The organism is Ensifer sp. LC163 (assembly GCF_001695855.1).
GTDB lineage: Bacteria > Pseudomonadota > Alphaproteobacteria > Rhizobiales > Rhizobiaceae > Ensifer.
This window is the reverse complement of the sequence record NZ_MBSS01000014.1, coordinates 1-56,017: the sequence shown is the minus strand read 5'-3', so window position 1 is coordinate 56,017 and position 56,017 is coordinate 1. Positions and strand designations below refer to the sequence as shown.

55 protein-coding genes (1 of these 55 cut by a window edge) are annotated in these 56,017 nt (G+C 62.0%); 30 read left to right on the top strand and 25 right to left on the bottom strand.

The features are described from left to right. The 3 genes from BC360_RS14795 to BC360_RS14785 form a co-directional block, all read left to right on the top strand. A protein-coding gene (locus tag BC360_RS14795; protein ID WP_065795715.1) for a YeeE/YedE family protein crosses the window boundary here: on the top strand, positions 1-386 show its 3' portion. 103 nt of this gene lie to the left of the window's left edge; only the last 386 of its 489 coding nucleotides appear in the window; its start codon lies off the left edge, out of view; it ends in the stop codon at positions 384-386. 111 nt (positions 387-497) lie between these two features. After that, the gene (locus tag BC360_RS14790; protein ID WP_065795714.1) at positions 498-1,424 is read left to right on the top strand and encodes an ABC transporter ATP-binding protein; all 927 of its coding nucleotides are present in this window, start codon (positions 498-500) and stop codon (positions 1,422-1,424) included. Next, complete coding sequence (locus BC360_RS14785; RefSeq protein ID WP_065795713.1) at positions 1,421-2,182, top strand: ABC transporter permease; 762 nt, start codon at positions 1,421-1,423, stop codon at positions 2,180-2,182. Before BC360_RS14790 ends, BC360_RS14785 begins: the two co-directional genes overlap by 4 nt. Before the next feature lie 164 nt (positions 2,183-2,346). Here the strand turns inward: BC360_RS14785 and BC360_RS14780 are convergent, their stop codons facing one another. From BC360_RS14780 to BC360_RS14770, 3 genes are all read right to left on the bottom strand, one after another. Continuing rightward, positions 2,347-3,048, bottom strand: coding sequence for a TIGR02281 family clan AA aspartic protease (locus BC360_RS14780; protein ID WP_065795712.1), 702 nt, complete (start codon positions 3,046-3,048; stop codon positions 2,347-2,349). Then, on the bottom strand, positions 3,045-3,266 hold the full coding sequence (locus tag BC360_RS14775) for a DUF1289 domain-containing protein (protein WP_065779978.1): 222 nt from the start codon (positions 3,264-3,266) through the stop codon (positions 3,045-3,047). Before BC360_RS14775 ends, BC360_RS14780 begins: the two co-directional genes overlap by 4 nt. 64 nt (positions 3,267-3,330) lie before the next feature. Then, positions 3,331-4,119, bottom strand: coding sequence for an adenosylcobinamide-GDP ribazoletransferase (locus tag BC360_RS14770; protein ID WP_065795711.1), 789 nt, complete (start codon positions 4,117-4,119; stop codon positions 3,331-3,333). A 152-nt stretch (positions 4,120-4,271) separates the two neighbouring features. Between BC360_RS14770 and cobT the strand changes: the two genes are divergently transcribed. Beyond that, positions 4,272-5,288 carry a nicotinate-nucleotide--dimethylbenzimidazole phosphoribosyltransferase gene (gene cobT / locus BC360_RS14765; RefSeq protein ID WP_065795710.1) on the top strand — a complete coding sequence of 339 codons (1,017 nt, stop codon included), beginning with the start codon at positions 4,272-4,274 and terminating at the stop codon, positions 5,286-5,288. Between the two features lie 228 nt (positions 5,289-5,516). Next, a complete protein-coding gene (locus BC360_RS14760; protein ID WP_065779984.1) occupies positions 5,517-5,930 on the top strand; it encodes a diacylglycerol kinase in 414 nt (137 codons plus the stop codon). Positions 5,931-5,969: 39 nt separating this feature from the next. Here BC360_RS14760 and petA read toward each other — a convergent pair whose 3' ends face one another. Both petA and BC360_RS14750 read right to left on the bottom strand, forming a co-directional pair. Next, entirely contained in the window at positions 5,970-6,536 is a 567-nt protein-coding gene (petA, locus tag BC360_RS14755; protein ID WP_065795709.1) for a ubiquinol-cytochrome c reductase iron-sulfur subunit, read from the bottom strand. 263 nt (positions 6,537-6,799) lie between these two features. Beyond that, entirely contained in the window at positions 6,800-8,335 is a 1,536-nt protein-coding gene (locus BC360_RS14750) for a sensor histidine kinase (protein WP_065795708.1), read from the bottom strand. A 224-nt stretch (positions 8,336-8,559) separates the two neighbouring features. Here BC360_RS14750 and BC360_RS14745 point away from each other — a divergent pair, with 224 nt between their 5' ends. The 3 genes from BC360_RS14745 (at position 8,560) to BC360_RS14735 (ending at position 10,335) form a co-directional block, all read left to right on the top strand. After that, positions 8,560-9,153, top strand: a complete 594-nt coding sequence (locus BC360_RS14745) for a thermonuclease family protein (protein ID WP_065795707.1) — start codon at positions 8,560-8,562, stop codon at positions 9,151-9,153. Beyond that, complete coding sequence (locus BC360_RS14740; RefSeq protein ID WP_065779992.1) at positions 9,146-9,781, top strand: uracil-DNA glycosylase family protein; 636 nt, start codon at positions 9,146-9,148, stop codon at positions 9,779-9,781. Before BC360_RS14745 ends, BC360_RS14740 begins: the two co-directional genes overlap by 8 nt. 65 nt (positions 9,782-9,846) lie before the next feature. Beyond that, complete coding sequence (locus BC360_RS14735; RefSeq protein ID WP_025427268.1) at positions 9,847-10,335, top strand: Lrp/AsnC family transcriptional regulator; 489 nt, start codon at positions 9,847-9,849, stop codon at positions 10,333-10,335. 112 nt (positions 10,336-10,447) lie between these two features. Here BC360_RS14735 and BC360_RS14730 read toward each other — a convergent pair whose 3' ends face one another. The 3 genes from BC360_RS14730 to BC360_RS14720 all read right to left on the bottom strand — a co-directional run bounded on the left by BC360_RS14730 (position 10,448) and on the right by BC360_RS14720 (position 12,976). Next, entirely contained in the window at positions 10,448-11,170 is a 723-nt protein-coding gene (locus BC360_RS14730) for a DNA alkylation repair protein (protein ID WP_065795706.1), read from the bottom strand. Continuing rightward, a complete protein-coding gene (locus BC360_RS14725; RefSeq protein ID WP_065795705.1) occupies positions 11,167-12,036 on the bottom strand; it encodes an NAD(P)-dependent oxidoreductase in 870 nt (289 codons plus the stop codon). The genes BC360_RS14730 and BC360_RS14725 overlap by 4 nt, the downstream gene beginning before the upstream one ends. Positions 12,037-12,148: 112 nt before the next feature. Further along, positions 12,149-12,976: a class I SAM-dependent DNA methyltransferase gene (locus BC360_RS14720; protein WP_065795704.1), complete on the bottom strand. Its 828-nt coding sequence runs from the start codon at positions 12,974-12,976 to the stop codon at positions 12,149-12,151. A gap of 182 nt (positions 12,977-13,158) precedes the next feature. On the opposite strand from BC360_RS14720, the gene BC360_RS14715 reads away from it, so the two are divergent. Together BC360_RS14715 and BC360_RS14710 are read left to right on the top strand one after the other, a co-directional pair. Further along, positions 13,159-13,884, top strand: a complete 726-nt coding sequence (locus BC360_RS14715; RefSeq protein WP_065779999.1) for a DUF2270 domain-containing protein — start codon at positions 13,159-13,161, stop codon at positions 13,882-13,884. Positions 13,885-14,107: 223 nt separating this feature from the next. Then, complete coding sequence (locus BC360_RS14710) at positions 14,108-14,812, top strand: SDR family oxidoreductase (protein ID WP_065780001.1); 705 nt, start codon at positions 14,108-14,110, stop codon at positions 14,810-14,812. A gap of 129 nt (positions 14,813-14,941) precedes the next feature. Here the strand turns inward: BC360_RS14710 and BC360_RS14705 are convergent, their stop codons facing one another. The 4 genes from BC360_RS14705 to BC360_RS14690 form a co-directional block, all read right to left on the bottom strand. Next, positions 14,942-15,208 carry an usg protein gene (locus tag BC360_RS14705; protein ID WP_065795703.1) on the bottom strand — a complete coding sequence of 89 codons (267 nt, stop codon included), beginning with the start codon at positions 15,206-15,208 and terminating at the stop codon, positions 14,942-14,944. Positions 15,209-15,376: 168 nt separating this feature from the next. Further along, entirely contained in the window at positions 15,377-16,207 is an 831-nt protein-coding gene (locus BC360_RS14700) for an ABC transporter permease (protein WP_065780006.1), read from the bottom strand. After that, complete coding sequence (locus tag BC360_RS14695) at positions 16,204-17,007, bottom strand: ABC transporter permease (protein ID WP_065795702.1); 804 nt, start codon at positions 17,005-17,007, stop codon at positions 16,204-16,206. The genes BC360_RS14700 and BC360_RS14695 overlap by 4 nt, the downstream gene beginning before the upstream one ends. A 169-nt stretch (positions 17,008-17,176) precedes the next feature. Next, a complete protein-coding gene (locus tag BC360_RS14690) occupies positions 17,177-17,959 on the bottom strand; it encodes an ABC transporter substrate-binding protein (protein WP_065780010.1) in 783 nt (260 codons plus the stop codon). Positions 17,960-18,014: 55 nt separating this feature from the next. Here BC360_RS14690 and BC360_RS32155 point away from each other — a divergent pair, with 55 nt between their 5' ends. The 4 genes from BC360_RS32155 (at position 18,015) to BC360_RS14675 (ending at position 22,824) form a co-directional block, all read left to right on the top strand. After that, a complete protein-coding gene (locus tag BC360_RS32155) occupies positions 18,015-18,173 on the top strand; it encodes a hypothetical protein (RefSeq protein WP_161491379.1) in 159 nt (52 codons plus the stop codon). A 201-nt stretch (positions 18,174-18,374) separates the two neighbouring features. Then, positions 18,375-20,777: an OmpA family protein gene (locus BC360_RS14685; protein WP_065795701.1), complete on the top strand. Its 2,403-nt coding sequence runs from the start codon at positions 18,375-18,377 to the stop codon at positions 20,775-20,777. A 104-nt stretch (positions 20,778-20,881) separates the two neighbouring features. Then, complete coding sequence (locus tag BC360_RS14680) at positions 20,882-21,625, top strand: polysaccharide deacetylase family protein (RefSeq protein ID WP_065795700.1); 744 nt, start codon at positions 20,882-20,884, stop codon at positions 21,623-21,625. Between the two features lie 170 nt (positions 21,626-21,795). Beyond that, a complete protein-coding gene (locus BC360_RS14675) occupies positions 21,796-22,824 on the top strand; it encodes an SEL1-like repeat protein (protein WP_161491378.1) in 1,029 nt (342 codons plus the stop codon). A 225-nt stretch (positions 22,825-23,049) separates the two neighbouring features. Here the strand turns inward: BC360_RS14675 and mobB are convergent, their stop codons facing one another. The 3 genes from mobB to BC360_RS14660 are packed head-to-tail and all read right to left on the bottom strand — an operon-like array spanning position 23,050 to position 25,164. Further along, positions 23,050-23,577 (bottom strand): molybdopterin-guanine dinucleotide biosynthesis protein B, encoded by a 528-nt coding sequence (gene mobB / locus BC360_RS14670; protein ID WP_065795699.1) that lies wholly within the window; start codon positions 23,575-23,577, stop codon positions 23,050-23,052. After that, a complete protein-coding gene (gene mobA / locus BC360_RS14665) occupies positions 23,574-24,239 on the bottom strand; it encodes a molybdenum cofactor guanylyltransferase MobA (protein ID WP_065780016.1) in 666 nt (221 codons plus the stop codon). Before mobA ends, mobB begins: the two co-directional genes overlap by 4 nt. 16 nt (positions 24,240-24,255) lie before the next feature. Further along, on the bottom strand, positions 24,256-25,164 hold the full coding sequence (locus BC360_RS14660) for a DMT family transporter (protein WP_065780018.1): 909 nt from the start codon (positions 25,162-25,164) through the stop codon (positions 24,256-24,258). A 456-nt stretch (positions 25,165-25,620) separates the two neighbouring features. Here BC360_RS14660 and BC360_RS14655 point away from each other — a divergent pair, with 456 nt between their 5' ends. Then, positions 25,621-28,173 carry a methyl-accepting chemotaxis protein gene (locus BC360_RS14655; protein ID WP_065795698.1) on the top strand — a complete coding sequence of 851 codons (2,553 nt, stop codon included), beginning with the start codon at positions 25,621-25,623 and terminating at the stop codon, positions 28,171-28,173. Positions 28,174-28,474: 301 nt separating this feature from the next. Here the strand turns inward: BC360_RS14655 and moaA are convergent, their stop codons facing one another. Further along, the gene (gene moaA / locus BC360_RS14650; RefSeq protein ID WP_139110047.1) at positions 28,475-29,524 is read right to left on the bottom strand and encodes a GTP 3',8-cyclase MoaA; all 1,050 of its coding nucleotides are present in this window, start codon (positions 29,522-29,524) and stop codon (positions 28,475-28,477) included. A gap of 248 nt (positions 29,525-29,772) precedes the next feature. Between moaA and BC360_RS14645 the strand changes: the two genes are divergently transcribed. Together BC360_RS14645 and BC360_RS32150 are read left to right on the top strand one after the other, a co-directional pair. Continuing rightward, entirely contained in the window at positions 29,773-30,147 is a 375-nt protein-coding gene (locus BC360_RS14645; RefSeq protein ID WP_065780024.1) for a gamma-butyrobetaine hydroxylase-like domain-containing protein, read from the top strand. Positions 30,148-30,171: 24 nt separating this feature from the next. After that, a complete protein-coding gene (locus BC360_RS32150; protein ID WP_161491377.1) occupies positions 30,172-30,324 on the top strand; it encodes a hypothetical protein in 153 nt (50 codons plus the stop codon). A gap of 25 nt (positions 30,325-30,349) precedes the next feature. Here the strand turns inward: BC360_RS32150 and BC360_RS14640 are convergent, their stop codons facing one another. After that, a complete protein-coding gene (locus tag BC360_RS14640; RefSeq protein WP_065795752.1) occupies positions 30,350-30,835 on the bottom strand; it encodes a MarR family winged helix-turn-helix transcriptional regulator in 486 nt (161 codons plus the stop codon). Between the two features lie 47 nt (positions 30,836-30,882). On the opposite strand from BC360_RS14640, the gene BC360_RS14635 reads away from it, so the two are divergent. The 3 genes from BC360_RS14635 to BC360_RS14625 all read left to right on the top strand — a co-directional run bounded on the left by BC360_RS14635 (position 30,883) and on the right by BC360_RS14625 (position 33,505). Beyond that, positions 30,883-31,836 (top strand): alpha/beta fold hydrolase, encoded by a 954-nt coding sequence (locus BC360_RS14635; protein WP_065795697.1) that lies wholly within the window; start codon positions 30,883-30,885, stop codon positions 31,834-31,836. A gap of 187 nt (positions 31,837-32,023) precedes the next feature. Further along, positions 32,024-32,632: a pyridoxamine 5'-phosphate oxidase family protein gene (locus BC360_RS14630; RefSeq protein ID WP_065795696.1), complete on the top strand. Its 609-nt coding sequence runs from the start codon at positions 32,024-32,026 to the stop codon at positions 32,630-32,632. A 108-nt stretch (positions 32,633-32,740) separates the two neighbouring features. Next, the gene (locus BC360_RS14625) at positions 32,741-33,505 is read left to right on the top strand and encodes a M15 family metallopeptidase (protein ID WP_244512733.1); all 765 of its coding nucleotides are present in this window, start codon (positions 32,741-32,743) and stop codon (positions 33,503-33,505) included. 36 nt (positions 33,506-33,541) lie between these two features. Here the strand turns inward: BC360_RS14625 and BC360_RS31555 are convergent, their stop codons facing one another. From BC360_RS31555 to fumC, 3 genes are all read right to left on the bottom strand, one after another. Next, positions 33,542-33,703 carry a L,D-transpeptidase family protein gene (locus BC360_RS31555; protein ID WP_202618618.1) on the bottom strand — a complete coding sequence of 54 codons (162 nt, stop codon included), beginning with the start codon at positions 33,701-33,703 and terminating at the stop codon, positions 33,542-33,544. Positions 33,704-33,738: 35 nt separating this feature from the next. After that, positions 33,739-34,809 carry a GGDEF domain-containing protein gene (locus tag BC360_RS14620; RefSeq protein WP_065795694.1) on the bottom strand — a complete coding sequence of 357 codons (1,071 nt, stop codon included), beginning with the start codon at positions 34,807-34,809 and terminating at the stop codon, positions 33,739-33,741. A gap of 190 nt (positions 34,810-34,999) precedes the next feature. Then, positions 35,000-36,391 (bottom strand): class II fumarate hydratase, encoded by a 1,392-nt coding sequence (gene fumC / locus BC360_RS14615; RefSeq protein ID WP_065795751.1) that lies wholly within the window; start codon positions 36,389-36,391, stop codon positions 35,000-35,002. Positions 36,392-36,925: 534 nt separating this feature from the next. Here fumC and BC360_RS14610 point away from each other — a divergent pair. After that, positions 36,926-38,821: a L,D-transpeptidase family protein gene (locus BC360_RS14610; protein WP_065795693.1), complete on the top strand. Its 1,896-nt coding sequence runs from the start codon at positions 36,926-36,928 to the stop codon at positions 38,819-38,821. 368 nt (positions 38,822-39,189) lie between these two features. Here the strand turns inward: BC360_RS14610 and BC360_RS14605 are convergent, their stop codons facing one another. Next, positions 39,190-39,867: an HAD family hydrolase gene (locus BC360_RS14605; RefSeq protein WP_065780036.1), complete on the bottom strand. Its 678-nt coding sequence runs from the start codon at positions 39,865-39,867 to the stop codon at positions 39,190-39,192. A gap of 222 nt (positions 39,868-40,089) precedes the next feature. On the opposite strand from BC360_RS14605, the gene rpiA reads away from it, so the two are divergent. The 5 genes from rpiA to BC360_RS14580 all read left to right on the top strand — a co-directional run bounded on the left by rpiA (position 40,090) and on the right by BC360_RS14580 (position 45,186). Further along, positions 40,090-40,785 (top strand): ribose-5-phosphate isomerase RpiA, encoded by a 696-nt coding sequence (gene rpiA, locus BC360_RS14600; RefSeq protein WP_065780039.1) that lies wholly within the window; start codon positions 40,090-40,092, stop codon positions 40,783-40,785. A gap of 121 nt (positions 40,786-40,906) precedes the next feature. Further along, the gene (locus tag BC360_RS14595) at positions 40,907-41,455 is read left to right on the top strand and encodes a DUF2059 domain-containing protein (protein ID WP_065780041.1); all 549 of its coding nucleotides are present in this window, start codon (positions 40,907-40,909) and stop codon (positions 41,453-41,455) included. A 196-nt stretch (positions 41,456-41,651) separates the two neighbouring features. Then, positions 41,652-43,043 (top strand): glutathione-disulfide reductase, encoded by a 1,392-nt coding sequence (gene gor, locus BC360_RS14590; RefSeq protein ID WP_065795692.1) that lies wholly within the window; start codon positions 41,652-41,654, stop codon positions 43,041-43,043. A 246-nt stretch (positions 43,044-43,289) separates the two neighbouring features. After that, positions 43,290-44,663, top strand: coding sequence for a class II 3-deoxy-7-phosphoheptulonate synthase (locus tag BC360_RS14585; RefSeq protein ID WP_065780351.1), 1,374 nt, complete (start codon positions 43,290-43,292; stop codon positions 44,661-44,663). Between the two features lie 124 nt (positions 44,664-44,787). Then, on the top strand, positions 44,788-45,186 hold the full coding sequence (locus BC360_RS14580) for a GFA family protein (protein ID WP_065795691.1): 399 nt from the start codon (positions 44,788-44,790) through the stop codon (positions 45,184-45,186). Between the two features lie 262 nt (positions 45,187-45,448). Here BC360_RS14580 and BC360_RS14575 read toward each other — a convergent pair whose 3' ends face one another. The 4 genes from BC360_RS14575 to BC360_RS14560 form a co-directional block, all read right to left on the bottom strand. Next, positions 45,449-46,366, bottom strand: coding sequence for a hypothetical protein (locus tag BC360_RS14575; RefSeq protein ID WP_065795690.1), 918 nt, complete (start codon positions 46,364-46,366; stop codon positions 45,449-45,451). A 197-nt stretch (positions 46,367-46,563) separates the two neighbouring features. Next, positions 46,564-48,282: a pilus assembly protein TadG-related protein gene (locus tag BC360_RS14570; protein WP_065795750.1), complete on the bottom strand. Its 1,719-nt coding sequence runs from the start codon at positions 48,280-48,282 to the stop codon at positions 46,564-46,566. A 22-nt stretch (positions 48,283-48,304) separates the two neighbouring features. Beyond that, positions 48,305-48,727 (bottom strand): TadE/TadG family type IV pilus assembly protein, encoded by a 423-nt coding sequence (locus tag BC360_RS14565; RefSeq protein WP_065780051.1) that lies wholly within the window; start codon positions 48,725-48,727, stop codon positions 48,305-48,307. A gap of 460 nt (positions 48,728-49,187) precedes the next feature. Then, entirely contained in the window at positions 49,188-51,110 is a 1,923-nt protein-coding gene (locus tag BC360_RS14560) for an LTA synthase family protein (RefSeq protein WP_065795749.1), read from the bottom strand. Positions 51,111-51,379: 269 nt separating this feature from the next. On the opposite strand from BC360_RS14560, the gene BC360_RS14555 reads away from it, so the two are divergent. The 4 genes from BC360_RS14555 to BC360_RS14540 all read left to right on the top strand — a co-directional run bounded on the left by BC360_RS14555 (position 51,380) and on the right by BC360_RS14540 (position 55,942). Then, positions 51,380-53,062: an NAD+ synthase gene (locus BC360_RS14555; RefSeq protein WP_065795689.1), complete on the top strand. Its 1,683-nt coding sequence runs from the start codon at positions 51,380-51,382 to the stop codon at positions 53,060-53,062. 2 nt (positions 53,063-53,064) lie between these two features. Beyond that, positions 53,065-53,400 (top strand): hypothetical protein, encoded by a 336-nt coding sequence (locus tag BC360_RS14550; protein ID WP_065795688.1) that lies wholly within the window; start codon positions 53,065-53,067, stop codon positions 53,398-53,400. A 24-nt stretch (positions 53,401-53,424) separates the two neighbouring features. Then, positions 53,425-54,252 (top strand): TolB family protein, encoded by an 828-nt coding sequence (locus BC360_RS14545; RefSeq protein WP_065795687.1) that lies wholly within the window; start codon positions 53,425-53,427, stop codon positions 54,250-54,252. A gap of 268 nt (positions 54,253-54,520) precedes the next feature. After that, on the top strand, positions 54,521-55,942 hold the full coding sequence (locus BC360_RS14540; RefSeq protein ID WP_244512732.1) for an ankyrin repeat domain-containing protein: 1,422 nt from the start codon (positions 54,521-54,523) through the stop codon (positions 55,940-55,942). The last annotated feature ends 75 nt before the right edge of the window (positions 55,943-56,017 follow it).

The following is a 56,017-nucleotide window of genomic DNA, read 5'->3' as shown; positions in this document are numbered from 1 at the left end:
GCGCCTTTCTCGACATCACGCGCGACTGGAATCCGTCACTTGCCTTCGTGCTCGGCGGCGCGGTGGCCGTCTCAGCACTCGGCGTCCTCATGACCCGGCGCATGCAGCGGCCGTTGCTCGACGATGCCTTTCATTTGCCCGCGAACCGCGTGATCGACCGACGGCTCATCATCGGCTCGGCGATCTTCGGCGTTGGCTGGGGTCTGGTCGGCCTTTGCCCCGGTCCGGCGCTCGCATCCCTTTCGCTCGGCCTGCCGGCGACGGCCCTTTTTGTGGTCGCCATGCTTGCCGGTATGGTGCTGCACGATCGATTGCCGCGCGTGGGGCCTCGTGCGCAAGGGCAGGGGAATGACCGGATCGGGATCGAAAGCGGCCGATTGCCCTGATGTTGACGCTCCGTCACCTTGTTTTTTGCGGGCCGCGGGCTGCAAATCGCAATGAATCGGCCCATATAGGCGAGACCTGTCGACTTCGCTCCCCGCATCCGGATCAGCTTCATGGCGCCTATCGTTTCCGTTTCCAATCTTTCGAAAACCTATGCCTCGGGCTTCAAGGCGCTGAAAGGCGTCAGCCTCGATATCGAGCAGGGCGAGATCCTGGCGCTGCTTGGTCCGAACGGGGCGGGCAAGACCACGCTGATCTCGATCATCTGCGGCATCGTCAATCCGAGTGGCGGCACCGTGGTGGTCGGCGGCCATGACGTCGTGCGCGATTTTCGCGAGACGCGGTCGATGATCGGCCTGGTGCCGCAGGAACTGACGACGGATGCCTTCGAGACGGTCTGGAACACCGTCACCTTTTCGCGCGGCCTGCACGGCAAGAAGCCGAACCCGGCGCATATCGAGAAGGTGCTGAAGGACCTGTCCCTCTGGGACAAGAAGGACAACATGCTGCGCGAGCTTTCCGGCGGCATGAAGCGGCGTGTGCTGATCGCCAAGGCGCTGTCGCACGAACCGCGCGTGCTCTTCCTCGACGAGCCGACCGCCGGTGTCGACGTCAGCCTGCGCAAGAGCATGTGGGAGGTCGTGGAACGGCTGCGCGCCTCGGGCGTGACGATCATCCTGACGACCCACTACATCGAAGAGGCGGAAGAGATCGCCGACCGCATCGGCGTCATCAATGGCGGTGAGATCCTGCTGGTGGAGGACAAGACGGCGCTGATGAGCAAGCTCGGGCGCAAGCAACTGCGTGTCGACCTGTCGCATCCGTTGGAAGCCGTGCCCGAAACGCTCTCGACCTACAACCTGACGCTAGAGGGCGATGGTCATTGTCTGATCTACGACTATGACACCAGCGCCGAGCGCACGGGCATAACCTCGCTGCTGGCGGCGCTCGCCGAAGCCGGCGTGCGCCTCAAGGACATCTCCACGCGGCAGAGCTCGCTGGAGGATATTTTCGTCGAGATCGTGGGAGCAGGACGATGAACATCGAAGCGATCAAGTCGATCTACTTCTTCGAGATGGCGCGCACGCGGCGCACCCTGCTGCAGAGCGTGGTGTCGCCGGTCATTTCCACCTCGCTCTATTTCATCGTCTTCGGCGCGGCGATCGGGGCACGCATCCAGGAGATCGATGGCGTCTCCTATGGCGCCTTCATCACGCCTGGCCTGATCATGCTGACGCTCCTGACCCAGTGCATCGGCAACGGCTCCTTCGGCATCTATTTCCCAAAATTCACCGGCACGATCTACGAGGTGCTGTCCTCGCCGGTGTCGATGGTCGAGATCGTGCTCGGTTATGTCGGGGCGGCGGCGACCAAGGGGGTGATGATCGGCACGATCATCCTTCTGACGGCGTCGCTGTTCGTCGATCTTTCGATCGCCCATCCCTTGGCGATGATTTTCTTCTTCGTGTTGACCGCCGTTTCGTTCAGCCTGTTCGGCTTCATCATCGGCATCTGGGCCAAGGACTTCGAGCAGCTGAACCTGATCCCGATGCTGGTCATCCCGCCGCTCGTATTCCTTGGCGGCAGCTTCTACTCGATCGACATGCTGCCACCGTTCTGGCAGGCGGTCAGCCACTTCAACCCGGTGCTCTATCTCATCAGCGGTTTCCGCTGGAGCTTCTTTGAAGTGTCCGACGTCAATCCGGTCGTCAGCGCGGCGATGATCGTGGTGTTCCTGACGATCTGCCTGTCGGTACTCGCCTGGATCTTCCGCACCGGCTACCGGTTGCGGAACTGACGGCCGCCACCCGTGCCGTAGATGATGGCGGCGCCGACCAGGAAAATAGCGATCAGTGCCTGAAACAAGGTCCAGACGACGCGCAGGGCCGCCCGTGTGGTCGACAGACTGAGGTCGGCCCTGAACCAGTGCGTTCAAGAAGAAGCGTTTGCCGCAGATCCCGTTCAGTCGCGCAGCCGGAGCTCGTCTGTGCGCATCTGCAGGGAGTCGAGAGTCGACAGGAAGCTCATGCCGAGCAGGCTCTGGTCGAGCTTGCCTTCGGCCGCGACCGTCGCGCTGACGTCGTTGCGCACGATCGGGCCGATGGCGACCTCGGAAAGCAGTACGGGTGCCGCCATCGCCTGACCGTTGGCGGTCATCACCGTCATCGTGTAGCTCAGCTTTGCCGGATCAAGCCCGATGCGCTCGGCATCTTCGTAGGTCAGCGCAATGCTGCTGGCGCCGGTGTCGACCAGCATGTTGATCTCTTTGCCGTTGACCGCGGCATTGGTCTCGAAATGGCCGTTGATCATCTTCTGCAGCACCACCTCCTGGCGGCCTTCGCTGTCGGTCATGACGGTGGCGCGACCCGGTATCAGACCGGAAAGCACCCGGTTGCCGAAGCCCTGTAGCTCGAAGCGATAGACATAGGCCGAGACGAGGGCCAGCAAAATGAGCAGCCAGATCGCTGCCTGCCGGGCGCCTACGCCAAAGCGGCGACGGCTTTGCCAGATGCCGGCGCTTAACAGCGTGGCAATTGCGCCGAGCGAGACGAGCTGGCCGAAATCGTCATTCGCCAGTCCGAAGGTGCGGCCGGCGTCATGGTTGACGATCAGCAACAGGAGGCCGATCGCCAGGATCGAGAGCAAAATCAAAAGGCGTGTCATGCGTCGCCACGTTCCCTGGCCATGCGCGTGCGGCGCGTTTCGCGCCGGGGCTTTCGCTCCATCGTTTCAAGCCTTGCCGGCAGGGCCAACATAATCGCGTGTCTGTCGGCGTCGGTGTAGAGCGTCCAGGCGCCGATCTCATTTCGGGTGCGACCGCAGCCGAAACAGTAGCCGGTCCTGTCGTCGATCGAACAGACGAGAATGCAGGGAGATTCCATGGTCCTGAGCTGAAGGTCCTGGGTTGTGGGGTGGGTCGTTGTTTCGACTGATTATATCGGCTTTTCAAACCGTCAGTGCAAGGGCACCGAGGATGGCGATTTCCGTCAGTTGCTGTGTCGCGCCGATGGTGTCGCCGGTGTGGCCACCGATCTTGAGGGTGGCGAGACGGCCAAAGGCGGCAGCGGTCGCGACGAAGGCGACAAGTGTGAGAATGAGGGCGAGTGCCGGGGCCTTGGCGAAATAGAAAAGCAGCATGGCGGCAAGCACGCCTGAGCCAAGCGCGAAGGACGTGGCTGCCGGGTCGGGTTCGCCGGCCGAGGCGGCAACACCGTCACGGCGAGCCGGCGGCAGGCGCGACCAGTGCCAGACCATCGCCGCACGACTGAGGGCGGCGGCGCCCAGGATCGTGAGCCCGGCGCCGGTCGGGGTAAACAACGGCAGGAAGGACGCCAGCGCCGATACGCGAAGGCCGAAGGAGAGGATCAGCGCAATGGCGCCATAGGAACCGATGTGGCTGTCCTTCATGATCACCAGCGCCGCCTCCCGGTCGCGCCCGCCGCCGAAGCCGTCGGCCGTATCGCCCAGCCCATCCTCGTGCAGGCAGCCGGTCACCAGCGCCTGCACGGCGACGACCAGGAAGGCCGTAAACAGGGAGCTGACCTGGAGCGCCATCAGCAAGGAGGCGATGGCGGCTGCGGGCAGGGCGATCAACAGTCCCGCCAACGGAAAGGCGCGAACGGCACGGTTCAGCCGGCCGTCATAATCGACGAAATGGCGTTGCGGCATATGGATGCGGCTGAGGAAGGCGACCGAGCGCGCCAGATCGTCACAAAAGTCGCGAAGATAGGTCATGGCCCCTCCAACCCCCGGGCGCGCCGAATCGATGCCCTTTCGCCGGATCATGCTCCGGCGACGCGGATTGGCGCAAATGTCGTTGCCCGAAATTTGCGCGCCCTCTATGAGGAGCGTGGATTGAGCTTCACGATATGCAAGGATTCCTCCCCATGAGTGCCAGCGGCCTGCCGTTTGATGATTTCCGCGAATTGTTGCGCAACCTCCCGGGCCCGAATTCGGCCGCGCTGGCTGCCGCGCGCGATCGCGATGCGCAGCTGACGAAGCCGCCGGGCGCGCTCGGGCGTCTTGAGGAGATCGCTTTCTGGCTGGCCGCCTGGACGGGCAAGCCGCCGGCGGTCAATCGGCCGCTCGTCGCGATCTTTGCCGGCAATCACGGCGTCACCCGTCAGGGCGTCACGCCATTTCCGTCGTCGGTCACGGCACAGATGGTCGAGAACTTTGCCGCCGGCGGCGCCGCGATCAACCAGATCTGCGTCAGCCACGATCTCGGCCTGAAGGTCTTCGACCTCGCGCTCGATTATCCCACCGGCGATATCACCGAGGAGGCGGCACTTTCCGAGCGCGACTGTGCGGCCACCATGGCCTTCGGCATGGAAGCTGTCGCCGGCGGTACCGATCTGTTGTGCATCGGCGAGATGGGCATCGGCAACACGACGATCGCTGCTGCGATCAATCTCGGCCTTTACGGCGGCACGGCGGAAGACTGGGTCGGACCGGGCACAGGCTCGGAAGGCGAGGTGCTGAAGCGCAAGATCGCTGCGGTCGAAAAGGCGGTCGCGCTGCACCGCAATCATCTGTCCGACCCGCTCGAATTGATGCGCCGCCTCGGTGGTCGTGAGATCGCTGCCATGGCCGGCGCCATCCTGGCGGCCCGCATGCAGCAGGTGCCCGTCATCATCGACGGTTACGTGGCGACCGCTGCCGGTGCAATCCTCAAGGCGGCCAACCCGTCGGCGCTCGATCATTGCCTGATCGGCCACGTCTCCGGCGAACCCGGCCATATGCGCGCGATCGAAAAGCTCGGCAAGACTCCGCTGCTGGCGCTCGGCATGCGCCTTGGCGAAGGCACGGGTGCGGCCCTTGCCGCCGGCATCGTCAAGGCTGCTGCCGCCTGCCACGGCGGCATGGCGACGTTTGCGCAGGCTGGCGTCAGCAACAAGACCTGACGAAGAAACGGTGGGCCTTCGCGCGAAGGCCTGTCGTTTGCTGTCGATTGCCTGTCGCAGGCACCACACTTGTCTGCGGCGGGCTTGATGGCCGCATTCTTCTCGCCTATCCAGAGGCGCATATGCACGCCGCAGCCACCTGTCGGCGCCCCGCGCAACCGGGACCGCCTTGCATTCGCCTCAATGACGATGTCGAAGCAGCGCAGTTTTATAGACAGTCGAGATGAAATGGACGCCAACAATACCACGCCCCGCCGCGGCCAGACCGGACCGGTCGAAAAGCAGACCGGAATCCGCCATCTGTTCGCTGCCGCGAGCTATTCGCTGGGCGGTGCCAAGCGGCTGATCGGCGAGGCTGCGTTCCGGCACGAGCTGATCGCCTTCGCGATGGTGATGGTCGCGTTCACAATCGCCGGCGCCACATTCTTCCAATACGTCGCCATGGCGATCCTGTTTCTGCTGATGATGGCCTTCGAGGCGATCAACACGGCAATCGAAGAGATCGTCGACCGCGTCTCGCCGGAAATCTCGGAGATGGGCAAGAACGCCAAGGACCTCGGCTCCTTCGCCTGCCTTTGCCTCATCGTCGCGAATACGGTCTATGCCGGCTACGTCATTTTTGTCGCGGGCCTCATCGACTGAGACGACACATCTCGCGGCGAAACGGGCGCACGACGTGCGCTAACCGATCTTGATGACGGTATCGGAGATAAACACCATCGGCGGTATCGCCAGGTTCTCCGGGGCAGGACCCTTACGGACGCGGCCGGCCGTGTCGTAGTGCGAGCCGTGGCAAGGGCAGAACCAGCCGCCGTATTCGCCGGCCTGGCCGAGCGGGATACAGCCGAGGTGGGTGCAGACGCCGACCATCACGAGCCAGTTCTCCCGTCCTGCTCCGGCCGAGCGCGCAAGATCGGTGGCCGGCTGGTCCCTGGGAAGATTGGCGTTACGAGCCACCGGGTCCTTGAGTTCGTCCATCGCGACCGCTTTCGCCGCCTCGATCTCCTTGGGCGTCCTGTGGCGGATGAAGATCGGGCGGCTGCGCCACCTGAGCGTCATCGACGCCCCCTCCTCAAGCGAGGCTACGTCGACCTCGACCGAGGCCATCGCCAGCGTCGAGGCGTCAGGATTCATCTGGTTCAAGAACGGCCACGAAGCACCACCCAGTCCAACTGCGCCCGCAATGCCGGTCGAAAGATAGAGGAATTCACGCCTCGTCGGTTCCCTTTCTTCAGTGAATATGTTCATGCCACAGCGCTCCTTCCGTCGCGCCACGCGGTCGAGCGACATGCCCCTGTCGGAGGGGCAGAAGGGATGTCCGACCTTCGGCTGTCGCGGTTGCAATGCAAGCGTGGCGGTTTCCCACTTTTATCGCGCAATTTTACGCTTAATTCGCTCCGGAATTAAGGTGTTGCATTGCGCTGGCGCTTGGGGATGCTGGCGACGCCAATGGAGGTCGCGACCGCACACTGCCCGCAGGTGGCGGCACGAGCTGTTTCAGCGGATACGGATCAGGCGAAGCTCTTGCGGCGGCGGGCAGGGGCGGGCACGTCTTCGACGGCGGGCAGGCTTTCAAGCACGCGGCGGGCCGGCAGGATGGCGATGGCTTCGGTGCCTTCGCGCAGCTTTGAGCGCAGGATGAACTCGCCATTGTGCTTGGCAAGGATCGCCTGCACGATCGGCAGGCCGAGGCCGGTGCCCTGTTCGGCGCTCTTGATGGCGATGGAACCCTGGCCGAAGGCGGAGAGCACGATCGGGATTTCCTCCTCGGGAATGCCCGGGCCATTGTCCTTGATCGAGAGATATTGGCCGCCGCCGGCCGTCCAGCCCACCTTGACCGTGATTTCGCCGCTGGAACTGGTGAATTTCACCGCATTCGACAACAGGTTGAGGATGACCTGGCGCATGGCCTTTTCATCGACCCAGACGGCGGGCATGCCCTGCTCGAATTGTGCATGGATGCTAATCGACTTGGCACGGGCGCGAAGCTGGACCATGCCGATGCAATCGTCGGCGATATCGACGAGGCTGACGGATTCTTCGTTGAGGTCATAGCGGCCCGCCTCAATGCGCGAGAGGTCGAGGATCTCGTTGATCAGGTTGAGCAGATGTTCACCCGAGCGGTGGATATCGCTGGTATATTCCTTGTAGGTCGGGTTGTTGAGCGGCCCGAGAACCTCGGTCGACATGACCTCGGAGAAGCCGAGGATGGCGTTGAGCGGCGTGCGCAGCTCGTGCGACATCGAGGCGAGGAACCGCGACTTGGCGAGGTTTGCTTCCTCCGCGCGCCGACGCGCTTCGTCCGACATGGATTTTGCCACTTCGAGCTCGGCGATCAGGTCGTCCTTCTCCGATTGCATCGAAAGAATATGCACATTGGCGCGGTTCATGCGGTCGGTCATGAAGACGAGGAACAGCAGAGACAGCGAGATGACGCCGGTCAGGCCGACATGAACCGGATCGCCCGTGGTCAGCGAGGAAAAGGCGAGCGCAGCGACGACGGGCAGGAATGTGTAGAGGAGGGCGTTGCGCAGCAGGAAGGTGCCCATGGCGGTGGCGGCAAGTGCCATCAGCAGGCCGGCGCCTTCAAAGAAGCCATAGCGGATCTCGCCGCAGGTGGCGCAGTCCTGCGTCACGAACGTCGCCCAGCAAAGGCCCATCAGCAGTTGCCCGATTAGGAAGCGGCGGCGCCACACCGGCACCTTGTCGGCGGCCATGTCCTCCTTGCGCGCCTTTCGCGCCAGGAAGACGGTGACGGCGTGGGCTGACAACGTCATGATCGCCCAGACGACGATACTCAGGTTGCCGGAGAGATAGATGCCGACGGCGGTGATGAGGGTAACGAGCAAGGGCATGGCAATGGCGCCATGCAATGCGGAACCGATATAGAGATTGAGCATTTCGCGTTCGAAGCCGGAGGGCGCGGACGAACCGGTTTGCAGCCGTTCGCGCGTCGCGCGCACTGTCTTCGAAACGGCCTTGTTTCGATGGCTTCGCGACTTGTCGACAATGATCTTATCTGTCGATGTGCTGACGGCGATACTCATGCTCTTATATGCAAAGGTTACAGCTGGTTGCAGTCTAGTGAGCAATCCTTAAGAAGTTGCTGCCTGACATGAAGGATTCGACAACCATTGTGGCGCGATCGTGATTTGCGGCTTCAATGGGCGTTGCAAAGCGGACGGGGCGCAGCAAATTGAGATCGGGCAGATCCAGATATCGGTTCACGGGCGGCAGAAGGGGTGCTGAGGGTGGCGCCCCTGCCGGGCGCATGGGAACCATCGGCGGCTGGATCTTCCTTCTGCTGCTCTGCGCCGGCGCCTATGTCGTCTCGCAGCTGCCGCCACCGGAGCGGACGGTGACGGGTGAGCTCTCTGGGATGGCGACCGCGAGCGACGGCGACAGCCTGCGCCTCGATGGCCGGCGCATACGCCTCGACGGCATCGACGCGCCCGAGATCGGCCAGATCTGTGAGCGCGATGGCGCGCAGTGGGATTGCGGAGCCGACGCTCGCCAGCGGCTGAGGGCGATGGTTTCGGGCACCACGACGCATTGTCGGCTGCACGGGCGCGACAAATATGGCCGTGATCTCGGTACGTGCGAAACGAATGGGCGAGACATCGGACGGGAGATGGTCGCGACCGGCTATGCCGTCAGCTACGGCCGCTATCGGAAAGAAGAAGCAGCGGCGGAAAGGCAGAACGTCGGGCTTTGGGGTGGCGATTTCACCCGGCCACAAGCCTGGCGCCGCAGCAACGGCCATGCGGACGAGGCGCCGCATGTCGTGGATAGTTGGCTCGATGCTATCCGGCTGTGGCTTTCCGAACAGCTCTCGGCGCTGTTTGCGAGGATCGGCGATGCATGAGAAGCAGGATGATATTGCAGGGCTTCGCGCCGCTATCGCGGCCTGCCGCATCTGTCGTGACCAGCCGGCGCGCGGATCGGAAGACCGGCTGCCGCACGAGCCGCGACCGGTTGCGGTCATTTCCAGATCCGCGCGGGTGCTGATCGCCGGACAGGCGCCGGGCCTGCGGGTGCATGAAAGCGGGTTGCCCTTCAATGACGCCTCCGGCGACCGGCTGCGGCAGTGGCTCGAGATCGATCGGGAAACCTTCTACAACAGGGACAAGCTGGCGATCGTGCCGATGGGATTCTGCTTTCCGGGTTACGACGCCCATGGCAGCGACCTGCCACCACGGCGGGAATGCGCGCCCTTCTGGCGGATGAGGGTAATGCAGGCGATGCCGCAGGTCGAGCTGGTGCTGGCCATCGGCCACTATGCGCAGCGCTGGCATATCGGGCCGGACTGTCCGAAATCGATGACCGAAACGGTTGCCGGTTGGCGGCGCTATGCGTTGCGCAATGCCGTGCCTGCGATCGTACCGTTGCCGCATCCGAGCTGGCGTAATACCGGCTGGCTGAAGCGCAATCCCTGGTTCGAGGCGGATGTTTTGCCGTTTTTGCGTGAGCGGGTCAGGTTGTTGATTTCCTGAAAAATTATTCTTTATCTTTGTCGATTTCGCGCTATAGAAAGAAAAATAATTCGAGAGGGACATTCATGGATCGTCTAGACCGCAAAATCCTGCGCCTGTTGCAGGAGGATTCCACCTTGGCCGTTGCCGACCTTGCCAAGAAGGTAGGCCTGTCGACCACGCCTTGCTGGCGGCGCATCCAGAAGATGGAAGAGGATGGCGTCATCCGCCGCCGGGTGGCGCTGCTCGATCCGGTCAAGATCAACACCAAGGTGACGGTGTTCGTGTCGATCCGCACCAATACGCACTCGATCGAATGGCTGCGTCGTTTCTCGGAAGTGGTCGGCGAATTCCCCGAGGTCGTCGAGTTCTATCGCATGAGCGGCGACGTCGATTACCTCCTGCGGGTCGTCGTCCCCGATATCGCCGCCTATGACGCTTTCTACAAGCGACTGATCGCCAAGATCGAGATCCGCGACGTCTCCTCCGCCTTCGCCATGGAGCAGATCAAGTACACGACCGAGCTTCCGCTCGACTACATGATGATCGATCAGGCGAAATCCAGCGAGGATTGAGGCAGAGATCCGGGCGGCGTTGGTGGTCCCAACGCCGCTGGTCGCCTGGCTGTCAAAGGTGCAGGAAATTCGGCCTGTCGGCCGCGACGCCTCCTTCGATCGGCGCACATTGTCAGGCCCTCGATTGGTCTCGGCCTGTCGCCATGAGGCCGAGTCTCGCCAGGACCTTGTCGCTGCCCAGTTCCCGGACCGCGTCCTTGCCGACCCATCGCGCCGCGCGGTTGGAACTGGCGGCAAGTCTTTCGGCCAGCGCCAGCGCCGGTCCATGGCAGGCGGCATTGCGCTTGCCGATCTGGCGCAGCGCCCAGTTGACTGCCTTCTTGACGAAGTTGCGCTCGTCTTCGGCGTGGCGCTCGATCAGCGGCAGCCAGGCAAGAAGGCTTGCATCCGGCTCCTTCTTCAGATGCACGGCGGCGGTCGCGATCATCGCAAAGGCGGTGCGGCGAACGAATTCGCGCGTGTCTGCCGCAAACTCGGGGATCAGGACCTGTTCGAACCGGGCGGTCACGAAGACGTCGGCGACGGTGTCGACGACCTCCCAGGAATTGCAATCCTCAGCCCAGCGTCGTGCCTCGTCGAGCGTCAATGCCTTCGGGTCGGCGGTAAAGGCGGCGAGAATGCGTGCCTCGCGGATACCGGATCGCCAGAGCTCAAGCGCACGGGCGTGGTCAACCTTCACCAGTCGCGTGATCCGGTGGAGTTCGACATTCGAAAGGCCCAGAGCCGTCTCGGTGACAATGCCGAACCGTGCCATGCCCGCGAGGTTCTCCTGCGAACGCTGCGCGCGCAGGTGCTCGATGATGTCGCCGGCGCTCGAGGTCGGCGAAAGGCTCATTTTTCCAACCTGGCGAGCAACGAGGAGGTATCCCAGCGGTTTCCGCCCATGGCCTGCACGTCGCCATAGAACTGGTCGACGAGGGCGGTGACCGGCAGCTTGGCGCCGTTGCGGCGGGCTTCCGCCAGGACGATGTCGAGATCCTTACGCATCCAGTCGACGGCAAAGCCGAAATCATACTTGCCGGCATTCATCGTCTTGTGGCGGTTCTCCATCTGCCATGAGCCGGCGGCGCCCTTGGAGATGACGTCGACGACCTTCTCGATGTCGAGGCCGGCCTTCTTGCCGAAGTGAATGCCTTCGGCGAGGCCCTGCACGAGACCTGCGATGCAGATCTGGTTGATCATCTTGGTGATCTGGCCGGCGCCGGCAGGCCCCATCAGCCCGACCATGCGGGCAAAGGCTTCGATCACCGGCTTGGCGCGCTCGAAGGCGGGCTCGTCGCCGCCGCACATCACCGTCAGCACACCGTTCTCGGCGCCAGCCTGGCCGCCGGACACGGGCGCATCGACGAAATGGGCGCCGCGGGCGCGGGCCGCCACATAAAGCTCGCGGGCGACTTCGGCAGAGGCGGTGGTGTTGTCGATGAAGATGGCCTCGGCCTTCAGCTTTTCGAAGGCGCCGTCCTTGCCAGTGGTGACTGAGCGCAGGTCGTCGTCATTGCCGACGCAGGCGAAGACGAATTCGGCGCCATCGGCCGCTTCGGCCGGCGTCTTAACCGCCCGTCCACCGAACTCGGCAGCCCATTTTTCGGCCTTGGCGAAGGTGCGATTATAGACCGTCAGCTCGTGTCCGCCACGAACCCTGAGGTGACCGGCCATGGGGTAACCCATGACGCCGAGACCGATGAATGCGACCTTTGCCATTTCCAAAACACTCCCAATTGCTTTGGGTGAGGTTTAGCCGATGGCGCCGGTGCGCGAAAGGGGCGACGGAACAGGTGGGCACCTTGCTCCGTCTCCGGTCTTGTTTCGTTGCTTAAGGCTTGAAGCGGGCGATCACGAGGTGGCCGGCGATCGGTTCGCCTTCTTCCATCCGCACGGTAATGTCGCCGACTTCGATCACTTCGAAGCCGGTCGCCGTCAGGCGTTCGCGCAGGTAGGCCTCCGCATGGGCAAAGCGCTGGTGCGGGCCGACCAGGAAGGGGCGACCGGCGAAGGTCTCGGCCGGCAGCGTTTCGCTGGAAAAGATGAAAATGCCGCCGGGCACGAGATTGTCGACGGCGCCGAAGAACAGTGCCTCGAGCGCGCCCATGTAAGGCAGCACGTCGGTTGCGACGATCAGGTCGAAGGGTTCGTCGTCGTTGTCGTCGAGAAAGTCCACCGCTTCGGCGACATAGAGGGTCTCGTAGAGATCCTTCTCATGGGCGATCTCGACCATGTTTTCGGAGAGGTCGATGCCGGTGATGTCTTCCGCCATGTCGCGGAGCGCACCGCCAGTCAGGCCCGTGCCGCAGCCAAGGTCGAGCACGCGGTTGAACGGACCGAGTTCAAGCGCCTGCAGACGCTGGCGCACGAGCGGAGGAACGCAATAGCCAAGCTGCTCGACGAGCACGTTGTCGAACACGTCTGCGTGCTGGTCGAAGAGGGTGGCGACGTAGGCGTCCGGCGCCTTCACAGGCGTTTCGCCGCGTCCCATCGAGGCGAGCCGCACGGATGCGCCGCCGTGATCCTCGGGATCGAGCGCCAGCACTTCGGCATAGGCATCGGCCGCGGCATCGAAATTGCCGGATTTTTCCAGGGAGAGGGCGCGGTTGTAGGCTTCCGCCAGCGCTTCCTCGTCGATTTTCGTGGTGTTCTGGGTCATGCGCGCTTCTTACGTCCGAAGGCCGCTTTTGGCAATGCGCCGCAAGCCGCGGCCGGCCGGGATCCTTGCGCCGTCAGGGCGACTGAGAAGCAAAAAATGGCGGCGGGCGGCGAGCACGGGATTTATCCTTGGGGGGAAAGGGTTCATGATCGCAACAACAAGAAAAGACGGAGGAAATGCCGATGGCCGCCGAACTCGGTCCGCTGCTTGTGGGCACGGAAATCAAGGAGCTGAAGGGCCCGCCGCTGCCCCAGACCTCGCAGGAGCAGATTAACGCCATCGTGCATTATTATCGCGGCGAAATGGGGCGAATGGCCGGCTGGCGGGATCGCATCGACCGCACGTCCAACTGGGCGATTACCGTGGTCGCCGCCCTGTTGTCGGTATCGTTGTCGACTCCTTCCTCCCATCATGGCGTGCTGCTGTTTGCCATGCTGCTGATCACGCTGCTGCTTCTGATCGAGGCCCGGCGCTACCGGTTCTTCGACGTCTACCGCGCCCGGGTGCGCCAACTCGAGCGTGGATACTTCGCACAGATCCTGGCGCCGGACGGGGCGCCGAACCTCAACTGGGCGGCGGCGATCGCCAAGAGCCTGCGCAAGCCGGCATTCCTGATGAGCTACCGCGAGGCGCTCTGCCGTCGGCTGCAGCGCAATTATTGCTGGATGTACCTGATCCTGCTGCTCGCCTGGGCGCTCAAGATCTCGTCGCCGAAGATGTCGACCAATGGCGAGCCCTTCGGGCACGTGCGCACCTGGACCGATGTCGCGGAGAATGCAGCGCTCGGCCCGTTGCCGGGCTGGCCTGTCATCCTGGTGGTCGTGCTGTTCTACGCCGTCGTGCTCTACGGCTCGTTGCACAGGGAACCGGGTGAGGGCGAGCTTGCCCATGGCGAGGTCCACGTCTGACACTGCATACCTCCCGCAAGGATGTGTGCATTTGTGGCTGTCTTCAGAATTTGTCATTTGAGATTGCCGCAGCCGACTGCTTCTATCCCGGCTACTGCATAATTCCTTAAATCGGATCCGATTTAAGGACAAAATTATGCAGCAAGTTTAAAGCGTTACAGCGTCCTTTGCGCGTCATATTTGACACGCGGCGCTGTAAGAAAAGCCGAACAGGAGCAACACTATGGCTGGCGAAAAAGTAGCGGTGATCACGGCGGGCGGTTCCGGCATGGGGGCGGTCGCGGCGCGACGGATGGCGGCCGAAGGGTACCGCGTGGCGATCCTGTCATCGTCGGGCAAGGGCGAGGCGCTGGCCAAGGAACTCGGCGGTCTCGGCGTCACCGGCTCGAACCAGTCCAACGACGACCTGAAGCGCCTGGTGGACAAGGCGTATGATACCTGGGGCCGTATCGACGCGCTGATTAATTCGGCCGGCCACGGCCCGCGCGCGCCGGTGCTGGAGCTGACCGATGAGGATTGGCACAAGGGCATGGAGGTCTATTTCCTCAACGCAGTCCGTCCGGCACGATTGGTGACGCCGATTATGCGCGAGCAGAAGTCGGGCAGCATCGTCAACATCTCGACCTATGCGGCCTTCGAGCCCGATCCGCTGTTTCCGACATCGGGCGTTTTCCGTTCGGGGCTTGCCGCTTTCACCAAGCTGTTCTCGGATCAGTATGCCGCCGAGAATATCCGCATGAACAACGTGCTTCCCGGCTTCATCGACAGCCTGCCCGAGACGGAGGAGCGGCGCAACCGGATCCCGATGAAGCGTTACGGCACGTCGGAGGAGGTGGCGGAACTGATCGCGCTTCTGGCGACCGACCGGGGTGCCTACATCACCGGCCAGAACATCCGCATCGACGGCGGCATTACCCGCTCGGTCTGATTTCGTCGTTGTCTACAGCGCCGTGCGTCGAGTGTGACAGGCTAAGGACGCTGTAACGCCTTAACCTGGCTGCATAATATTCGTGCCGGATCGAATCCGGTTCAAGGCATCATGCAGTCGCGGGCGGGTTCAGTGCAGGATGAACTCGCCCTTGAGTGCCCGCCATTCGGTGGCCGATACCAGCTTGCGATGTACGTAGCGTACAGAATGCAGCGGGCCGTCCAGTTTTTCCTGCCAGAACTTCAGGAAGCCGCGCATCTCCGGGAAGTCCGGGGCGATGTCGTAGTGCTGCCAGATATAGGTCTGCAGAAACGTCGGATGGTCCGGCATGCGGTACAGGATCTGGGCCGTGGTCACGCCGTAGCCCTTCAGCTGCAGTTCCATTTCGTTCGTCATATGAACCTCACTTTTCGCAAAGGTTGGTCTCTATGATGAAACGCTTGATTTATTAATCAAGTTCTAATATTTGCTCCAATCTGAAACTTTTGGCGTAATAACAATGGCTTGGCAGCACTCTTTGAGGAGTGCTGCCAAGCCATTCATGACTCGATCGATAGCCAGGTTTTAGCGCTTCAGATGCCGCGTCAGGCGATTTTCCAGCCAGGCCCAGATGTTGCGAAGCAGTTCGACCATCAGCAGATAGAGGATCGCCGCCCAGACATACATCTGGTAGTCGAAGGTGCGCGAAAAGGCACGGCGCGTCTCACCCATCAAGTCGAACACCGTGACGATCGCGACGATCGCCGAGCCCTTGATCATCAGGATGATCTCGTTGCCGTAGGGGCGCAGCGCCACGATCATCGCCTGCGGCAGAATGATCTTGTAGAATGCGATGCGTTCCGACAAGCCAAGGGCGGCTGCACCTTCGCGCTGGCCGCGCGGCACGCTCTCGATCGAACCGCGCAGGATTTCCGCCTGATAGGCGGCGGTGTTCAGCGTGAAGGCAAAGAGCGCGCAATTCCAGGCCTCGCGGAAGAACCACCAGAGGCCGACCGATTCCAGTTGCGGGCGGAAGCTGCCGAGGCCGTAGTAGATCAGAAAGAGCTGGGCGATCAACGGCGTACCGCGGAAGAAGTAGACATAGGCATAGGCAAGCCACGACCAGATCTTGTTCTTCGACATGCGACCGAGCGCGACCGGCAGCGAAAGGATGGCGCCGAGCACGACCGAGCAGGCCACCAGCATCAGGGTGACGCCAAGGCCGGACAGGAAGCTCGGACCGTATTTGGTGAATTTCGCCGGGTCCCAGCCGTTGACGACGGTGAGGAATATGCCGACGCCGAGGGCGAGCCAGATGCCGAGCGTTACGCTGCCGACAAAGCGGGCGAGGGTATAAGGCTTGGGCGGCGCCGGTGGCGGTGCCTGCGGCGGGATCATCGTCTCGACGAAGCTCATCGGCCCATCTCCGCGCGTTTGGTCCAGCGTTCAAGGTTCGAGAATATGATCGACGAAACCATGGCCAGCACCAGGAAGAGGATGCAGGCCATGCCGAAGAACTCGAACGCCTGCTTGGTGACGCGGGCGGCGATGCCGGTCTGGCGCAGGATGTCGGGCAGGCCGACGACCGAGACGAGCGCCGTGTCTTTCAGCAGCGCCATCCAGAGGTTGCCGAGGCCGGGCAAGGCGATGCGCACGAGCTGCGGCAGGATGATCAGCCGCATGGTGCGGCTGCGATGAAGCCCGAGGGCAGCACCCGCCTCGTACTGGCCATGCGGGATCGCCTTGAAGGCTGACAGCAGAACCTCGGAGCAATAGGCCGAGAAGACCACGCCAAGGGCGATCATGCCGGCAAAGAAGGCGTTGATCTCGACGGGTCCCTCGTAGCCGAACGATGCCAGGAGCTGCTGTACCAGGATCTGCAGGCCGTAATAGACGATGAACAGCGTCAAGAGTTCCGGCAGGCCGCGGAAGATGGTGGTGTAGATATTCGACGCGAGCCGGACAGTGCGCTCTTCAGACTGCTTGCCAAGGGCTACGAAGAAGCCGATCAGCAGGCCGACGGGCAAAGTCGCGATGGCAAGGCTTGCGGTGACAACGAAGCCGTAGGCGATCTCGTCGCCCCAGCCTGCATCGCCGCAGGCCAGCAGCGTGCCGGGTGCCAGCCAGCGAAATACGCCGACCGGGCCGCACAATGGATCCACGATGGAGCCGACCCAGGCTAGGATCGAATAGAAGCCGGCAAATAACCCGCTCATGTCAGAGAATTCCCCTTTGCGCTGTTCTTATGCATATGGATCGCGCTTGTGTTTTAGGTTCTTGTCAAACAAAAACGGCGGAAGGGCAAGCCGTCCGCCGTTGCATTTTTTTCATGAACCAACGTTTTTCCGGCATGATTCACTAGGAAATCAGGCCGGAAGCCGTTGATCAGCTGCCATAAACGTCGAACGGGAAGTACTTTTCGTTGATTTCCTTGTACTTGCCGTTGGCGCGGATGGCTTCGATCGCCTTGTTGAACTTCTCCCGCAGCGCGTCGTCGCCCTTGCGCACGGCGATGCCGGCGCCTTCGCCGTTGATGACGGGGTCCACCGGCAGCGTGCCGAGCAGTTTGCAGCATGCACCGTCAGCCGACTTCAGCCACTCCGAAAGCACCACTACGTCGTCGATCACCGCGTCGACGCGGCCATTGACGATGTCGAGCTTGTATTCTTCCGCGGTCGGATAGAGCTTGATTTCCGCTTCCTTCATATGCGCTTCGGCATAGTTGGAGTGGGTGGTCGAGCCCTGCGCGCCGAGCGTCTTGCCAGCCAGGGCCGCCTCGGTTGCGTCGGTGATCGGCGAATCCTTCGGCACCACGATCGCCGGCGGCGTGTTGTAGTACTTGTTGGTGAAGTCGACCTTTTCCTTGCGCTCGGCAGTGATCGACATGGACGCGATGATGGCGTCGAACTTCTTGGCGATCAGTGCCGGAATGATGCCGTCCCAGTCCTGCGTCACGAACGTGCATTCCGCCTTCATCTCGACGCAAAGGGCCTTCGCGATGTCGACGTCGAAGCCGGTCAGCGTGCCGTCGGATTCGAGGTTGTTGAAGGGCGGGTAGGCGCCTTCCGTGCCGATAACGACCTTTTCGCCATCTGCCATGGCCGAGCCAGCCATGAGCACGAAAACGGCAGCCGATGCGGCGGCTGCCAGCCGTCTGGAAATACGCATGATAGTCCTCTCTGTTGGCCGACATCCGGGTTTTTGTTGTTTGCGGATGCCTATCTTGACCGGGGCGCTTGCCGCCGGTTGGAGCGATATTCGTACTGTTTTCCAGCAAAAATCAACAGGAAAGCGAAAGCACCCACCGGGAAAAGGATTTCTACCGGAGATTGCTGCGGCCGTGATCGGCGCGAACATGAACGACCTGTTCAGCGGCGGTTAATCTTGCTTCGGCTACGCCTATTGCGGGAACCGATTGGAGGTTCGGGCGTTGCGTTGGTGGCTCGTTTGACGGGCAACACAAAAAAGCCGGAACCTTGGATCAAGGCCCTTGAGAATTCACGCTTGTCTCCTGTTGCCGAACCGGCTGTCCGGTGGGTAACAGTGGCAGGCCAGGGACCTCCCAGGACGAGGAAGGAAGACAATGTCGATTCGATCCAGACTATTCGCAACCGTGGCGCTGCCGGTGCTCTCGGTGTCGCTTGCGGTGCAACCAGCCCTTGCCGACAGCCTGATGAAGCCGTTCGAGGTGGCGCAGGAAGGGAGCGGTCAGCCGTCGGACGAAGAGCTTCTGCTGCTGCAGCAGCGCCAGGCCGAAGAGCAGCAGCGTGCGGCGGAAGCTAAAGCGCAGCGCCAGCAGCAGGAGCAGCAGGCCGCCGAACAGCAGAAGGCTGCCGAAGAAGAGGCTGCCCGCCAGGCCGCCGAACAGCAGAGGGCTGCCGAAGAAGAGGCTGCCCGCCAGGCCGCCGAGCAGCAGAAGGCTGCCGAGGAAGAGGCCGCCCGCCAAGCCGCTGAACAGCAGAAGGCTGCCGAGGAAGAGGCCGCCCGCCAGGCTGCCGAACAGGAGAAGGCGGCAGCAGCTCAGCGGGCTGCAGAAGAGGAAGCCGCACGCCAGCAGCAGGAGCAGCAAGCGGCCGAACAGCAGAAGGCGGCAGAAGAAGAGGCGGCGCGTCAGGCCGCCGAACAGCAAAAGGCTGCCGAAGAGGAAGCCGCCCGCCAGGCCGCTGAACAGCAGAAGGCTGCTGAAGACGAGGCTGCGCGCCAGGCCGCCGAGCAGGAGAAAGCTGCAGAAGCCCAGAAGGCCGCCGACGAACAGAAGGCTGCCGAAAGCGAAGCCCAGCAGAAGGCCGCCGACGAGCAGAAGGCTGCGGAAGACGAAGCCGCCCGCCAGGCCGCCGAACAGCAGAAGGCTGCCGAGGCAGAGGCCGCACGTCAAGCCGAAGAAGCCAGGAAGGCTCAGGCAGGCGAGTGCGTTGTTCCGGAAGGTCAGGACGCCTCCACCGCTTGCCCGCCGGCTGGCGATGAAGCGACCGGCCAGCAGCCGGCAACGGGAGGCCAGAATGCCGGCGAGCAACCGCCGGTGACCGAAGAACAGAAGGCGGGCGAAGAGCCGCCTGTAACCGATGGGCAGAATGCCGGCGAAGCCGTAGCGCCCGCCGTCGAGCCGCAGACGACCGAACCGCAGACGGGCGAGGGGCAGGCAGTTCCGGGCACCGAGCAGCCGGCGACGGCCGAACAGCAGCCGCAGGTCCAGCCGGTACCGGAAGTGGTCGATACCCGCACCGAGGAAGAAAAGCTGAAGATCGCCGAAGATCCTGCGGCGACTGACGAGACCGTCGTGCTTCCGGTCGAAAACGGTGCGGCCGTTCTCGACAGCGACAAGGATGCCGACAACGTCGGCGGCAACCAGGCTCGCGAAGACCGCCAGAAATTGCGCGAAGAACTGCGTGCACAGGAGGAAAGCGCTCCGCCGCCGGCCGATGACGCCGCAGCGCAGGCGCTGATGCCGGCCGAAATCCAGGCCCACCTGCCGCAGAAGATCGAGGCGAACCTGACCGAGCAAGGCACACGCATCGATGAAGCGCCCGTATTCGTGGTGCCGGAGACGACCAACATCGTCAACAACACCGTCATCAACAACACGGTGATCAACAACAACACGACGGTCAACAACGTCACCAACAACATCACCAATGTGGAAGTGATTCAGGAGATCGACAACCGCGTCATTCTTGGCGTCGGCGACCAGATCTTCGTTCGTGGCGACGACCGCCCGCGCCTTCGTCGCGATGCGGAAGAGACGTACTACGACCAACTGCCGCGTGGCCGTACCCGCGAAACCATCGTTCGCCCCGGCGGCTACCAGATCGTCACGATCTACAATCGCTACGGCGACATCCTGCAGCGTTCGCGTATTGACCGTGACGGCAACGAGTACCTGATGATCTACGCGCCTGAGCGTGACGAAGGCCCGCGTCCGGCGATCATCGACGTCGGTTACGAGCTGCCGCCGATGCGTCTGCGCATCCCGGTTCGCGAATATATCGCCGATGTTTCGGACGATCCGGGCCGCGACTACTACGACTTCCTGGCCGAGCCGCCGGTGGAGCGCGTCGAGCGCGTCTATTCGATCGACGAGGTCCGTCACTCGGCACGCCTGCGCGACAAGGTCCGCCGCATCGACCTCGACACCATCACCTTCCCGACGGGCAGCGCGGAAGTGTCGATGTCGCAGGCAAAGACCATGCGCGGCGTAGCCGCTGCCATGGAAAAGGTGCTGGCCAAGGATCCGGGTGAAACCTTCTTCATCGAAGGCCATACGGACGCCGTCGGCTCGGACCGCTCGAACCTGGTGCTTTCGGACCAGCGTGCCGAATCGGTTGCCTCGCTGCTCACCGAGGTCTACGGCATTCCTGCCGAAAACCTGGTGACACAGGGCTATGGCGAGCGCTTCCTGAAGGTTCGCACTGAGGAAGCCGAGCAGCAGAACCGCCGCGTTACCATTCGCCGCGTCACGCCGCTGGTTCGCCCGGTCGCCCAGCGCTGATCAAGCCTCGGGCACGACCGCCCGTGCAACGCTTAGGAAACCCGCCTGTCACAGGGCGGGTTTCTGCCGTTGCCGTTTCAGTCTTCTTCTTCTTCCGGATTGCCATGAAAACCGCCGCTCTTCTCATTGCCTCCCTTGGCCTGCTTGCCCAGTCCGCCCATGCGGCGCCGGCGCTTGTCGAGCCGGACCTGCGGCTTCCGAGCAATCCCGCGGGCAAGGACCAGCCGCCGCGCGTGGCGCTGACGCTCGACGCCTGCAGCGGCGCGACCGACATGCGTATCCTCGGCACCCTGATCGAGAACCGCATCCCTGCGACGATCTTCGTGACGGCGCGCTGGCTGAAGCGCAACGGGCTGGCGGTCGAGGTGATGAAGGCGCACCCGGATCTCTTCGAAATCGAAGATCACGGCGCCATGCATGTGCCGCCGATCGACGTCAAGGTTTCCGTCTATGGGCTGGCTGCCGCCGGCTCGAGCGCGGCCGTTGCGGCCGAAGTCGAAGACGGGGCTGCGGCGATCAGGGCGCATGGCCTTGCGGCACCGCGCTGGTTCCGCGGCGCGACGGCGAAATACAGCCATTCCTCGATGAGCCAGATCCGCGAGATGGGCTACCGCATCGCCGGCTATTCCGTGAATGGCGACGGCGGCTCGCTGCTGGGGGCGGCCATGGCCGAGAAGCGTATCCGCAACGCCCAAGACGGTGACGTCATCATCGCTCACATCAACCAGCCGACGCACACCGCCGGCGCCGGCGTCGCACGCGGTATTCTCGACCTGAAAGCCAAGGGCTACAGCTTCGTCCGCCTCAACGATATTCCCGATGAAATGACGGTCGGCGCCACGAATTGACGGCCGACAATGGGTGAGTGCGGCGAACGTCAGCATTGTCTCGGCCATTCGGCAGGATGAGCGCGCGAGAGGATGGAGTGCGATGTTTCGCCGGACAGGGGAAATTCGTTGTCGAATCAACCTTTCGTTGCTTAATGTTCGTATTGAACGGTTTGCCTCGGGAGGAATGGATGAAACCCGCCGTCTTCGGCCTTGTTGCCGCGCTCGCCTTCGGCCTCTCCGTTTCCCCCGCGCTGGCGGAAATGCCCCCCATCCCTACCGATCAAGACAGAGCGCTAGCGGAGAAAGGGGACATCTACGCCCAGTTTCTCATCGCCTGGTCCTACTTCACCGGCCAAGGCGCCAAGCAGGATGATACTGAAGCGTTTCGCTGGTTTCAGAAGTCCGCCGAAGGCGGCAACGTGCCGGCGCAATACAATTTGGCGGGAATGCTGATGGAGGGCCGCGGTGTGGCCCGGAACGAGACCGAAGCTTTCAAGTGGTACAGGCGGGCCGCTGAGAGCGGGCATGCCATGGCGCAGTACGAGCTGGCACAGCAGTATTTCAGGGGCGAAGGCGTCGAGCGAAATCTTGAAGAGGCGCTCCGTTGGTATCGCCTTTCCGCTGCACAGAACTTTCCGCGGGCGCAGTTCCGACTGGGTATGATCTACGGTAAGGGCGAGGGTGTGCCGCAGGATCAGGCAAAGGCGTTCGGACTCTTGATTCAGGCGGCGGAGCAAGGGCACAAGTTTGCGCAGATAAACGTTGGCCTGATGTATGTCAGCGGTATCGGTGTCGCAGAGGATCAGGCGGCCGCAGCACAATGGTTCCGCACGGTGGCCGATACAGGCGATGCTGCTGGTCAATACAATCTGGCGGTGATGTATCAAGATGGCCGAGGCGTGGGGCGCGACGCGAAGGAGGCGGCGCGGCTCTACACGCTCTCGGCGGAGCAAGGCTACGAGTTTGCACAGCACAATCTTGGCGTCGCTTATGCGATCGGCTCCGGCGTCGATCGTGACCTGGCAGCGGCCTTCGGCTGGTTCCTGAAGGCAGCCGAGCAGGGTCACGGCAAGGCGCAGTTCAACGTCGCAGTGGCCTACGCTAACGCCCTCGGGGTCGACAAGGATCTGTTGGCGGCAGCACGCTGGTACGGCAAGGCCGCTGCGCAGGGCATTACTGAGGCGCAACCGGCGATCGATGCGCTGCCGAAGGATTGATGACGCTGCGGCTGCTGTCAGGTGGTGTCGCTAGGCCGCCGCTCAGGGAATGCTACTGCATAATTCCTTAAATCGGAATCGATCTAAGGAGGAATTATGCAGCAAATTTATAGTGTTACAGCGTCCTTGGCGCGCCATATTTGGCGCGCAGCGCTGTAAAGGTGCAACAGGCGCTCGCCGCGTTGCCGAAAGAGTATTGCGACGCCTTGAAGCGTTGAAGCCTGGTCAGGAAGCGTCGCTTTTGGGCAACAACCCCGTAACCTTCTCCACGAAATCGGCGATGGTCGCAGTGTCGTCGAGATCGAAGACCGGCAGGTCGCTGTCCGTGACCGGGTGATCGGCGGCGATGGCACAGATGTGCGGATCGGTGGGCGCCAAGGGCTCGCGGTTCGCCGATTCGAGCCGACGGGCCTCGATCTTGGGGATCGGCTCGCGCTTGTAGCCTTCGACCAGAATGAGATCGCAAGGGGCGAGCCGGGTGAGGATGCCTTCGAAGCTCGGCTCCGGTGCACCACGCAACTCATGCATGATCGCAAAGCGTGTGCCTGAAACGATGGTGACTTCGTGGGCGCCTGCTTCCCTGTGGCGGAAACTGTCGGCCCCGACCTTGTCTATGTCGAAGTCATGATGGGCGTGCTTGACGGTCGATACGACATATCCACGCTGCGTCAATTCGGTGACGAGGCGAACCATTAGTCCGGTCTTGCCGGAATTCTTCCAGCCCGCGATGCCGAAAATTTTCGTCGCAGTCATGCGCTGTTCTCCCCAAGAATGCCCAGCCATTCCTCTGCCCGCAGCAGATCATCCGGCGTGTTGATGTTGAAGAAGGGATCGAACAGTCCGCTGGTCGTCGTTGTCATCGGAAAGTCGACGGTGACGGATGGATGGCGCTCGATGAAGGTGCGCACGCGGCGTTTTGGATCCGTCGTGAGCCAGTGTTCGAGATCGTCGGCGAGCCCGACGGACCAGAGCGCAAAGAGCGGATGCAGCGCACCATCGGATGACGCAACGGCAATCTGCTCGCGTCCCGTCATCGCATCGGTCAGGCGTTGAGCGAGGTCATGCGGGAAGAAGGGCGTGTCCGTCGGCACGACGAGGACATGCGTCGCTGTCGGCGTGGCGGCGGCCGCGTGGCGCATCGCCGTCAACACACCCGCAAGCGGACCGAGAAAGCCGGGCACGGTATCGCAAATCACGGGATGCCCCTCGATCGCCGCCCGCTCGCCGGCGCCGTTGAGATTGATGGCGACGCTGGCGACCTGAGGCTGGAGCCTCTCGACGATCCGCCACAGCATCGTCTTTCCGTCCAGAAGCAAGTCGGACTTCGGCCGCCCCATGCGACGCGAAAGTCCGCCGGCAAGGACGACGGCCGGCCACAATGGATGTCTCGCATCTGACGTCTTGACTGTTGGCATCGAGGTTTCTTCGTTCCTATTCGAGCGGTCCGGTCAGGGAGCTTTGTGCAACCGGCTTCCTGCCGCGCCGGCTCTCGCGATAGAAGGTGTAAAGGCCCGAGCCGATGATGACCGCAACACCAACCAGCATCCATGCATCCGGCTTTTCCGAGAAGAAGAAAATGCCGATCGCGATCGCAAACAGCAGGCTGGTGTAGCGAAAGGGCGCGATAACTGAGATATCGCCGCCACGCATGGCAAGCACGATCGTCTGGTATCCGACCATCAGGAGCAGGCTGGCGGCGGCGACGTGGGTCAGCGTGGTCGAGGACATCGACTGCCAGCCGCCAAGCGGTACGATCAATGCGGCGCCGACCAATGTCGTCACAAGCGCCGTTGTCACCGTTATGTAGAGCGAGGGGATGTCGTGGTCGATGCGACGGGTGCAGAGATCGCGCGTGGCGGTGCAGAAGACGCAGGCAACGACGGTGAGAGCGGCTGATGTAAAGCCTTCGGGGCCCGGGCGAAGCACGATCAGCACGCCGATGAAGCCGACGAAGATGGCGGTCCAGCGCCGCCATCCGACCGGTTCGCCGAGGAATACGGCGGCGCCGAGCGTTACGGCCAGCGGCAGCGCCTGCATGATCGCCGATGCATTGGCGAGGGGAATTTGCCCGAGCGCCGAGATGTAGGTGATGGATGCCAGCGCCTCCATGACGATGCGCAGGATGATGACCGGCTTCATGATGGTGCGAAGCGGACGAAATGCCCGGAAATGCCTGGCAATGACGATTACCATCAAGGTGGTCAGCAGCCCGCGCACGAACATGATCTGGCCGACATTCATCGCCCCGGTCACCGATTTCACCAATGCGTCGTTGCAGGAGAAGGCGACCATTGCCAGACACATGAAGACGATGCCGCGGAAATTGCTGGAGGATTGCATGCTGGCTGTCCTGCGGCGCCGAATCGGGCGGGAACCTGACGGCCGGTGGCAAAGGCGAATCCGTTGTCGGACGTCGTTTACCGTTTAAGCATCGGCCGCCATTTTGTGCAAACACCAACCCGCCAGCTGGCGATTTTTCTTCCATCGCAAGTAGAACTTCCGCGTGTTGGCGAGATCAATCGTGATGAAGACTGTTCGCCGCGCAGAAAGCACGGTCTCCCGGACCGGTTTCTATTCGCGGAATCTTAAGTTTCGCTGCCTATCGTCCCGATGATTCCGCTTCCAATCGCATGACGCGATCGGTGGGTGGTGTGCGTCAGAACCTTGGCGGCGCGCCATTCCAGAAGTGTCGGTCGGTGCCTGGGAGGTGCTTCCGCCGATATTTCACCCCATGCTTCCAGCAAGAAGAAGCCACCGCGCGGACATGTCTCTCATAAGAATAATCTGGGGTCCGCAATGTCTTTCATCGATCGTCTCTTACAGCGCCTGCGCATCGTCACCAAGGTTCTGCTCTTCGTGGTTCCGCTGGTCGCTCTGATCGCGGGTATCGGTCTCGTTGGCTTCTTCACCGCACGAACGCTCAACGGCCACATGACCGTGACGCGCGAAACCATCAACAATCTCTCGGATTTCCAGGCGCTGCGCAGCGCGCTCCAGACTTTTGCCGATGCGCCGAGCGAGGATACGAGAGGGGCGCTGAGTGCCCAGATCGATGAACAGGAGAGCGGGGTTCGCGCCCTCGACGGCCTGCTGACACGTGAGGCGGACAAGTCCGAGATCGCCTCCGTGCTGTCGCTGGGTGAAGCAATGCGGGCCCAGACCGAAAAGCTCTGGTCGATCAAGGTCGAGCAGGATCAGGTGACGGCTTCGCTCGAGGCGGCGCTGACCGACATGACGGCGCAGGGCAACAGCGCCTACAAGCAGATCGACATCATCCGCAAGGAATCGGGTGAGAAGGAAGCTTTTGCCAAGGCGCTGCTCTTCGATGCCGCCGCCTACCAGGGTGTCGCCGAGCGAATCAAGAAATTCCGCCTGCCGGTGACGATGGCTGCCAATGCCGACGCCAAGATCGATCAGGCGGGCAAGCTGCTGCCGCACCTCATCAAGCAGATCGAGGAGGCCGAAAAGATCGCGTCGGAAAAGGTTCAGAAGCCGATTGCCGAGCTGAAGGACCTGGCGCTGAAGGTCGAGGGGATCCTTGCCGGCGCTGAAGACAGCGAGACGAAGAAGAATGCGCTTGTGCCTATCCTCAGCAAGTTCTCGAAATACGAGGCCGATTTCGCCAAGGAAGCGGCCAAGAATTCCGACACGGCCGCCAAGCGCTTCGTCGGCATGGACAGCGAGATCTCGCAGCTGAAGACGCTGATCGCGTTGATGGGCGACACCTTCAAGGGCCTCGACAGCACGCGGCTGCATATCAGCGAACTGCACCGCAAGCTCGACGCGGAAAGCCGCGATCTGGTGATGGCCGATATTCAGGCCGTTCGCGACAGTGCGGCGAAACTGTCAGAGCTTGGCGGCAAGAATGCTGCCTTGCGTGACCTGCCGGCCAAGCTCAAGCCGTCGCTCGACAACATCGACAAGGGCACGGCGGCCCTGATCGACGTCGGCGGGCGCTGGCAGGAAGCCAAGGCCGCCGCCTCGACGCTGGTTGCCGGCGCGAGCGCGACGCTCGAAAGCTTCGTCAGCAGCGCCCAGGAGGCCGGCAAGCTCGACAGCCAACGTTCGGCCAATATGTCGATCGTGGCGATGGTGGCCGGTACGCTGCTTGCGATCATCGGCGGCCTGATGCTGGTCGAAACCCTGCGTGGTCCACTGAAGCGCGTGACCGAGACGATGACGCGGCTCGCCGACGGCGATCTCGACGTGGCGATCGAAGGCCGCAACCGCGGCGACGAGATCGGCGACATGGTGCGCTCGGTGGCGGTGTTCCGCGACAACGCCGTCGAAAACGTCCGGCTGGGACGGGAGGCGGAAGCCGCCCGCACGCTTTCGGCGGAAGAGGAAGCCCGTCGGGCCGAAGAGCGCGCTCGGATTGAGGCCGAGCAGATGCAGGCACTGAACGCGCTTTCGGACGTTCTGGCTGAGCTTGCCGCCGGCAACCTCGAAGAAGGCATGGCAGAAGATCTGCCGGCCGACTACGTGATCATGGCGCGCACCTACAACAACGCGGTCGAGGCGCTGCGCGCCACGCTCAGCGACGTGCGTATGGTGACCGGCGAGATCACCGGCGGCACCAGCAACCTGTCGGCTTCGGCCGACGACCTGGCGCGGCGGACGGAACAGCAGGCGGCCGCGCTTGAGGAAAGCTCGCGCGCCCTGCGCCAGTTGACCGAGATCGTCCGCTCGACGGCAGAGAGCGCCCGCAAGACCACCGTCTCGGTCGATGAGACCAATTCCTACGCCAAGCATTCCGGTCAGGTCGTCGCCAAGGCGATCGACGCGATGGCGGAGATCAACCGCTCGTCCGAGAAGATCAGCACGATCATCAGCGTCATCGACGAGATCGCCTTTCAGACGAACCTTCTGGCGCTCAACGCCGGCGTCGAGGCGGCACGGGCAGGCGAGGCCGGTCGCGGCTTTGCCGTCGTGGCACAGGAGGTGCGGGAACTGGCCCAGCGTTGCGCCGGCGCCGCACGCGAGATCAAGGGGCTGATCTCCGAAAGCTCGGCGCAGGTCAGAAGCGGCGTGGCGCTGGTGCAGGAAACCGGCGATGCGCTCACCGTCATCAACAACCACATCGGCACCATCCATCAGCTCGTCAGCAACATCGAGGCTGCAGCCGCGGACCAGTATACCGGCCTCAACGAGGTCAACTCGGCGGTGCACGAGGTCGAGCTGATCACCCAGCAGAACGCGGCAATGGTGGAGGAAAACACCGCCGAGATCCACGGTCTGCGCCGCCAGGTCGAGGCGCTCAACGAAAAGATCGAGCGCTTCAAGACCGGTACCTCGGCGGTCGCCGGCCAAGCCTATGGCCGCGGTTACGGGTCGATCTACGCGGCTTGAGTTGTCTCCGGCAGAGTGTGCCGGTTGCCCCTTACCCTAACCCTCTCCCCGCAGGCGGGGCGAGGGGACGTGTCCCGCCATAGGTTTTCGATGGTGTGCATTGCCGTGGCCAAGCTTGGCGTTTCGGCCGTAGCTATCTCTCATTCGGTCTGCGCAGTACCTGATCAATGCGCGAAAGGCGAGGCATCTCAAGGCTCAAGGGATGCGAGAGCGTTGCTACAGTTTCCCTTCTCCCCGCTGGCGGGGAGAAGGTGCCGGCAGGCGGATGAGGGGCGGAGACATCAGCGACCTCGATGGCGGCTCAGCCGCCGGTAACGCTCATGTGGCGGGCAACGGCGGGGCGGTTGTGCTCGCGGTCGATGATGAAGTCGTGGCCCTTGGGCTTGCGCCCGATGGCTTCGTCGATCACCTGGCCGAGATAGGTGTCGTCGTCGGAAGCCCGCAGTGCGGTGCGCAGGTCGGCGGCGTCGTTCTGGCCGAGGCACATGTAAAGCGTGCCGGTGCAGGTCAGCCGGACGCGATTGCAGCTTTCGCAGAAATTATGGGTCATCGGCGTGATGAGGCCGAGGCGGCCGCCGGTCTCGGCAACCTCCACATAACGGGCGGGCCCGCCGGTCTTGTAGGCGATGTCGGCGAGCGTGAACCGCTCTTCGAGCTGCCGGCGCATTTCAGACAACGGCATGTAGTGATCGGTGCGGTCTTCCTCGATCTCGCCCATCGGCATGGTTTCGATCAGCGTCAGATCCATGTCGCGACCATGCGCCCAGCGCATCAGGTCGGGGATTTCGGCGTCATTGAAACCCTTGAGCGCGACGGCATTGATCTTGACCTTGATGCCGGCCGCCTGAGCGGCGTCGATGCCTTCGATCACCTTGCCGAGATCGCCCCAGCGGGTGATCTGGTGGAATTTCGCCGGGTCGAGCGTGTCGAGCGAGACGTTGATACGCCGCACGCCGCAATCGGCCAGTTCTGCGGCATGTTTCGCAAGCTGAGAACCATTTGTCGTCAGCGTCAACTCATCGAGGCGTCCAGCCTCGATCTCGCGTCCGAGTTCGCGCACCAGAAACATGATGTTCTTGCGCACCAGCGGCTCGCCACCAGTCAGCCTTAGCTTACGCACACCCTTGGCGATGAAGGCGGAACAGAGCCGGTGGAGCTCTTCCAGCGTCAGAAGGTCCTTCTTCGGCAGAAAGGTCATGTGTTCCGCCATGCAGTAGGTGCAGCGGAAATCGCAGCGATCGGTGACGGACACGCGCAGATAGGTGATCGCCCGGCCGAACGGATCGATCATCGGGGCGGTTCTATCCTCTAGCGCCGTTGCGCCGGTTCTCATTATCGCTGCTGTGTTCAAGCGTCTTTCTCCCAGCCCCTTCAATGTCGCCAGCAAACGTGGTCGCGTCAAGGCGCATCATGTCGCAAAGTGTTGATCGGAAAAGCCGGGTAATTCTCGGCGAGCGATTCTTCAGCTACTGCATAGTTCCTTAAATCGGAATCGATTTAAGGAACTATGCAGCGGGCCTAAAGTGTTACAGCGTCCTTTGCGCGTCATATTTGACGCGCGGCGCTGTAGGCGTGGGCTTGAAAACAGGAGCAGACATCATGAGCGAATTCTGGCCGACGGAACTGCGCGTATCGAAAGACCGCCACCGCCTCGTCGTCGCCTTCAACGACGGTGCATCCTTCGATCTTTCGGCGGAGATGCTGCGCGTGCTTTCGCCGTCTGCCGAAGTACAGGGACACGGGCCAGGCCAGCGGGTGACGGTACCGGGCAAGCGCAACGTCCAGATCATCTCGGTGCAGCCGACCGGAAACTACGCCGTGCGCATCGGCTTCGACGATTTGCACGACACCGGCATCTTCACCTGGACCTATCTGCGCGAACTCGGCGAGAAGGGCGAAGAGCTTTTTGCCGCCTATGAGCAGGAGCTCGCCGACAAGGGCATGTCGCGCGACAAGGCCGAAAAGCCACGCTGAACCGTTTGAAAAGGAGACGGTCGATTGGCCGACGCATCGAACGCGAACGACCTGACGCAGGTGGTCGTGCTGTTGATTGCCGGTGTGTTTGCCGTGCCGCTGTTCATCGCCCCGAGAACGGCGCGTGAGCGGGCGGAGGCGGAAGCGCACGAGGCGCAGGAAAGCACAACCAGCTAAAACTGGCTCACGCCCGGCACGGGTGTCAGGCGAGCTCGTTCTCGTCCCTCAGCAGAACCGCGATCAACCGCTCCATGGATTGCGCCACGATCATGCAATCCTCGAGCGGCGCGCCCTCCATCGACTTTTCGATGAGGCCGGTCTGAACCTCCATTGCCTCTTCCGTCAGCGTGCGCCCGGTTGATGTCAAGGACAGCCGAAGCACGCGCTTGTCCTTGTCGTCGCCGCGCCGCTCGATCAGCCCGCGCTTCTCCAGTTGCGGCAGCAGCATGCTCATGTTGGACCGTCCCACCAGCAGCTTGCGGGCAAGCTCCTGCTGCGAGATTCCGTCGAAGCGGTAGAGGTTGATCAGGATGTCGAGATGCGGCGGCTTGATGTCGAGATGCGCCAGCGACCGCGTCATGGTCTGCTGCATCAACTGACAGGCGCGCGCAACGGCAATCCAGCTGCGAAAACGCGGGTGGTCCCAGGGGAAATGATGCTGTTCGTTCGTCACTTGCTTTTTGTTCATCGTTGTACAATAATGTTCAGCATTGAACATATTAAGAGATTCTCACTATGGCATCCTTTGCGATCAAGGTCATCCGCCATGCGCTTGCCGGCGTGTCGGTCATTTCTCCCGAGGCCGCCGGCCGGCTTGCGTTCAAACTGTTCAGCGTCACGCCCGGCCGCAAGCCGAAAAGCGCCAAGGAGCGCGCCGCACTGGCCGCGGCGGTCCCGGTCATTGCCAAAGGCAAGCCGGTGACGCTTTCCTACGCCGGCGGTTGGGTCATGGCCCGGCATTTCACGAGCCCACGCAATGCCGCCAACGCCAAGCGCGTGCTGCTGGTCCACGGCTGGGGCTCGCGCAGCGACTATCTCGCCGCCATGATCGAGGGCATGGTTGCCGGTGGCGCCGAGGTGGTGACGCTCGACTGGCCGGGGCACGGCGCCTCGCCGGGGCGGACGCTGACCATGCCTGCCGCCGTTCGGGCCATCGATGCCGCCTGGCGACATTTCGGCGGCTTCGACGTCAGCGTCGGCCATTCCTTTGGCGGCGCAAGCCTTGCCTGTGCCGCTGGCGGCGTCGTTTGCGACGTGCCGAGCCATGTGGCGAAGAAACTCGTCCTGATCGGTGCCCCGAGCGAGATGACCTGGCTTTTCAAGGGGTTCGGCAAAGTTCTTCGACTCTCGTCCAAGACCCAGAGGGCTTTCGAAGCCGTCGTTGAACGGCTGTCAGGCCGCCGGCTGGAAGATTTCGATGCGGCCAAGATCCTTGAGGTGCGGGCCGTGCCGACACTGATCATCCATGCGGAAGACGACAAGGAGGTTTCGGCCGAACATGCGCGCCGCTATGCCGCTGCCGGACCCAATGTCGAACTTCACTGGGCGAACGGCTACGGCCATCGCCGCATCGTGTCGGCAGTTCCAGTGATCGACAGGATCAACGCCTTCGTCCATGGCGAGGATCGAAAGGCTGCTGCGGCAATGCGGCTCGAAAAGTCTGCAGTGCATCTGGGTTCTCGCACCTGATACGGTCTCGGCCAATTTCGCAGATGCCGTCATATGCCCGTCATGCTATCCGTCGAAAGGATTACTTCGGTCTGCGGTGCTGCCCGCCTTTCCAGAGGCGCGAGCGTCGCTACTGATATCGGATTGGCTGCATGAATCCGGATAACGATTTCGACATGCGGCTATCGTGCGCTTGCGGGAGGACGGCATGTCGGTCATCACTTCGATCGAGGAATTGAACGCACTTTACGGCGGCGTTAGCGAGGCATCGGTGGCAAAGGTCACCGAGGCGCTGACCGCAGAGTACCGCCAGATGATCGAGGCTTCGCCTTTTGCAGCGCTTGCAACCGTCGGTCCGGAAGGGCTCGACTGTTCTCCGCGCGGCGACGACGATTGCGTCGTCCGCATTGCCGACGACAAAACCGTTCTAATGCCCGACTGGCGCGGCAACAACCGCGTCGATTCGCTTGCCAACATCGTGCGCGATCCGCGCGTGGCGCTGATGTTCCTGGTGCCGGGATCCAACACCACCATGCGCATCAACGGCACCGCCGTCGTCAACATCGATCCGGCTCTGACCGGCTCCTTCGAGGTCGACGGCAAGAACCCGCGCAGCGTCATCGTCGTGACCATCGGCGAGGTCTATTTCCAGTGCGCGCGCGCTTTGATGCGATCGCAGATCTGGAACCCGGAACGCTTCATCGACCCAGCGGCGCTTCCCACACCCGGCATGTTGCTGAAGGCTGCCAAGGCCGATTTCGACCGGGATACCTACGATCGCGAATGGCCCGAGCGCGCCGCCAAGACCATGTGGTAGGTTATATAGCCGAGCGGGTTCGCGGACCTTTCGCCGAGCCGACGCAACCCAAGCGATGGAAATGTGATGCGACGTCGACCTTCGAGCGCATATCTTGGTGCGGCCGCGTTGCTTCTTTCGGCATGCGTCAGCAACGCCCTGGCCGCCGAGCCGACGCTGAGCGAGAAACTTGCGCTGCTTGCCAAGGCCTATCCGGAGGCGATTGCCGAGATCGGCGACGGGGCGCTGATCCTGCGCGGCGGCGGAGCGGCGCTGCTGATCGATGACGGCAGGCTGAAGAGCCATGTGGAAAAGCTCGAAGTGGGCGATATCGAGGACAGTCTTTCTCAGATCTATCCGCTTGGCCCTTGTGCCAAGCCGCCGGCTGCTGATTTCGATCCGGGGCGCATCCGCAGCGAAGCCTTGATGAAACGCCTCTATGGCGACAGCGCTGCGCGCGTCCGGCGCGATCTTGTCACGGTAGACTGGTTCGGGGAGCGGCTCAGCGTGACCGGAAGGCACGGTGTGGCCAGAGCTCTGCAAGCGGTCGAGGCGGAACTCGCTTCACGCCCCAAGCTGAAGCGGTACCTCGTACCAAATGCCGGCACCTTCAACTGGCGCCATATCGCCGGCGCGCGCACGCTCTCGGTGCACAGCTTCGGCGCCGCGATCGATCTCAATACCGGCTTTGCCGATTACTGGCGCTGGGCGGGCAGGGGCAAGATCGGAACGGCGCCCTACCGCAACCGCTATCCGCTCGAAATCATCGAGATCTTCGAGGAGCACGGTTTCATCTGGGGCGGGCGCTGGTACCATTTCGACACCATGCATTTCGAGTACCGGCCGGAACTGATTGCCATTGCCAGGCAGGCGGGTTCTTCCGCCTGTCGATAGGGTAACGCTGACCGTGGACGTGCCATGACTGATCGATCAGTCGCGAATGACAACCGTCGCGCCGATCTGGACATCGGCGTAGAGGTGCTCGACATCCTCGTTGGCCATGCAGATGCAGCCGGACGACATCGCCTTGCCGATCGATCGATCTGGCTGTTTCCAAGGGAACCGGGGTGCTGAAACGAAAATGGCGCCCATGCGGCGCCATCTCACGAGGGGATTGCCGTTGCTTGCTAGCGTCGGTAGATCAGCCAGTTGCGGCCGGATTCCTTGCGCATGCCGTCTTCGAACAGCATCGTCCTGTTGCGGCCGGCATTCTTGGCGGAGTAGAGCGCGATGTCTGCCTTGTTGTAGAGGTCGACCGCATCCTCGGCGGCGGTCGCCATGCACACGCCGACGGATAGGGTGATCGGGCCGTAGTTGACCCCGGTCTTGGAATTTCGGAAGGGCGTGCCGGCCAGAACCGTGCGAATGCGATCAGCAACCTGCAGGCATTCCTCCTGGCTGCTGTCGTTGAGGATGATGGCGAATTCCTCGCCGCCGGTGCGCGCAACAAAGGCGTCGCGCCGGACATTGGCGCGGATGACGCTGCCGACCGTCGCCAGGATCTTGTCGCCGACCGGATGGCCGAAGGTATCGTTCACCTTCTTGAAATGGTCGATATCCGCAACCAGCAGGCCGGTGAAGTTCTTCTCGTGATCGTTGTTGTAGACGGCGGCGAGATTGTCGTCGAAGGCGCGGCGGTTGGCGAGCCGCGTCAGCGAATCCGTATTGGCAATCCGCTTGTATTCGTCGAGTTCCTGGCGGATGACCTCCATCTCGAACGACTTCTGCACGACGGTCTGCACGCGTTCCTTGCCCTGGCTCATCGTGTCGGCGGTCGCATCCGTGAGGATGCTGATGGCATGGCGCAGGATGTCGGCGCTGGAGGCGCTCTTGCTGGTTATGTTGACATAGGCTTCGTCGAGAACCTTGTTGTAGTTCTCGAGCGCATATTGCTCGTCCTTCAACAGGTTGACCAGCTCGGCCAGCTTGGCGGCAAGGGTGGTGTGCGCGCGCTCGATACCGGTCGAGCGGTGGATATGGCTGAAATATTGCGCGCCGATCGCGTCGAGTTCTTCCTGGGTCGCGCGGCTGCCGAGGGCTGCAAGCTCCTTGGACAGCTGCGGGTTGGAACCCAGATAGGCTTCGTAATAGAGCTCGTAATTGCGCGGTATCGGCGATACGCCCATCATCCGCATCGCATGGGTCACTTGCGCTGCGATATCAGGAGCTTGTGTTTTTCCAGAGGTGGCCGTTTGCATCCGCAAACCCCCAATATTACTCATTGCTTACGGGTACTGATTTTTAGGGGCAAATGATTTGCGAAGTCTTAATGATTGGTTCTGCGAAAGAGGACAATTCGACTTAAGGCAGGCAAAGCGCTGTCGTGTCAATCCGGGGCGAGAGCCTTGCCGCGACGCCGGTTAAGGCGCCGCGGCAGGGATAACCGGATCAGGCCGGGCTGATCATCGTTTCCGGACGCACGACCGCGTCGAACTCTTCATTGGTGACATAGCCGCCGCCGACGGCCTCTTCGCGCAGTGTCGTACCGTTCTTGTGGGCCGTCTTGGCGATCTTTGCCGCGTTGTCGTAGCCGATCTTCGGCGCCAGTGCCGTCACCAGCATCAGCGAGCGGTCGAGCGCCGCCTTGATGTTGTCTTCGCGGGCTTCGATGCCGACAACGCAGTTGTCGGTGAAGGAGACGGCGGCATCGGCGAGCAGTTGCACCGACTGCAGGAAGTTGTAGGCCATCAGCGGGTTGAAGACGTTCAGTTCGAAATGGCCCTGGCTGCCGGCGAAGGTCAGTGCGGCGTTGTTGCCGAAGACCTGGATGCAGACCTGGGTCAGGGCTTCGCATTGGGTCGGGTTGACCTTGCCCGGCATGATCGACGAGCCCGGCTCGTTTTCCGGAAGCGAGAGTTCGCCGAGGCCCGAGCGGGGTCCGGAGCCGAGGAAGCGGATGTCGTTGGCGATCTTGAAGAGGGCGGCGGCAGCGGCGTTGATCGCGCCGTGGCTGAACACCATCGAATCGTGGGCGGCAAGCGCCTCGAACTTGTTCGGCGCCGTGGTGAAGGCGATGCCGGTGATCTTGGCGATTTCGTCGGCGACCCTTTCGGCAAAGCCGATCGGGGCGTTGAGGCCGGTACCGACAGCCGTGCCGCCTTGCGCCAGTTCACAAAGACCAGGCAGGGTCATTTCGATGCGCTTGATCGAGGAGGCGACCTGCGCGGCATAGCCGGAGAATTCCTGGCCAAGCGTCAGCGGGGTTGCATCCTGGGTGTGGGTGCGGCCGATCTTGATGATGTGATCGAATGCCTTGACCTTGGCTTCGAGCGCCTGATGCAGGTGCTTGAGCGCCGGCAACAGGTCGTGGATCACCCGCTCGGCGCAGGCGATGTGCATGGCCGTCGGGTAGGTGTCGTTCGACGACTGGCTCATGTTGACGTGGTCGTTGGGGTGCACCGGCTTCTTCGAGCCCATGACGCCGCCGAGCAGCTCGATGGCGCGGTTGGAGATCACCTCGTTGGCGTTCATGTTCGATTGGGTGCCGGAGCCGGTCTGCCAGACGACCAGCGGGAAATGGTCGTTGAGCTTGCCGTCGATGACTTCCTGTGATGCCTTCACGATGGCATCGGCGACGGTCGCATCCAGGCGGCCGAGCGCCATGTTGGTGCGGGCTGCCGCCTGTTTGACGATGCCGAGCGCGCGGACGACCGAAGCCGGCTGCTTTTCCCAGCCGATCTTGAAGTTGCCGAGCGATCGCTGGGCCTGGGCGCCCCAGTAGCGGTCGCTTGCCACTTCGATGGGGCCGAACGTATCTGTTTCCGTGCGCGTCGATGTCATCGTGATCCCTGCCTTCGTCATGCGGTTCATGAAGTCTGGGCGAGGGGACGCGGTCGCAACCGGCTGCCCCTTCCCCAAGGTGCCGGGCCTCTCTCTGCCCCGGCTGGCAGGGCTTGTAAAGAGGCGGCGCCGGCGGTGGCAATGCTACAATCGTTTGAAAGGTGGGCCTGCGACCAAGAGCGGCTTTTGTCGCCGTGTGACGGGCGATTCGCCGTGCGCAGCACGGGTCCGGAATCCTTGTGGCGTTTCAGTCACATTCGTTATCTTCATTGGGCGCGCGCAACGGTGGCTTGGCCTGGCTGGAGGCGTCGCTGCCGCATTAATGTCGATGCAAATCAAATTTTTATGGGCTCTCGAACGTCCTGAAAATGAAGCGGTTTTTTTACTGCGCAGAGGTGTTTTCATGCAGGTTCGGGCAGGCGCGTTTCCTTTTCATTCACCATCCTTTTCTATAAGTTTTGGAGCACGAGGGCGTGGCGAGAATCTGGCTAAAGCCGAGTTCGGCGACAACGCGATACGGGGACGTAGTTTCACATGAGAATTTTCAAGACGGCAGCGATCGTAGCGCTCATGAGCGGCTGTTCGATTGCAACCTTCGATGTGCGGCCGGCTGAGGCCATCACGTTGATGGACTTTATCCGTGGCGGCAAGAAGAAGACGCCGCAGCAGGAAATGCAGTCCACCCAGCCGCTGCCTGGCGTCGATTCCATGGTTCAACCGCAGCAGAAGACGGTTTCCAAGCCGCTGCCGAAGGTGGTCGGCCCTCGCTACTACACCTATAAGGCTGAGCCTCTGCGTCGGATCGCCACCGACAAGCTGCTCGATCCGGTCGTCACCGGTTCCGTGCGCAACGGCGCGCTGCCGCCGATGCTGCGTGGGCCGCTTGCCGACGCCCGCCAATTCATGCCTGATATTGAGGTTCGTGCGAGCTCGGACGTGGCAAAAGCCATCGAGACCCATTACGGCTCGCGTTCGGATTTCGTCTGGATCGACGGCGCCGCGGTCAATGCGCGGGCGAAGGCGGCGATCGCCGTTCTTGCTGACGCGGCAAAGGTCGGTCTCGATCCGCAGGATTATGCCGTTCAAGTGCCGGCTGACGACTTCGACCGCGGCGATATGATCGCACGCGGAAAGGAGCTTGTTCAGTTCGAAATCTCGTTGTCGGCGGCAACGCTTTCCTATGTCCAGGATACGGTGCGTGGCCGCATCGATCCCAACAAGATCTCGGGCTATCACGATTTCAAGCGTAAGACCGTCGATCTCGGCGCGTTCCTCGACAAGATGTCGGCAAGCTCCGATGTTGCTACGTTGCTCAACGATCAGAACCCGAAGAGCGAGCAGTTTGCGGCGTTGTCGGTGGAGCTCGAGCGTCTTCGCGCCGAAAAGGGTGTGGAACAGCGCGTCGAAATCGCGCCGGGCACGCTGTTGAAGCCGGGCCAGAGCAATCCTGAACTTGCCAATATTGTCGCCGGGATCCGCATCAAAGGCTCCGAGACACTGAAGGCGGACTATGCTGCGGTGCTCGCCTCCTATCAGGGAACTCCCGAATACACGCCCGAGCTGGTTCTGCTGGTCGAAGCGTTCCAGAAGGAAAACAGTCTGAAGGCCGATGGCGTCGTCGGGCAGGCGTCGCTGCGCATCCTGACGGGCGGCGATACCGTGGCAAGCAAGATCAACAAGCTCGAAGTCGCCATGGAACAGGCGCGCTGGCTTCCCGATGGTCTGGGCAACCGCTATGTCTTCATCAACCAGCCGGCCTTTACCGCCTCCTATACCGACAATGGCGCCGAGCAGTTTTCCATGCGCGTCGTCGTCGGCTCCAAGGCGAACCAGACCTATTTCTTCCAGGACGAGATTCAGACCGTCGAGGTCAATCCTTACTGGGGCGTGCCGCAGTCGATCATCATCAATGAGATGCTGCCGAAGCTGCGCAACGATCCCGGCTATCTCGACCGGATGGGCTACCAGGTCGAGATCGGCGGCCGTTCCGTGCCGTCATCTTCGGTCAACTGGAATGGATCGACGGCCTCTGTTGCCGTACGTCAGCCGCCGAGCAGCGACAATGCGCTTGGCGAGTTGAAGATCCTGTTCCCGAATGCGCACGCCATCTACATGCACGACACGCCGTCGAAGAGCTTCTTCAAGCGTGACCAGCGTGCCCTGAGCCATGGTTGCGTGCGGCTTGCCGATCCGCGCCGGATGGCAGCGGCGGTGCTCGGCACCAGCGTCGAGGATGTCGGCAAGGAAATCGGCGGTGGCAGCAACAAGGCGCTGCAGGTGCCGCAGAAGGTTCCGGTTTACGTCGCCTACTTCACCGCCTGGCCAAACAAGGACGGTGTCATCGAGTATTTCGACGACGTGTATGAGCGCGATATGTATATGGACCGCGCCTTCGACGCGACCCGCAACGCCCGCAGGGCCGAGGGGTAAGACACATCCGGGCATGTCGCCGCTACAGCGCCGCGCGTCAAATGTGACGCGCAAGGGACGCTGTAACGCTTCAAACTTGCTGCATAATTTTATCCTTAAATCGGATCCGATTTAAGGAATTAGGCAGTAACCAACGGCGCTGCGTTCGGTCATAGAATGCAAGACCCCTGTGGAGCATCTCCGCGGGGGTCTTTTCGTCTTTTGGCTGTGGTGGCGCGAAGGGAAACCGGCGTGCCGTCATGAAAGCGGCGACGGTGGTGCGAAGTCCTGCGACACCTGCTCCGCAAAGATCATCGACCGTCGTCGCGCTTGCCGTCGATCAAAAATGATCGGGTCCGGAGGTGACGCGCCCCGGCGGGTGCTATTCGTCACTTGCCGTTGAAAAGTCCAGTGACCAGCGCCGGTGTCAGTTCGTCGAAGTGGCGGATGATCACTGTCGGCTCCAGGCTTTCGATCGGAACGTCGGAATAGCCGAACGGCACGGCGATCGATGGGATCGCGGCGTTGCGGGCCACCAGAATGTCATTGAGGCTGTCGCCGATCATCACCGAATGCGCAGCACTGCCGCCGGCATTGGCGATCGTGCGCAGCAGGTGGTCGGCATTCGGCTTGCGGATTTCGAACGTGTCGCCACCGGAAACCGCCGCGAAGCGATCGATGAGGCCGAGGCGTTCGAGCAGCCGGTTTGCCAGCATCTCCGGCTTGTTGGTGCAGACCGCGAGCTTGAAGCCCGCCGCCGACAGGCGGTCGAGCGCGTCGAGCATGCCGGGATAGGGCAGGGAATCACCGGGCATGGAGCCATGGTAGAAGTCGACGAACTCCTTCATCTGCCAGGCGAGGGCATCCTCATCGAGCGGCTTGCTGCGAAGCGCGAAGGTGCGCTCGATCATCGCGCGGGCACCGTGGCCGACAAGGTGGGTGAGGTCGCGGTATGTGACCGGCTCGACACCCGCCTGGGTCACCGCATGGTTGAGGCTCGCCACCAGATCCGGCGCCGTATCGACAAGGGTTCCGTCGAGATCAAAGACGACAATGGGGGAAGACAAGAGGTGAACCTCGCATAACCGGAAAGAGTTGCCGTTCGGGTAGGCGAAGTTGCAGCAGAATGCAATGGCAAGTGTGTGTGGGAACGGGCCAGGAATCCGGGCTGGGGCCCTGATTTTGGCTTTTGTTTGCAGCTTCGGGCGTGTAAGTGTCTGTGCGGAAAACGGATGGAGAAGATGGGTCACCATAGCTACATCCGGTGAACAAAAGGGAGCGACTGGCGTATGGACGCCCGCCAAATGAAAATCAAAGCCGCGGCAGCGGCGCTCGAATATGTCGAAGACGGCATGCGGCTCGGCATCGGGACGGGATCGACTGCGGAGGAGTTCGTTCGGCTCTTGGCCGAGAAGGTCTCTGCAGGCTTTCGCATCGAAGGTGTTCCGACCTCCGAGCGCACGGCGCGTCTTTGCCTGGAGCTCGGCGTGCAGCTGAAATCGCTGGACGAGCTGCCGGAACTGGACCTGACGATCGATGGCGCCGACGAGGTCGATGGCCAGTTGCGACTGATCAAGGGCGGCGGCGGCGCGTTGCTGCGCGAGAAGATCGTCGCGGCCGCTTCCAAGCGCATGATCGTCATCGCCGACGAAACCAAAGTCGTCGACGTGCTCGGCGCGTTCAAGCTGCCGATAGAGGTCAATCCGTTTGGGCAGGTGGCGACGCGTATCGCCATCGAAAAGGTGGCTTCGCGCCTCGGCCTTTCCGGCGATATCTCCGTGCGCAAGTCAGGTGACGGGCCATTCAAGACCGACGGTGGACACCTCATTCTTGATGCATCTTTTGGCCGTATTCCTGATGCAGATGCGCTCGCGGGAGAGCTGAATGCCATTCCCGGTGTCGTCGAGCATGGGCTTTTCATCGGCATCGCGTCGCTGGCAATTATTGCCGGACCGGAAGAGGCACGCATTCTGACCGCGTCTTGAGCTGGTTTCCAATGCTCCGCCAGGAGCAGGGAACGGTGAAGAAAACAGGTTACCACACATGCGGGCCTGGCGGCGGCAATCGCCCGGGCAGCATGCGACAAACACAGGAGCATGGATAAAAATGAACAAACTCGCAGGTCTTGTACGCACATTCGCAGTCACCGCGGTTCTCCTTTCTGCATCCATTCCGGCGGTCCAGGCTCAGGACGTGTCTGAAGACCAGGTCAAGGCCGCTCGCGCGACCATCGCCGCACTCGGTGTGACCAACAACTTCGACAACATCCTGCCGAACCTGGCCGAGCGTCTGAAGAACACCCTGATCCAGGCCTCGCCGAACTTCCAGGAACTGATCACCGCGACCGTCGATGAAAAGGCTTTGTCCTTGGCATCACGCCGCGCCGACCTCGAGCATGAGGCGGCGACGATCTACGCCAAGACCTTTACGCTCGAAGAGTTGAACGCCATCACGGAGTTCTACAACTCGACCGCCGGCAAGAAGCTCCTGAATGATGGCCCGATCGCTTCGCGCGAATTGCTGAAGGCGGCCGACATCTGGGCAGCCGGCGTTTCGCGGGACCTCAACACCGAAGCGACCAAGTCGCTCGACGCCAAGGTCGGCACGTCGGCCCCGGCACTTGTTGAAGGCACGGTCCAGACGCCCGCCCAATAACCTCGGGCCAGTCGAGCAATCACATCACGTTTTGAGGAGCCCGGAGCGATCCGGGCTTTTCTTTTTCCGCAGTGCAACCCTATATGTGCCTGCGACGGGGCTCCCACCCCGGGCGGGGCATGCGGTCGGCGAAACGCCGATAGCATTGTGTCCCTATCATCCCAATTGCAGTCTGCACGACCTTCAGGAGTTCACCATGCCCGCTTTCGACTATGACCTCTTCGTAATCGGCGGCGGTTCGGGTGGCGTCAGAAGCGCTCGGTTGGCAGCGAGCCTCGGCAAGAAAGTGGCGATCGCCGAAGAGTTCCGTTATGGCGGCACCTGCGTCATCCGTGGCTGCGTGCCGAAGAAGCTCTATGTGTACGCGTCGCAATATTCCGAACATTTCGAGGATGCGGCCGGCTTCGGTTGGACCGTCGGTGAAAGCCGGTTCGATTGGCAAAAGCTCGTGGCGGCCAAGGAACAGGAGATCACGCGCCTTGAAGGCCTCTACGAGAAGGGGCTCGCCAATGCCGGCGCGGAGATCCTGCGCACGCGGGCGCAGCTTGTTGGCCCGAATACGGTTCGCCTGCTCGATACCGGCAAGACCGTGACCGCAGAACGCATCGTCATTGCCGTAGGTGGGCATCCGACGCCGCATGGCGCTTTGCCGGGTCATGAACTCTGCATCTCTTCAAATGAAGCTTTCGACCTCCCCGAACTTCCGAAGTCGATCCTGATTGCCGGCGGTGGCTACATCGCGGTCGAGTTCGCCAATGTGTTCCATGGTCTCGGTGTCGAGACGACGCTGATCTATCGCGGCAAGGAAATCCTCTCGCGCTTCGACCAGGATCTCCGCCGCGGTCTGCACAAGGCGATGGAGGAAAAGGGTATCCGAATCCTTTGCGAGGACATCATTCAGTCGGTGGCCACGGGCGCAGACGGCAAGCGCGTGGCGCAGACGATGAAACACGGCGAAATTGCCGTCGATCAGATCATGCTGGCACTCGGTCGTGTGCCGAACACCAAGGGGCTGGGGCTGGAGAGCGCCGGCGTGAACACGGACGAGCGCGGCGCGATCGTCGTCGACGCCTTCTCGCGCACGAGCGCGCCCGGCATTTATGCGCTCGGCGACGTAACCGACCGCGTCCAGCTGACGCCGGTCGCCATTCACGAGGCTATGTGCTTCATCGAGACCGAATACGGGAACAACCCGGTATCGCCCGACCACGACTTGATCGCGACTGCAGTCTTCTCCCAGCCGGAGATCGGCACCGTCGGCCTCAGCGAGGAGCAGGCGGCACGCCAGTTCGAGGAGCTGGAAGTCTATCGCGCCGAGTTCCGACCGATGAAGGCGACGCTTTCCGGCCGCAAGGAAAAGATGATCATGAAGCTGATCGTCAACGCTGCCGACCGCAAGGTGCTGGGCGCCCACATTCTCGGCCACGATGCCGGCGAGATGGCGCAGTTGCTCGGCATTTCGCTGAAGGCCGGGTGCACCAAGGACGACTTCGACCGCACCATGGCCGTTCACCCGACGGGATCGGAGGAGCTCGTGACGATGTATGCGCCAACCTATCGCCTGCGCAAGGGCGAGCGCGTCGGCTGAGCAGGGCGGTCGCTTTGCTGGCGCCGGAATCCATGAATTCTGGTAGGATGTCTTTCCAAGCCATCGCTTAACGTCTATAAGCCCGCATCCGCGAAGTCACCGGCTTCGAGCGGGCGCGAGGGCTTGGCCACGCGCTGGAGCAGGGCACGCGGACTAGAGTGAAATTTCCGAATACCGGGCGGTGTCAAAACCGTCAGGGTGCGACCCGCGCGGACCGAAGTCCGCGGCAGACAACAGGTGATCGAAATGGCACAGACTTGGACTCCGAATAGCTGGCGGCAGAAACCCATCCAGCAGGTTCCGGACTATCCGGACCTTGCAGCTCTTGCGGCAACGGAAGCGAAGCTCGCGAAGTATCCGCCGCTGGTGTTTGCCGGTGAGGCGCGGCGTCTGAAAAGTGCTCTTGCCAATGTTGCCGAGGGCCGCGGCTTTCTGCTGCAGGGCGGCGATTGCGCCGAGAGCTTTGCCGAGCACGGTGCCGACACGATCCGCGATTTCTTCCGCGCCTTCCTGCAGATGGCCGTCGTTCTGACGTTCGGCGCCCAGCAGCCGGTGGTCAAGGTCGGCCGCATCGCCGGCCAGTTTGCCAAGCCGCGCTCGTCCAACATCGAGAAGCAGGGCGACGTCGAGCTGCCGAGCTACCGCGGCGACATCATCAACGGCATCGAGTTCACCGAAGAAGACCGCGTGCCGAACCCGGAACGGCAGATCATGGCCTACCGCCAGTCAGCCGCGACGCTCAACCTGCTGCGCGCTTTTGCGATGGGTGGCTATGCCAACCTGGACAACGTTCACCAGTGGATGCTCGGCTTCGTCAAAGATAGCCCGCAGGCGGAACGCTACCGCAAGCTCGCCGACCGGATCTCCGAGACGATGGATTTCATGAAGGCGATCGGCATCACCTCGGAAAACCATCCGAGCCTGCGCGAGACCGATTTCTTCACCAGCCACGAGGCGCTGCTGCTCGGCTACGAGCAGGCGTTGACGCGCGTCGATTCCACGTCCGGCGACTGGTACGCGACTTCGGGCCACATGATCTGGATCGGCGACCGCACCCGCCAACCCGACCATGCGCACATCGAATATTGCCGCGGTATCAAGAACCCGCTCGGCCTCAAGTGTGGCCCGTCGTTGACGGCCGACGGCCTGCTGGAATTGATCGACCTGCTCAACCCGGCCAACGAAGCCGGCCGCCTGACGCTGATCTGCCGCTTCGGCCACGATAAGGTTGCCGAGCACCTGCCGCGCCTCATCCGCGCGGTGGAGCGTGAAGGCAAGAAGGTCGTCTGGTCCTGCGATCCGATGCACGGCAACACGATCACGCTCAACAACTACAAGACCCGGCCGTTCGAGCGGATCCTGTCGGAAGTCGAGAGCTTCTTCCAGATCCACCGTGCGGAAGGTTCGCATCCGGGCGGCATTCATATCGAGATGACCGGTAACGACGTCACCGAGTGCACCGGCGGCGCCCGCGCGCTTTCGGGCGACGATCTGGCCGATCGCTACCACACTCATTGCGATCCGCGCCTCAATGCGGACCAGGCGCTGGAACTGGCGTTCCTGCTTGCCGAGCGCATGAAGGGTGGCCGAGACGAGAAGAAGCTGGTCGTCAACGGCTGATCGTCACGTCCGGCCCACGGTTCAGTTTTTCTGAATCTCGAGCCGTCGCTATGAAATTGACAATGCCGGGCCGGCTCGCGAAGCTAGCCCGGCATTTTTCGTTTCAGGGAGGTCGGAGGGGACCATGTCGGATATCCATAGCGGCAGCTGCCTGTGCGCTGCAGTGCGCTTCAAGACACGGGGCGAGCTGCGCAAGCTGATCTTTTGCCATTGCACGCAATGCCGAAAGCAGACGGGTCTCTACTACGCCGCGACCGATGTCCTGGATCGCGACATGGAACTTGAGGGCGCCGAGGACGTGACCTGGTATCGCTCGAGCAATAGCGCCCAGCGGGGGTTTTGCCGCCATTGCGGCTCAGCCCTGTTCTGGAAATCGGATGGCCTCGACTACACCTCGATCATGGCCGGCGCCTTCGACAAGCCGACGGACCTCCAACCCGGCTATCACATTTTCTGTGCCGACAAGGGCGACTTCTACGAGATCGACGACGGGCTGCCGAAGTTCGATGCAGAGCGGACGTAAGACCGCGCAGGCCACTTCCGGCCGCCACGCGATGACGCCTTCGTGCGCGCCCGAACGTCAGGTGAAACAAGGCAGTTGGCGACGGTTTCATGGCCCGGGCGTCTGGATAGGGCGCGACCTCGATCGGTGGGCTCTGGTTAGCAGGGCAGAGAATGATGGTCAGATTTGACGCGCGGCGCTGTATGGCCGATTTCGTGCGTCGGCACCCAGCACAGCTGCTGATGAAGGACCGGGAACGCTCCACGGTTGGGGCGAGGTGATGCTATTCCGCCAAGCGGACGGCACCGTCCGTGGCTCTCTCATACGCATTGGCCAATGCGGCGAGCTTGACGGCCTGCCAGCGACAATATTCGTCCACGAGCCGGGCACTCATCCAGAAGCGGCCACGCGCGCCGTCGTTCGATCGACCGATGTAGCCGGAGTCCTGGGCCCTGGTAAACAGTCTGCGGACATGGGTATTGGAAATCGTGTAATGCGTCGCAAGTTCAGCCAGATTGAGCTCGAGCCAGACCTTCCCGTCCACAGGCGTCAGACTTTTGGGACGCGCCATCAGATCGTCGAGTAACAAGCCGCCGCATTCGGTCCAGACGAAGATGGCAACGCCTTCGGGGGGCTCGCTCCAGTTCTTGTCGGAAAGGAGCATTCTGGCCGCGATCGGCTGCGTGCGTCCGAGTACCGACGTATCGGCCTCCACATGCTCCAGCCGACGCCTGCCATCAAGGCGGTCGAGCGTGCCCATCTGGCTCATGAACCAACGCATCATCGCGTTCTCGCTGACTTCCGTCGGCTCCAGTGGGCGAACCTTCTTGTTTGTCCGCTCGCCGCTGGCATCGCGCAGCAGTTTGTAGGCGAGCAGTTCAGCCAGGAATGCGGCCGCCGTGTTTCTGCTGGCACCACCGGTTTCGTGCATGAACTTCAAAAGCCGTGCGGCGGTAACACCAGAATCAGGGTGAGATGGGTCGCGCTCAAGATGAAGCGCGTAGGCGGCCTGGCTCAAGATCCATTTCTGGTGGGAGGCGACGAGACGGGCCACGCGCGGAAAAATATCATAAACCGCCATCAGATCGCGGGCGCTGATCTGCAGCGTCTCGCGCAGCAGCGGATTGCGCAAGATTCCGTCCGCTGTGAAGGCGAGCGGTTTCTCCGGTGTAGCATCCCCCTGTTTTGCCACCAAATGCATCTGCTGTGCACATCTCCCGACGATCTCTTGCGTATGTCTCGGGGGCCGATCCCTCGCCACGCCTGCTTCGATACTACTCAACTCCACTGCTTGTAGCAGCTGTACCTTGCTCATAACGTGCGAACCCGCGATTTTGTTCGAAAGGGCTGGCAACGGATTTTTCCGTTGCCAGCCCTCTTGTGTTTGTCGGGATGCTGTTACTGCACGAGAACCGGCGGTTGGCATTTGACGCCGGTGACACGGACATCCGCTTCGCCCACCCGTACCCCTACCAGGAGCAACAGGTTGTAGAGCAGATCATCCACCGGTTTCGTGACAGCGCCGAGGGTCTGGGCCAGCGCCTGCTGCAGGATCGTGGGGCTGCCGAGCGTGAGGAACAACACCTGAATGTTGAGATCCAGATTGTTGAGCAGGGTCTTCGTCGTCGATGACAGGATGTCCCTGGTCGATACGGTCTTGATCGAGCGTGCGGCCACTTCGGTGGGGCTGAATGTCAGCCGGGAAGCTTGAAGGTTCTGCGCCTCGACGTGCGCGATAGCGTCAATTTTGACCACCAGCGCATCGACGATGCGGGCGCGTTCGACCCGAGCGTCGGACGAGAAACTCGAAAGCACCTTCGGGTTGACGTCGCCGATGGCGATTTCGGCGACGCCCGGCACCGCATCGACAACGACTGCCGCGTTCTCCGGGTTGCCGCCGTAGCAGCGGATATCGGAAAGCTTGGCTTCGGCGTGGGCCAGCTCGACATAGATCGGCAGACGGATGCGAATGCCTGCAAGCGCAGCCAGCCCGTCTACGCCCACCTCGACCGCGAGCCGGGTCTGTGCCGTGCGCACCGCCGCGCCCGGGGTGCCGAGCCGGTGGCTCGGAGTCTCGACCGGCGGTTCGCCGATCGCAAGTTTCACTGTGGCCGAGGCTATTCCCGGCAGGCCCGCGACGGCGTTAAGTGCAATCTGGTTCTCGCCGTTGGCAATGGCGGCGGCGGCAGATACGATCTGCAGTGCGCTGACCTTCATCGCCCAATCCGACCCGGCGTCGACCCTCAGGTCCTTCTTGGGATCGAGATTGAGGATCTGCGCCAACGTGAAGGTTTTCCTGTTGTTGGCCGTCGCCAGTTCGATGCTCTTGAGAGCTGAGGTTACCGTGCCGGAGAGCCCCTGAAACAGCCGCATCGACGACAACAATTGCGGCATCGTCAGCTGGGCGTCGAGCACGTCCTCGTAAGAGGCGGCGGTCAGGCTGAGCTTGGTCGCAATGATCTTCAGGAAGGGCTGGATGTCGATATCGGCGTCGATCAGGGCGTTGTAGTCCATGACCTTCAACGAGATGTTCGTGCCGAGCATCTGGCCGAGAATGGCGTTGAGCAGGCCGTCATTAAGGCTGGCAAGACGCGATCCGACAGAAAAGGCGGCAATTTTCGAACTGGCCGCCGTGCCGATGACGTTGAGATCCGGTGGCTCGCTGAAGACAGAGGCAAGATAGATCAGACCCTTCTTTTCCAGATGCACCTGGACCGCATCTGAGGGGGCCGCGTCCTTGATGAAGCGGTGGCCCGCGGCGATGTTCGGATCGGGCACATAGCGTCCACGCGTGACCGTTGCCACCCCGTCGACCTTCGCAGTGCCGATGTCGCCCGGCGGCAGGACCTTGCCGTCGACCGTCAGCAGGCCGGCGGGTGTCGCAACCGCGAAATTAAGGCCGTTGTTGGAGAAGTACTTGAGGACCGCCTGCTCGGCGGATGACACGTTCGATGCGGCGGCAATGGCGGCAAGATCGACCGTCGACTGCATCTCTTGCCTCTGGACGGTGAGGTAGCCGTAGTCGATGCCGAGCCCCATGGACATGATCACGAGCGGCATGACGAGAGCGGCGGATATGCCGATATTGCCATCCCTTGATCGTGCGAGGGACCGCATTCCTAGCACCTTCAGAACCATGTCAGATGCCTCCCATGCGAATTGTCGCGAAGCGTTCGATCTGCTCGCTCGGCATCGCAAAGGTGAACATGTTGAAGATCGGGAGATCGCCGGCGTCGTATTTGATCCTTACCGTGAACTGGCTGGCGTTGCTCGTGTCGTCCTTGACGGTGACCGTCATCTGGGATGGCTTGATGAAGGCTTGATCCATCGTCGTGCGTTGGATGTAATCCGTCGCAAGACGTTCCCGCTCGCTTTGAGAAAGGCCGGCGATGGCGGTGCGCGCTGCATCGGCGGCAATCTGCTGAATGGAGTGGGCTGCGCTGAGATAGATGCCATAGGCGATCAATGTCAGCAGACATAGAAGGAAGAGTGGGGCGATGATCGCAAATTCAATTGCGGCAGCGCCATCGCGGCTGCCGAACAGGCGCGTTGTATTGGACATATCAGCAACTCCGACCGAACCGTGACTGCTTTTTCCCTGTCCCTGCACCTTCAGGCTGCGCCTTAAGTGTTAATTTTTTGATACGCGAATAGGTTGTTTCAATGGTCAGAAATAGCCTGTTGTTGCGAAATGCATATTTGTGATTGAATTAGGAACCGCGCAGATTCTGGCACATTTTATCTCCTCGCGCGTCGACTACTCGTTGTCGGGCGCGTGCCGATATTGGGCAAGCTGGCGGTTGAGATTGGCGATGTCGGTACGCAGATCGGCGATCTCGCGCAGCAGCACGTTTGCCGAAGAGGTGCTGAGAAAGGTCGTTGAAGTGCAGCATGGTCGTCTCCGGAAATGGGGCGGAGGGATTTAGCGCACCACTTCGACCAGGAAATCAACGGGATAGGTGAAAATGAAAAGAGCCGGACGGTCGCCCGTCCGGCTCTGTCTGTTTCTCAAGCACGTTGGATTAGAAACCTGCGGCGTAGAGATCCGCGTGCGACTTGAAGAAGCGGTCGGTCGAGTAGCGCTTGCCGAACATCATGTCGTGCTGCAGGAAGCGGTAGTCGCGCAGCAGCGCCGGCACCTTCGGTTGGCGCGACCACTCGGCGACATCCTTGCCGTTCTTGCGGATCAGCATGTAGCGGTCGACGACGCGGTACTGGTCATGCACCTTGCCGAGGAAGCCGGTGTAATAGGGATGCTCGTAACCGGACTGCTTCAGGATCTGGTAGGAGAGGAAGGCCGGGCTGATCGTGCCGACATTCTTCTTCGGACCCGTCTTGTTCGACCAGACGACGAGCGGCGTCTCGTGCTGGGCCTTCATCTGATCCTTCGGACCCTTGCGCTCGGCGGTCACGCCCTTCATGAAACCGGTGTTGGTATAGACGGTGTTCAGCGGCGGCAGGTGGTCGCCAAAGAGGACAATGATGGTTTCGCGGTCGCGTTCCTCAGCCCAATCCATGAGTTTCTTCAGGCTCTCGTCGGCTTCCTTGATGCCCTGCGCATAGGTGGCAAGCACCTGGCGGTCGCTCTCGGGCAGGTTGCCTTCGACCTTGATGGTGTTCCTGGCATAGCGGTTGGGCTCATAGGGGCCGTGGCCCTGCAGCGTCACCGCGAAGAAGAAGAATGGGTCGTCCATGGCATCCGCCTGGCGGATGATCTCTTTGGTCAGGGATTCGTCCGAGGCGAAGATGCCGCGCTTCTGCATCGGCGGCATGTTTTCCTCCGATTTGAAGGTGTCGAAGCCGAAGGCCTTGTAGACGGCCGTGCGGTTCCAGAACCAGCTCTGGAACGGATGGATGGCGCGTGAAACGTAACCCTCGCCACGGAAGAAGGTGGCAAGCGACGGGATCGGGTTGCGGATATACTGCTGGTACGGAATGCTGCCATAGGGCAGGAAGGCGTTCGAAAAGCCGGTCAGCGCTTCGAATTCGACATTGGCCGTCATGCCGCCGAACTCGGGCGAGAACACGTTGCCTGACTGCATCTCGCGGATCGTCGGCATCGGGTCGGGCGTCAGCTTGACGTTCGGCAGACGCGTCGGATCCCAGAAGGATTCGCTCATCAGCACGATGACATCAGGCTTGCCGCGGTGGGAGGTGCCGGCTGGCAGCGGCTTGACCGGGATGCGGTCGATCGCATCGGCCATGTAGCCTGAAGGCGCGCTGACATTGGCCATCGGCAGGTTGATCGCAAAGGCGAGCGCAAACCCGTTGTGGCGGTAGTTTTCGGTCTGGTCCCACATGATCGGGATGACCTTCAGGCGATCACGGATCCAGGAGAACTGGTTGTAGTCCATGATGTTCCAGAAGGCGAAGAGCAATGGCAGCGCAAAAGCCGCACGGGCGATGCGCTCGCGGCGCGTCAGCTTGGGGAAGTTGCGCCAGGCGTAGCGCAGCAACAGGCCGATTGCGGCGACGGCCGCGATGAGGCCGACAACGATGCCGACGGCGGTCCAAGGGCGGTCCTTGACCAGAACCGGCATCAGCTCGAGGATCTGGCGGCCGAAGAGGAAATCGGTGGGATAGAGCGGGTCGGACAGGAAGACCTGCTTCTGCTGGCAGATGATGGCCGGGATGATCGCCAGCGGCGCAAGGAGCACGGCGGACTTGTGTTCGCGGCCGAAAACGCCATCGATGGCGAGCAGGATCAGGAAGAATGCGCCGATGGTGGTCCAGGCGGGGCGCATCGGATCGAGGAAGTAGGCGGTCGTGTCAGCCACGGACTGGCGCACGATCAGCTCGACTGCAAAAACGAGGGCAGCCGCAATCGCCAGCGAGAAAAATGCACTGCGCGCGGAGGTCAGCGTCTTGGCGTGCCGCGCGGCAAATCCGGGTCTACCAGCGTAGACTCGTGATCTCCTCGCTACGGCTGAATCAATACTAGCCAACATCTTCTCCAATTTCATCAATGTGTCGTGTAACTGTCATACGACCGTCATTTTGAACAGGGGATGAATGGCTTGTTCAGGGTGTCTGGAAACAGGTTTTCGTGACGTCAGGGCGCGCGAGCCTACGCCGATAACAAGCCGGAAAGGCAGAATTATTTGGAATTTTTCGCTTCGCGGCGATTGGCTGTGGGTATTTTGGCGCGGATTGCGCTAAAGATCGGGGCGAAAGTCAGACGCATTCGTTCGAGAACAGACCGACAGGCCCGCTCATGACCGCTCATAAAGCCACTCCCACCCTGCTTCGTATCGCAATCGCCCAGCTCAATCCAACGGTCGGCGATATTGCCGGAAACCTGGCGAAAGCGCGTGAGGCGCGCGCCGATGCGGCGCGCCAGGGCGCCGATCTCCTGCTTCTCACCGAGCTTTTCATTTCCGGTTACCCGCCGGAGGATCTGGTTCTCAAACCGGCCTTCCTCAAGTCCTGCCTGCAGGCGGTGGAAAAGCTGGCGGCGGAGACCGCCGATGGCGGTCCCGGCGTCATCATCGGTTTTCCGCGTCTCGCCAAGACTGGGCGCCACAATGCGGTGGCCGTTCTCGATGGCGGTAAGATCATTGCAGTGCGCGACAAGGTCGATCTGCCGAACTATGGCGAGTTCGACGAGAAACGGGTGTTCGACCAGGGCGAGATGCCGGGACCGGTCAATTTCCGCGGCATTCGCATTGGCATTCCGATCTGCGAGGACATCTGGGGCGATCTCGGTGTGTGCGAGACGCTGGCGGAAAGCGGTGCTGAAATCCTGCTGTCGCCGAACGGTTCGCCCTATTACCGCGGCAAGGTGGACGTGCGCCATCAGGTCGTGCTGAAGCAGGTGATCGAGACGGGCCTGCCGATGATCTATGCCAACCAGCTCGGCGGCCAGGATGAGCTGGTGTTCGACGGCGCGAGCTTCGCCTTCAACACGGATAAGTCACTCGCCTTCCAGATGAGCCAGTTCGAGGAAGCGCTGTCGATCGTCGAATGGAAGAAGGGCGACAATGGCTGGCATTGTGCCGGCGGTCTGCAGTCGCGCATGCCGGAGCGGGAGGAGGCCGACTATCGCGCCTGCATGCTTGGCTTCCGCGATTACGTCAACAAGAACGGCTTCAAGAATGTCGTGCTCGGCCTGTCCGGCGGCATCGACTCGGCGATCTGCGCAGCACTTGCCGTCGATGCGCTCGGCGAGGAGCGCGTGCGCACGATCATGCTGCCTTACCACTACACCTCGAAGGATTCGCTGAAAGACGCCAAGGATTGCGCGGAAGCGCTTGGTTGTCGCTACGATATCGTGCCGATCGAAGAGCCGGTGCAGGGGTTTCTGGACGCGCTGGCGGATATGTTCGAAGGCACGGAATCAGGAATCACCGAGGAAAACCTGCAGAGCCGCACACGCGGCACCATTCTCATGGCCGTCTCCAACAAATTCGGTTCGATGGTGGTTACCACCGGCAACAAGTCGGAAATGTCGGTCGGCTATGCCACGCTCTATGGCGACATGAACGGCGGCTTCAATCCGATCAAGGACCTCTACAAGATGGAGGTCTATGGGCTCTCACGCTGGCGCAACACCACCGTGCCACCAGGCGCGCTCGGTCCGTCCGGCGTGGTCATCCCGCCAAACATCATCGACAAGGCGCCTTCGGCCGAACTTCGTCCCAACCAGACGGACCAGGATTCGCTGCCGCCCTATCCGGTGCTCGACGATATTCTCGAATGCCTCGTCGAAAAGGAGATGAGCACGGAGGAGATCGTGGCGCGCGGTCATGACGAAGCGACGGTGCACCGCATCGAGCATCTGCTCTACATCGCCGAATACAAGCGCCGGCAGTCGGCACCCGGCGTGAAGATCACCAAGAAGAATTTTGGTCGCGATCGGCGCTATCCGATCACCAACCGGTTCCGCGACCGGGGTTAGCGGTGAGCATCTTCTCCGAAGGGCAGGACGGCAGGGAAAGCCGTCCCGAGTTCACGGACGCGGAAATCCGGCTGATCCGGCTTTGGTCGTTGAGTGATGGTTCTGCCGGCGGGCAGGTTTCGGCGCAGGTCGCCTATTTCGCGACACCGGCGGTGTTCGGGATCTATGGTCTTGCGACCGGCAGCCTCGTCATCGTCGGTGTGGCCTTCGTCTGCATCCTGCTGCTGCTGGCCTGGGGTTTCGTCTCGACCTGGCGCGACCAGCGCACTTTCGGCTTGATGCGGTCGATCTGCGCCAAAGTGCTGGCAATGCTGCCGGCGGGCGACGAACGCAAATAGCTGCGCTCGCGGCAGGAGAAGGGCATGCGCAGTTCCGTCGAAACCTATGACATCGTGACCGGCAAGACTCGCGTCGTCTGGCAGACGGACAGGCTGGCGGAGGCGCCGAACTGGTCGCCGGACGGGCGCTCTCTTATCATCAACGCAGATGGGCTACTCTATCGCCTTGCGCTTGCTGGCGGTGCGCCGGTCCAGATCGACACCGGCTTTGCCCGCCTCTGCAACAACGACCACGGCATTTCGCCGGATGGCAGCACGATTGCGATCAGCGACAAGACCGAGTTCGGTAAGTCGGCGATCTATCTGCTGCCCGCTACCGGCGGCATTCCGCGGCTCGTGACCCCGAACCTTCCGTCCTACTGGCACGGCTGGTCGCCGGATGGCCAGACGCTCACCTATTGCGGCATCCGTGACCAGGTCTTCGATATCTATACGATCCCGGTCGAGGGCGGCGAGGAGCGGCGGCTGACGCAGGGCGAGGGCAGAAACGACGGGCCCGACTGGTCGCCGGACGGGGCATGGATCTACTTCAACTCCAGCCGCACCGGCCGCATGCAGATCTGGCGCGTTCGGCCGGACGGCACCGATGTCGAACGAATTACCGACAGCCCCTATGGAGACTGGTTCCCGCATCCGTCGCCGGACGGGCGACACCTGCTGGTTCTCTCCTATGACGGCGATGTCTTTGACCATCCGCGAGACCTGGACGTCCGTTTGCGACTGATGGACATGGACGGTGGCAATGCGCGCGAGCTGTTCGAGCTCTTCGGCGGGCAGGGCACGATGAACGTGCCGAACTGGTCGCCCAGGGGCGATTGCTTTGCTTTCGTTCGCTACGAGCGGGAAAGCTGAGCAGACTACTGCATGTTTCCTTAAATCCTATCCGATTTATGGATGAAAACATGCAGCAATTCAAAGTGCTACAGCGACCTTTGCGCGTCTGATAAGACGCGCGGCGCTGTAGACAACAATATGGGCTGCGTGGTAGCGATTTTGTCGTTCGCAGGGCGCACCCGATCCGCGGGAAGGGCCAGACCCACCTGTTTTACTGAACTTGGTTGCCACACCTCTTTTCAGTCTGTGGGCGCGGATACCGGACGTGAATGAAAGGAGGTCTTTCATGATCACGCGCGATCTTCCCGCGAACGCTACCCTGGATTCCATCGGCAAACAGGCCAAGGCTTTTCTGAAGGCCGTAAAGGCTGGCGATGCCGCAGCACGCCAGCGGGCGCTGCCCTATTTCGCTGACCCGGCCGCGATCGGCCTGCAGGATGCCCAACTGGTCATTGCCCGGGAGTTCGGCTTTTCCAGCTGGACGCGATTGAAAACGCATCTCGAACGCGCTCAACCGGGAAAGCCTGCAACCGAACAGCTTGCCAACCGTTTCCTGGCACTGGCGACCGTGTCCTACTTCGCCGATATCGCTGCCGACCCGGAGCGATATGCTCAGGCCAAAGCCCTGCTCGACGAACATCCTGAAATCGCCGGCGAGAGCATCCATGTTGCCGCAGCGCTCGGTGATGTCAAAGCGATCGACCGCTGGCTCGATAAGGATCCGAAGCTCGCCGGCAAGCGCGGCGGTCCCTACGATTGGGAGCCTCTGCTTTACGCGGCCTATGCCCGCGTTCCCGGCAGGTCTTCGCTTGCTGCGGGCGAGCGGCTTATCGCGTGCGGTGCCGATGCCAATGTCTTCTGGATGGATGACGGGCAATTTCGCTTTACCGCTCTGACGGGCGTCTTCGGCCAGGGCGAGGCGGGCAAGGAGCGGCAGCCGGAACACCCGGATTGCATCGCCTTTGCCGAACTTCTGCTCAAGGCCGGCGCCAAGGCCAATGACAGCCAGGCGCTCTACAACCGGATGTTCGAGCCCGACAACACCTGCATCGGACTCCTGTTGCGGCACGGACTGAGTGCGAAGGACAGGAACAACTGGCTTGTCCGCGAAGATGGCCAGCTGATCGAAAACAGCGAGCGGGTCTTCGACTACCAGCTTGCCTGGGCGCTGGAAAAGAAGATGGCGGCCCGCGTTCGGCTGCTCGTCGAGCATGGAGCCGACGTCAACCACACCGTGAACGGGCGCACGCCGTACCAATGGGCCGAGCTCGGCGGGGACACGTCCCTTGCCGAGTATCTGGCTGCTCATGGCGCAACGGCGGCAGAACTCACCGATGTCGACCGCCTGGCGCGGGTTATTGGAGAGGGCAAGGAAGAGCTGGCGAAGGCACTGGCGGCGGCGGATCCGACACTCGTTTCGCGCACGCAAGCGGCCCATCCGGCGATCCTGCATGAGGCTGCGGGTGAAAACCAGCAGGCCCAGGTGGTGCTGATGTTGTCGCTCGGCTTCGACGTCAACCGCATGACCTCGCGCACCCCGCTGCACGAGGCGGCATTACACGGGCATATCGAAATGGCGAAGCTGTTGCTCGATCATGGCGCCAACGCCATGGCGCGCGACCCGCACCATCATGCGCCACCGATCGGCTGGGCGGAGTATAACGGCAAGGCTTCTGTGGTTGCCGCCCAGAGTGCAAGAAGATTCTGATCTAAATTTACGAGTGATCGAGCGCGGTCTTCTGTAAGGCCTTTTGGTGCGACGCTTTCAGAGGCCGCTGGCCGG

Coding starts and splice junctions, on each gene's coding strand:
- BC360_RS14780 (WP_065795712.1), bottom strand. CDS start 3,048: ATGACACGCCTTTTGATTTTGCTCTCGATCCTGGCGATCGGCCTCCTG.
- BC360_RS14610 (WP_065795693.1), top strand. CDS start 36,926: ATGAGAATTTTCAAGACGGCAGCGATCGTAGCGCTCATGAGCGGCTGT.
- gor (WP_065795692.1), top strand. CDS start 41,652: ATGCCCGCTTTCGACTATGACCTCTTCGTAATCGGCGGCGGTTCGGGT.
- BC360_RS14540 (WP_244512732.1), top strand. CDS start 54,521: ATGATCACGCGCGATCTTCCCGCGAACGCTACCCTGGATTCCATCGGC.
- mobA (WP_065780016.1), bottom strand. CDS start 24,239: ATGCCAACAGTCAAGACGTCAGATGCGAGACATCCATTGTGGCCGGCC.
- cobT (WP_065795710.1), top strand. CDS start 4,272: ATGAGTGCCAGCGGCCTGCCGTTTGATGATTTCCGCGAATTGTTGCGC.
- BC360_RS14735 (WP_025427268.1), top strand. CDS start 9,847: ATGGATCGTCTAGACCGCAAAATCCTGCGCCTGTTGCAGGAGGATTCC.
- BC360_RS14570 (WP_065795750.1), bottom strand. CDS start 48,282: ATGCGGTCCCTCGCACGATCAAGGGATGGCAATATCGGCATATCCGCC.
- BC360_RS14750 (WP_065795708.1), bottom strand. CDS start 8,335: ATGAGTATCGCCGTCAGCACATCGACAGATAAGATCATTGTCGACAAG.
- BC360_RS14555 (WP_065795689.1), top strand. CDS start 51,380: ATGACCGCTCATAAAGCCACTCCCACCCTGCTTCGTATCGCAATCGCC.
- rpiA (WP_065780039.1), top strand. CDS start 40,090: ATGGACGCCCGCCAAATGAAAATCAAAGCCGCGGCAGCGGCGCTCGAA.
- BC360_RS14655 (WP_065795698.1), top strand. CDS start 25,621: ATGTCTTTCATCGATCGTCTCTTACAGCGCCTGCGCATCGTCACCAAG.
- BC360_RS14635 (WP_065795697.1), top strand. CDS start 30,883: ATGGCATCCTTTGCGATCAAGGTCATCCGCCATGCGCTTGCCGGCGTG.
- BC360_RS14760 (WP_065779984.1), top strand. CDS start 5,517: ATGGACGCCAACAATACCACGCCCCGCCGCGGCCAGACCGGACCGGTC.
- BC360_RS14690 (WP_065780010.1), bottom strand. CDS start 17,959: ATGCGTATTTCCAGACGGCTGGCAGCCGCCGCATCGGCTGCCGTTTTC.
- mobB (WP_065795699.1), bottom strand. CDS start 23,577: ATGACTGCGACGAAAATTTTCGGCATCGCGGGCTGGAAGAATTCCGGC.
- BC360_RS31555 (WP_202618618.1), bottom strand. CDS start 33,703: ATGGGCGCCATTTTCGTTTCAGCACCCCGGTTCCCTTGGAAACAGCCA.
- BC360_RS14575 (WP_065795690.1), bottom strand. CDS start 46,366: ATGCATTTGGTGGCAAAACAGGGGGATGCTACACCGGAGAAACCGCTC.
- BC360_RS14700 (WP_065780006.1), bottom strand. CDS start 16,207: ATGAGCTTCGTCGAGACGATGATCCCGCCGCAGGCACCGCCACCGGCG.
- BC360_RS14595 (WP_065780041.1), top strand. CDS start 40,907: ATGAACAAACTCGCAGGTCTTGTACGCACATTCGCAGTCACCGCGGTT.
- BC360_RS14580 (WP_065795691.1), top strand. CDS start 44,788: ATGTCGGATATCCATAGCGGCAGCTGCCTGTGCGCTGCAGTGCGCTTC.
- BC360_RS14705 (WP_065795703.1), bottom strand. CDS start 15,208: ATGACGAACGAAATGGAACTGCAGCTGAAGGGCTACGGCGTGACCACG.
- BC360_RS14770 (WP_065795711.1), bottom strand. CDS start 4,119: ATGACCTATCTTCGCGACTTTTGTGACGATCTGGCGCGCTCGGTCGCC.
- BC360_RS14680 (WP_065795700.1), top strand. CDS start 20,882: ATGAAAACCGCCGCTCTTCTCATTGCCTCCCTTGGCCTGCTTGCCCAG.
- BC360_RS14710 (WP_065780001.1), top strand. CDS start 14,108: ATGGCTGGCGAAAAAGTAGCGGTGATCACGGCGGGCGGTTCCGGCATG.
- BC360_RS14640 (WP_065795752.1), bottom strand. CDS start 30,835: ATGAACAAAAAGCAAGTGACGAACGAACAGCATCATTTCCCCTGGGAC.
- BC360_RS14675 (WP_161491378.1), top strand. CDS start 21,796: ATGAAACCCGCCGTCTTCGGCCTTGTTGCCGCGCTCGCCTTCGGCCTC.
- BC360_RS14585 (WP_065780351.1), top strand. CDS start 43,290: ATGGCACAGACTTGGACTCCGAATAGCTGGCGGCAGAAACCCATCCAG.
- BC360_RS14660 (WP_065780018.1), bottom strand. CDS start 25,164: ATGCAATCCTCCAGCAATTTCCGCGGCATCGTCTTCATGTGTCTGGCA.
- BC360_RS14685 (WP_065795701.1), top strand. CDS start 18,375: ATGTCGATTCGATCCAGACTATTCGCAACCGTGGCGCTGCCGGTGCTC.
- fumC (WP_065795751.1), bottom strand. CDS start 36,391: ATGACATCGACGCGCACGGAAACAGATACGTTCGGCCCCATCGAAGTG.
- BC360_RS14715 (WP_065779999.1), top strand. CDS start 13,159: ATGGCCGCCGAACTCGGTCCGCTGCTTGTGGGCACGGAAATCAAGGAG.
- BC360_RS14630 (WP_065795696.1), top strand. CDS start 32,024: ATGTCGGTCATCACTTCGATCGAGGAATTGAACGCACTTTACGGCGGC.
- BC360_RS14725 (WP_065795705.1), bottom strand. CDS start 12,036: ATGGCAAAGGTCGCATTCATCGGTCTCGGCGTCATGGGTTACCCCATG.
- BC360_RS14645 (WP_065780024.1), top strand. CDS start 29,773: ATGAGCGAATTCTGGCCGACGGAACTGCGCGTATCGAAAGACCGCCAC.
- BC360_RS14620 (WP_065795694.1), bottom strand. CDS start 34,809: ATGCAAACGGCCACCTCTGGAAAAACACAAGCTCCTGATATCGCAGCG.
- BC360_RS14565 (WP_065780051.1), bottom strand. CDS start 48,727: ATGTCCAATACAACGCGCCTGTTCGGCAGCCGCGATGGCGCTGCCGCA.
- BC360_RS14720 (WP_065795704.1), bottom strand. CDS start 12,976: ATGACCCAGAACACCACGAAAATCGACGAGGAAGCGCTGGCGGAAGCC.
- BC360_RS14545 (WP_065795687.1), top strand. CDS start 53,425: ATGCGCAGTTCCGTCGAAACCTATGACATCGTGACCGGCAAGACTCGC.
- BC360_RS14730 (WP_065795706.1), bottom strand. CDS start 11,170: ATGAGCCTTTCGCCGACCTCGAGCGCCGGCGACATCATCGAGCACCTG.
- BC360_RS14740 (WP_065779992.1), top strand. CDS start 9,146: ATGCATGAGAAGCAGGATGATATTGCAGGGCTTCGCGCCGCTATCGCG.
- petA (WP_065795709.1), bottom strand. CDS start 6,536: ATGAACATATTCACTGAAGAAAGGGAACCGACGAGGCGTGAATTCCTC.
- BC360_RS14790 (WP_065795714.1), top strand. CDS start 498: ATGGCGCCTATCGTTTCCGTTTCCAATCTTTCGAAAACCTATGCCTCG.
- BC360_RS14695 (WP_065795702.1), bottom strand. CDS start 17,007: ATGAGCGGGTTATTTGCCGGCTTCTATTCGATCCTAGCCTGGGTCGGC.
- BC360_RS14775 (WP_065779978.1), bottom strand. CDS start 3,266: ATGGAATCTCCCTGCATTCTCGTCTGTTCGATCGACGACAGGACCGGC.
- BC360_RS14745 (WP_065795707.1), top strand. CDS start 8,560: ATGGGAACCATCGGCGGCTGGATCTTCCTTCTGCTGCTCTGCGCCGGC.
- BC360_RS14785 (WP_065795713.1), top strand. CDS start 1,421: ATGAACATCGAAGCGATCAAGTCGATCTACTTCTTCGAGATGGCGCGC.